Origin of the sequence: Sphaerospermopsis sp. FACHB-1194 (genome assembly GCF_014696235.1) — a bacterium.
In the GTDB taxonomy this organism is placed as follows: domain Bacteria; phylum Cyanobacteriota; class Cyanobacteriia; order Cyanobacteriales; family Nostocaceae; genus Sphaerospermopsis; species Sphaerospermopsis kisseleviana.
In genome coordinates this window covers 1-41,138 of the sequence record NZ_JACJPU010000049.1, presented here as the reverse complement: position 1 = coordinate 41,138, position 41,138 = coordinate 1, and the positions used below count along the sequence as shown (strand labels likewise).

The following is a 41,138-nucleotide window of genomic DNA, read 5'->3' as shown; positions in this document are numbered from 1 at the left end:
CCCAGTCCCCAGTCCCCAGTCCCCAGTCCCCAGTCACCAGTCCCCAGTCCCCAGTCACCAGTCCCCAGTCCCCAGTCCCCAGTCCCCAGTCCCCAGTCCCCAGTCCCCAGTCCCCAGTCCCCAGTCCCCAGTCCCCAGTCCCTGCTTTTCTTGACTAATATATAGACTATGTTTTTTTCTGTAATAGCTTGTCAGCGATGAAAATAAATTCCACTGTAGTTCTGACGTTGATTTTGTTAACCCTAATGCTGGGAGCAGGTTCTGTGAGCGCATTTTTGGGTTTTTCGATGGGAAGTTCTGCTCTCAAAGGTGTTTCGTCACCAGATGGTCGCCCCACTAGCAAATTTGCCAGCAATAGGAATAATAACGCCGAATCGGACAGAGTAAATTTATTAAAAGAGGAAGATATTATCAAAGCTGTAAAAGCGCGAATGCAAGATAATAAAACTGATAATAAGGCACAAAAACGAGAGGAAGAAGAAGAAATCACAGCCAAAAAATCTGAGGCTGCCCAAAAGCGCGAAGAAGTAGCAGAAGAAAAACTAGAACCAGGATTTCCAGTTGTGGCTGAGAGCGAAGGCGTAACAATGTCTGTACAATCGGTTCGTTATTCTGGTGGTGATTTAATACTAAGAGTCAAAATGCAGAATCAAGCTAATGATACTGTTAGATTCTTGTATAGTTTTTTAGATGTTACTGATGATAAAGGCAGAACTTTGAGCGCCATTACAGAGGGATTGCCCGCCGAATTACCAGGTAAAGGTCCAACCTTTACAGGTACAATCAGCATTCCTACAGCTTTACTAGATGATGTGAGCAGTGTATCACTGGCGTTAACAGATTATCCCGCCCAAAAACTGAAATTACAGGTATCCGATATTCCTGTGGAAAAATAAAAATGCTATTATTAGCGTTTTAGTATGACAATAATGTTGACGGACTTTTAGATTTTCGCCTTTGGATTTTGAACCCAATATTCAAAATTTCCAATTGAATAACAAACCCCTGACTGTAGGTATGTTTAAACTTTGCCCAATATGGGGTCAATCTAAAATCTAAAATCTAAAATCTAAAATCTAAAATCCAAAATCTAAAATCTAAAATCCAAAATTCTTTAACATAACCTTGAGAGGTGAGTGCTTTTTCTCAGTTAATTTGGACAGATATAGGGTTTAAATTGTTGTCAGTGCTACTGCTGATAGCAATTAATGCCTTTTTCGTTACCGCAGAATTTTCAATGGTGACAGTGCGGCGAACTCGTATCCATCAGCTAGTTCAAGCTGGTGATATACCTGCGATCGCTGTAGAAATGTTACAACGTAGTATTGACAGGTTGTTATCTACTGCCCAATTAGGTATTACCCTTTCTAGTTTGGCATTAGGTTGGATTGGAGAAAGTAGCATTGTCGTCATAGTAAACGCATGGTTACAGTCCTGGCCTTTACCGGGGAATTTGAGTAATTTTCTGGCTCATTCTCTATCAATTCCCATTACCTTTTTCTTACTTGCCTATTTACAAATAGTTTTAGGGGAATTATTTCCTAAATCAGTGGCTATGTTGTATTCCGAACAACTGGCCAGGTTTTTAGGTCCTTCTGTGAAAGCTATAGTCCGATTTTTCAGTCCGGTAATTTGGATTCTCAACCAATCAACCCGTTACCTGTTAAAATTATTTGGCATTGAATACACAGGTCAAAGTTGGAGACCTCCAGTTACACCTGAAGAATTACAATTAATTATATCAACAGAACGGGAATCAACAGGTTTAGAATTAGCAGAAAGAGAACTGTTAAATAATGTTTTTGAGTTTGGAGAAATTACCGCCCAAGATGTAATGATTCCCCGGACAAGCATTATTACTTTACCAGAAGATGCTACTTTTCAAACATTATTACAAGAAATGACATCTACTGGACATTCTCTCTATCCCATCATTGGTGAATCTTTAGACGACATTCGCGGTATTGTTTATTTTCAAGATTTAGCAACACCGTTATCCCAGGGGAAAATGACCTTAGAAACACAAATTTACCCTTGGATTCGTCCCCCCCGGTTTGTCCCAGAACAGACACTTCTGAGCGAATTATTGCCCATGATGCAGCAAGAAAAACCGGCGATGGTGATCGTGGTTGATGAATTTGGCGCTACCGTGGGAATAGTGACAATTCAAGATGTAATTGCTGAAATTATTGGTAATGCAGGTGAACCAACAGTTACTGATGATTTGCTGGTGCAAATGTCAGAAAAACAAACATTTTTAGTGCAAGCACAGATAAATCTAGAAGAACTAAATGAAGTTTTACATATTAATTTACCCTTAGCAAGAGAATATCAAACTTTGGGAGGTTTTGTACTTTATCAGTTGCAAAGAATACCCGCCAAAGGGGAAATATTCAACTATGAGAATCTAGAATTTACTATAGTCTCAGTTAGCGGACCACGCTTGCACCAAATCGAAATTAGAATATTATAGCAGGAGTCAGGAGTCTTAGGGGCGAAGCATTCGGGGGAGCAATTAAGCTGTTGTGTATTTAATTTGTATAAGTGGAACAGGCATCTTGCCTGTTAAATAAGAGTTCAGAATATTCAGAATATTAGGATTATACAATTTAGCTGTGTAACAGCTTATCAATTTTATGAACAGCCTATTTTCCTGTAAGGGCGAAGCATTCGGGGGAACAATTATCAATTTTATGAACAGCCTATTTTCCTGTAAGGGCGAAGCATTCAGGGGAACAATTATCAATTTTATGAACAGCCTATTTTCCTGTAAGGGCGAAGCATTCAGGGGAACAATTATCAATTTTATGAACAGCCTATTTTCCTGTAAGGGCGAAGCATTCAGGGGAGCAATTATCAATTTTATGAACAGCCTATTTTCCGAATGCTTCGCCCCTACGCCCGTACAGGAGTCGGGAGTCGATAGTAAAACCCTTTTGTAGTCAGAGTTTCATGATTATTTGGGGTTTGCTGAATAAACCTAAAACCTTGATATATCAAAGGTTAGAGGCTGATAAACAGAAAAAAAGTGCAAGGGTTTTGAAGGGTATACCGGAAAAAGTGTGCATTTTTTGGGATTTCAAGAGATGGCAAAGAAATTTTCAAATCTCCTCCTGACTCCTGACTCCTGACTCCTGACTCCTATGCCCTCACGGAAAGACTTTCTCAGCAACCCCTATTTGCTCTTTTAAATACTCTTCTTAGTTGTGTAAAGTTTGCCACCCAGTACCTTGATAACCATAATCAAATATTTCTGGGTGCAATATTTCTGCCAATATTTCCACAGAATCAACTAAACGCGGTCCAGGTCGGTTAAAATAAGCATTACCATCAGTGATGAAAACTCTGCCAGTTTTAACAGCGTGCAGTTTTTCCCACTCTGGACGCTGAGTTAATAATTTCGCTTCTTGTTGAGTCCGTTGTAAATTAAAGCCGCGGGGCATAAAAATAATTACATCGGGGTTAGTAGCAACCAAGGTTTCCCAGTTGATGAGAGCAGAAGGTTTACCCGTAACACTAAACAAGGTTTGTCCACCTGCCAAATTAACTAACTCAGGTATCCAATTTGCAGCCGTCATCACCGGATCAGTCCACTCGATACAAGCAACTGTAGGCATTTCTGCTACAGACAGTCCTTGAACTTTTCGGTTACAAATTTTAACTCTGGCTTCTAAATTTTCAAGTATTTTTACTGAATCTACTCCAAAGGTTTGACCTATTCTCTCAATGTCACCCCACACATCCCGCAGTGTGTTAGGCTGTAAAGAGATAATCTGTGGTGAACTGTGGGTAAGTTGGGTGACAGCTTTCTCTACTTCTGGTAAACTGACTGCTGAGACATCACATTGAGCTTGAGTAAGAATATGGGTAGGTTGCAATTTCTCTAAAACATCTAATTTGATGTTGTAAATACTCAAAGCAGATTGTACTATTTTGTTGACTTGATCATGAATGCTATTGCTAGGAGCTTTACCATTTAACCGTGCTTGTGTGCAAACTGGAAGATGGGAAATTTCTGGGGGATAATCACATTCATGCGATCGCCCAACTATAGCATTTTGCAAACCCAGAGTAGCAGCAATTTCCGTCGCACTAGGAATTAAAGAAACAATTTTTATATCTGTATCTATCATAAGTATTACCTCCTGGGGATAGGAGTTACAGGAGTACAGGAGTTACAGGAGTAGGGGTTTAGCACTGCTAAACCCTTACAGCAGTCAGTAGTCAAGAATAAAAAACGGTTTCAATTTTTTTTACACTTGTTGCTACTTTTATTTTTGCATACTTCCAGAAATAAGATATCTATCTTGAGGATGTTAGCATTTTTATTTAGCGCCCATTTGCGACAATCAGGAAAGGCGATGAAAAGGCGCACAGGTATATACAGGTATATAAAGTTTGAGTAAATTTTGCTTGTTCTTATCTAGAACACCGATTCATTAATCTTAAGGGCGTATAGCATTCGGACAGAATATGAACTAGTTTCAGCGATAGGTATCACCCGAATGCTTCGCCCCTACAAAGTTTTGCTCTGGCTTTTCATCAATTATTTTTTCCTCTAGTGAGAAATCCGGGATAGCTAAAGTCGGTTAAAACCGAATATTTTTTATTGGGTTTATATGGATGAGAAATTGATTTTTGGGTTGCATTATTACGCATATCCTATGATTAATTCCCAAATATTCAATTGACCCACATCTGGAGGTGAATTATCAATAACTTGTAATTGCCAATTGCCCCTAGCAGAGATGGAAAGTAATTGTTTAAGGACAGGATGCGATCGCACACTATAAGTCCTTTCTAACTGAGTTTGTTTTCCCAATGTCCGACTTTGTAACAACACTTGTTGATTATTAGGAGAAATTAAATAAATTTCTAAATCTCCTAAAAATTCATGAGTAATATTCACCGTTACTTGAATATCTGCAACAGTGACATTTTCATTCACAGTAATTATACTCCTAATTCCCCTTTTATCATTATCAGGAATTGCCACTATATTTTTATTCTCACCTTGTAGTTGTTTGTTAACACTTGATGTCACTTTACTCAACTGTTGCGCTACACGTACAGATTTAGCAGCATTAACTTTACCATAACCAAACCAAATACAATGACCATTACTATCATAAGTTCCACCCCGCAAACCTAATTGTGGGTCAGGTTCTGGATCAACAATTTTATCAGTGGTTTCTTGTAAAATACGGTTAACTTGTTGAGCCGTTAAATCAGGATTAACTGATAAAATTAAAGCTGCTATTCCAGCGACTACAGGAGTTGCACTAGAAGTACCACCAAAATTATTAGTAAAATTTCCAGGATTATAACCAGCTGCTCCGAGTTGATCTGTAGTAAACATTCCCAAACCAAGAAGAGAAGTATTTATGGTTGGTTGTGTGTAAACAAAACCAGTTTCTTGAAACCACATTCCTGGAGGAGCATTATTACTAGGAGCGCAAACAGAAATATTTTCACCCCAATTACTATAAGCTGCTTTTTTATTTAAACTCGTAGACGCAGAAACCGCAATTACATCTGGATGAACTGCAAAACCACTTAACCAAGCTGTTTTACCTTGTAAAATATTCTTTGGCCAATTTTGCTCATTGATAGTGCCATCAATGGGACGATTAGCATTACCAGCGGCAAAAACAATTACACATCCTTTACCATTTCTTCCTTGAGTAGCAGCGCGGGTAATAGCCGCCTTTTGACGCAAAGATAAAGGAAAATAAACAGCAGAAGCTCCCCAACTACAAGAAATTACACTAGCACCGTGATTAATTGCCCAATTAAATATATCTTCAATAGATTCATCATCTAAATATCCCGTGGTGCGAATTGGCATTAAAGCACAACCAGGAGCAACACCAACAATTCCTTGACCATTTTCTTCGGCTACAGCTATTCCTGCACAAGCAGTACCGTGACTGGTTTCTTGTTCTCCAGGTAAAGGTAAAAAATCATTTTCTTTCAAATCTCTAGGAGCAATAACTTTACCCAAACCTTGAAAATCTGGATGATTTAAATCAAAAGAATCATCCACAACTGCAACCACCACAGAACGCACACCGCGAGTAATATCCCAAGCTTGTTCTACAGAAATATGAGAACCTATTCCTAACTGATTACCGCTATTATGGTTAAGATACCATTGCTGAGAATAGAGAGAATCACTAGGTTTATAATGTGGTTCTTGTTGAATAAAAATATTTGGTTCGGCAGCTAAAACTTCTGGAAGTGCTTGCAATTGGTTGGTAATTTTAATGGGATTTTCTGTGGCTTGTTTGCTAACAAGAAAAATAAATGTATTAGGTAGCCCTGGAACTGATTGATTTTCCATTAAGCTATATGTGGCAGCTATAGTATTAATTTTGGCAGAGTCCACCCAAGTCGCAAATTGAATTGTGATTTGGTCACTTAAATAAACATAAGTACCTGGATTATCTTTAAACTTGTAAACATGACTGGCAAAAGCTACCTTTTCATCAGCCCTTGCTTGGGACATGGCCGCGTCTAACCGGCTAGGTTCAACGGTGAATACTTCTAATTTGGCTCTGGGGATAGTGCGCCGCCAAATGCCCCAAGAAACCTGAGATAATTGTTCAGGAGAAAGTTTAGCTGTCGGACGGATGGTAAAGCGTTCCCAAACTTTTTCTAAAATCAATTCTTCTCCACCACGTTGTAAAACAACTCCTTGGCTGCTTGTGGGTACACCTGTAGTTTGAGAATTAGAGGAATTAAAGCGATCGCTCATCATGGAATACTTGACTGAATATGCAGGGTTACAGGAACTCTATTCAACTGATGTCCAGTCTACATCAGAGAAAGTTGTGATCTAATTTTGCTGTATCTCAAGCACAAACCGAGTTAAGATACCCAAAGTTTCCATAAATTTTTTATAGACTTGTTACAGTATTTGACCCCATGAACCTTACTGCTACTTCTTTATCACTTATTGCAATTCTTAGTCTGCTATCACCTGTACAGGCTCAGTTAATACAGCTACCCGATAACCAAGCACAACCTATTGATGGTAATGAACCTAATACCCTGCGTCCCAACAGCCAAAATAATAGCTTGTTAAGTATGGCAGGTGGCGATCGCCTGATGAAAGAGGCAGAACAAGCTGTTTCCGGTCAAAACTACACCCTAGCTGCTAAAAAACTCCAAGAAGCACGCCAACTTTATAATCAGCTATCTAATTTTTACCAAGATTTAAATGCCAGTTTCTCCGGTATTGACATCAGAGTATCTGATTCTCAACGCAAAAAAGCCCTGGAAACTGCCCAAAAACGCGACGAAGCAACCTATCAATTAGCACTAGTACATCGAGCTTTAAATCAGCCAGAATTAGCAGTACCATTATTGATTCAAATTATTAAGAGTCAAAACCCCACACGGGAATTAGGTAAAAAAGCTTATCAACAACTGTTTGAATTAGGTTTTGTTGATACCGCTTATCCCAGAAAATAGTTGATAGTTAATAGTTGATAGTTGATTGTGTTATCAACTTCCCCTGCTCCCCTGCCTCTTAACTGTCACCTGTCACCTGTCACCTGTCACCTATTCCCTGATAATAATAGAGAAGTAAGTTTTTTTCAGGAATTGGGATGATTACTCCACAGCAAGTTGAGGACATGATTAAGGCAGAACTGCCAGATGCACAAGTTGAGGTGCAAGACTTAACAGGTGGTGGGGATCACTATCAGGTGACTGTCGTTTCATCACAGTTTGCAGGTAAGGGACTTGTACAACAACACCAGATGGTTTATGGTGCGTTGAAGCAAGCGATGTCAACTGAAGCGATTCATGCCTTGGCTTTGAAAACATCTACTCCCGAAGCTTGACTAATTTTAGATTTTAGATTTTAGATTTTAGATTTTAGATTTTAGATTTTGGATTTTGGATTTTGGATTTTGGATTTTGGATTGAATAAATTACATGAAAATGAAAAAATTGCAATCTAATCAAAATCTATAAATCAATCTAATAAATCAATCTAATAAATCAATCTAATAAATGAATCTAAAATTGAATGAACCTTGGAATTTTGAATCTCCGCAAAAAGGAACTAACAACAATGACACCGGAAGTTAAAGAAAAAATTGATAACTTGATCAACAACAATAAAATCATGGTTTTCATGAAGGGAACTAAATTAATGCCCCAATGTGGTTTTTCTAACAATGCGGTGCAGATTTTCAATGCTTTGGGCGTTCCCTTTGAGACTTTTGATGTGCTTTCTGATTATGAAGTCCGTCAAGGCATTAAAGAATATTCTGAGTGGCCAACAATTCCCCAAATTTACATTAATGGTGAATTTTTAGGCGGTTCTGATATTTTGTATGAAATGTATCAACAAGGTAAATTACAGGAAAAAGTAGAAGTAGCACTAGCTTCATAAATTGGTGACTGTGGACTGGGAAGATAGATGGGGAGATGGGGATATCTCACAAGGGTAGGTATTTTACATTGTCGTGAGGGCAAGACAAGGATGACTTGGAAGGACAGTGAACAAGGGAGGAAAACCGTACAAAATCAGATTCTCTTGGTCACCAGAACAGTCCGTCAAAATACCATTGTGCGTATTAAATCTTCCTTGTCTACTTTCCCTCCGTGTCTTCCAGGTCTTCCCTTCACAGATAATATATATAAGATTTGCGTAAATTGGGGGAGAGTATATTTCCGTATAATTGCCAAAGCTGTAAGGAAATCGGAAGTAAATTTTCAAATTGCTGCTTGCCTTGTAAACAATGGTTTGTAAGCTATTGGTAGCTTTACTTTTATAGGTATCATATTACAGTATTTCCCAGTGATTTTTTATATTCTCAAGTTCATCAACGGATTATATGAATTCTGCACAAGAACTCAAATCAGAAATTGCTGCCATGCCTAGCTGGTTACGCCGTTCTATTGGTAAAGCCAGTGAAATTTCGACGGTACAACGTATTATTAAGCAGCGTCAAATTCATACTATTTGTGAAGAAGGCCGCTGTCCCAACCGGGGGGAATGCTACGCCCAAAAAACGGCAACTTTTTTACTCATGGGTCCGACTTGCACTAGGTCTTGTGCTTTTTGTCAAGTAGATAAAGGTCACGCACCAATGCCCGTAGACGAGGAAGAACCGCAAAAGGTAGCAGAATCTGTACATTTGTTAGGATTGAGCTATGTGGTACTGACTGCTGTTGCCCGTGATGATTTAGCTGATGGGGGTGCAGGTCATTTTGTCAAGACTATGGCAACAATTCGCCAAATGAACCCAGCAACGCAAATTGAGGTTCTCACACCAGATTTTTGGGGTGGTGCGGGTGTGGGTGAAACTGGTCAAAAGCACAGGATAGCTATGATTGTGAATGCTCAACCGGCTTGTTATAATCATAATGTGGAGACGGTTCGCAGGTTAACAGGTCCGGTGCGACGAGGTGCAAAATACGATCGCTCTCTGGCAGTGTTAGCAACAGTGAAAGAAATTGATGCCAGTATACCCACTAAGTCCGGTTTAATGTTGGGACATGGGGAAACTAAGGAAGAAATAATTGAAACAATGGCGGATCTGCGGGCTGTGGGTTGCGATCGCATCACACTCGGTCAATACATGCGCCCTTCTTTGGAACATCTCCCAGTACAAAAATATTGGACACCAGCAGAATTTGATGAACTGGGGAAAATAGCCCAGGACATGGGCTTTAGTCATGTTCGTTCTGGTCCTCTGGTGCGGAGTTCTTATCATGCTGGTGATTGGTAATTGGTAATTGGTAATTGGTAATTGGTAATTGGTAATTGGTAATTCAATTTTGGATTTTGGATTTTGGATTTTGTTCACTCCAATCTAAAATCTAAAATCTAAAATCTAAAATTTTCTTCCCCAGTCCCCAGTCCCCAGTCCCCAGTCACCAGTCCCCAGTCACCACTCACCAGTCCCCAGTCCCCAGTCACCAGTCCCCAGTCACCACTCACCAGTCCGCAGTCACCAGTCCCCAGTCACCAGTCACCAGTCCCCAGTCACCAGTCCCCAGTCCGCAGTCCCCAGTCACCAGTCCCCAGTCCGCAGTCACCAGTCACCAGTCACCAGTCACCAGTCCCCAGTCACCAGTCACCAGTCCCCAGTCACCAGTCCCCAGTCACCAGTCCCCAGTCCCCAGTCACCAGTCCCCAGTCACCAGTCCCCAGTCACCAGTCCCCAGTCACCAGTCACCAGTCCCCAGTCCCCACACAAATATTTTTAAAGTTTCTGGAAAATTGGCGCTTATGTTTGCTATTTGTGGAAAAGTGATTAAATCAGGAGAACCAAATTTATGACTTCCAAAGGAAAAGCTGCTAAACCTTCTTACGTTTTCCGTGCCAGTTGGGCGTTGCTACTGTTGGCGATCAACTTCTTGGTGGCAGCTTATTATTTTCAGATCATTGAATAATTAGCTTTCAGCTTTCAGCTTTCAGCTTTTAGCGATCAACTTTCTTGCCATTAAGTTGATGCTAAATACTGACGGCTGAAGGCTGATTTTTTATACTAATTGGAAAGATGAATTTGAACAATTAAAAGATGAAATGTTGATATATCAAGACTTTCACAATCCAAAATCCAAAATCCACAATCTAAAATGGTATTAGATTGTGCCTTTAAATAAACCTTTGGGACGGATGAGCAGCACCAAAATCATGATTAAGAGAGCTACACCTTGTTTATACTGAGAACCTAGCCAAGGGATGCTGACTTCCTGAACAATACCAATGATAAAAGCAGCAGCGATCGCACCGTAGGGGTTGCCAATACCACCCAAAATCACAGAGGCAAACAAGGGCAAAATCAGAAACCAGCCCATATTCGGACGTACAGCGGTAATCAAACCGTACATACTACCGCCTAAAGAAGTAAAAGTACCTGCAATTATCCAAGTCCAAAGAATTACTCTATCAACGTTAATACCAGATACTCTAGCTAAGTCTAAATCATCGGCTACTGCTCGCATAGCTTTACCGATTTTAGTGTTTTGTAATATGTAGTGAAGAAACAAAATCGCCAGCACAGCTAACCCTAGTACCAATAATTGATTTTGCGGTATCCGTAATTCCCCAAATTCTAAAGCAGGGATGACAGGGAGATTATAGTTTTGGTTTTTACCACCCCAAATAAAAATAATGCCGTTGCGGAGAAATAAGGCCAGTCCGATAGAAATGATGATCAGTGTGGTGGAAGTAGCACGAACTGACCGCATTTTTGACCACAGCAATTTTTCTGTCAGTAACATTACTGCGACTGTTCCCGATGCTGCTAAAATCATTGATAGCCAAATGTTTACACCCAAGGCATTGGCTACCAAAGTCAAATAAGCTCCCAAGGTAAGAAAATCACCATGAGCAAAGTTTGATAATCGTAAAATTCCATAGGTCAGCGTTAGTCCTACTGCTCCTAGAGCAATAATACTGCCCACCGCAATGCCGTTAATGATTAATTGAGCTAGTTGTGTATCCATTGTTTTAAGTTTCTGTGAAGAAAATAAAATAAATGTGTAATGTGATTCAATAACAGTTGCATTAGGCGTTACAATAGATACTATCAGTTATAATTTACAATTAAAAGATATTTCTACGTTAATATACATAAAATCCAGTTCATAATTTCCTGCCAAGGTTAGTTTCTTTGGCTGTCTAGTAAACCATGCAGCAGTCTTCAAACTTACCAGAACAAAACTCCCAGATCGATGGAACATCAAAACTTTTGCACACAATCCAGCAACGGCGGGATAATTTTTGGTTGCAAAACAGCTTAAATCATTTGCAGAGTCGTTTAAATGATTGTCTGCTGGCTGCTAATATGATGCAGTCCACAGGGACAGAAGCAGAAATTTATCAAACAGTAGTCAACGAACTGGAAAAAGCTTTAAATGGGCGTTGGGTGGCGATCGCTCAATTTCCAGCAGATGAAATAGTGGGTAAGATTTGTTATGTTTCTAGTTCTTCCTCCCTGAGAACACCAATCATAGAAATAATATCCCAACCTGGAACAAAGCTGGACTTGAGGTTAAACGCTACCATCAGACTGGAAGATTTGCAGCAAATGGAGAAACAAAAACCTGGCAGTGCTTGGCGTTTAGTTGATGATGATAACGGTATGATGGCATGGCTAATTATTGCCACATCAAAGTCTAACGTGAATGGTGTTTCAATTAAACCATCCTTAACTCCCCTGCGATCGCAATTCATTAAAAGAACAATTCAGCATTGTCATACAGCCTTAACACAACTAAAGCAAATGCAATTTTGGCAAGAAAGATGTAAACAATTAGCTAATTATAATCAAGATTAGAACGCACCAATCAACTTAAAAATCAATTTCTCGCCAATACCAGTCACGAAATCCGCACACTTTTAAGTTCTATAATTGGATTTACTCATCTACTTTTAGCACAAGGTTACGAACCAGACAGACAACGCCATCAAGAATATTTACACATTATTCAATCGAGTGGTAAACATTTACTAGACTTGATTAACGATATTTTGGATCTTTCCAAAATAGAAGCCAACGAGCTAGAAATACAATGGGAAATAATTGATGTACCATCATTATGTAGCAATGTTTTAGCTTTAGTGAAAGAAAAAGCTGCTAATAAAGGTTTGAAATTACGTTTAGAAATTAACGATGATGTAACAACTTTATTAGCTGATCCTTTGCGACTCAAGCAAATGCTCTTGAATTTATTATTTAATGCAGTCAAATTTACCAATTCAGGTAGTGTAGGTTTAAAGGTAGCTACACAAGATTTATCTTTAAGATTTACAGTTTGGGATACTGGAATTGGTATTTCCAAAGAATATCAATCTTTACTATTTCGTCCTTATAGCCAAATTATGAACCCCGGTTCTAGAAACAACGAAGGTACTGGTTTAGGGTTGGTAGTGACACAACAACTGGCTCAAATTCATGGTGGTTCTTTAGAGTTAGAATCGGAAGTAAATAAAGGTTCTGCTTTTACTATTATCTTACCACTTAAACCCACAGGAAAAGTTTTGGAAGCAATCGAAGTCAAAGCAGAAAAAGATTTAGAATTAAGTCAAGTAACGAGTAATTCTTCTGCTTCTCAGTTTTCTTCTCATATTCCCATCAGTGCATCAAGAGAAATTTTATTAGTAGAAGATGATTTTGCCAATTCTGAATTAATACGAATTTATTTAAGTATATTAAGTTATCAAGTGACTTGTGTTAAGAATGCACAGGAAATGTGGATGACTCTCCCACAGATACAACCAGCAGTAATTTTAATGGATGTGAATTTACCAGATAGCAACGGTTTGAGTTTAGTGGAACAACTGCGAAAACATCCCCAATATCAGCATATTCCGATAATTGCCCAAACAGCAATGGCTATGAAAGGAGATAAAGAAACTTGTTTAGCTGCTGGTGTTGATGATTATATTTCCAAACCCATAGATTTACAAGTTTTAGGTAGTATGGTAGCAAAATATTGTCAAGGATTTAACAATGGACAATTGATAATTGACAATTGATAATGAGGTTAATTGGGTTTAAAGTCTCTAGTTTTCAAGAGCAAGAAAATTAACGAAGGCAGAAGGCAGGAGGCTGAATACTTAGGGGTTGCTGAGAAAGTCTTTCCGTGAGGGCATAGGAGTCAGGAGTCAGGAGTCAGGAGTCAGGAGGAGATTTGAAAATTTCTTTGCCATCTCTTGAAATCCCAAAAAATGCACACTTTTTCCGGTATACCCTTCAAAACCCTTGCACTAATTTCTGTGTTTATCAGCCTCTAACCTTTGATATATCAAGGTTTTAGGTTTATTCAGCAAACCCTACTTACTAAAAACCTTTCCTTGCTTTCTATCCTCTACCCTTGAGCAAGATGTAACTTTCCATTGTCAATTATCAATTATCAATTGATCACTGATGGTTTTCTTCTTTCTTGCTGACGGAGAATGACGGCTGAATGTTTACTTGAAACCTTGAATAAAACAATTATCAATTATCAATTGATAACTATGAGATTTCAGCTTGATGGTTGACTCTGTTAATAATTATTTTTCGCAATTCATCAGCTATTAAAATTAACGGTGGACAAAACAATAACATCAACAAATAAGATGGTTTTAAAGGTGCAGTCGAGAAGACATTTTGCAAAGTAGGAGAATAAATAATTGATAGAATCAATATCCATTCCACCGCAATTCCTGCCCAAATTAAACGGTTAGTAAAAAAGCCCAAACGCAAAATAGAAAACCGTTCCGAACGACAGGCAAAAACGTTACCATCTTGACAAGCGACAATTACAGCTAAAGTCATTGTCGTAGCTTGGTGATAAATCGCCATTGTTGCTGCATTTGCGGAGTGAGATAAAATACTAGGGCTAAGTGCCTGTAATTGGGGAAGATTATAACCATTTGTCCACCAAACAAAGAAAAATCCTGCCATACCTGCTAAACCTTCCAGCAGACCTAAAAAGCAGTAAGCACGCAGTAATAAAGGTAAATCTAACAGTGCTTGGGATTTTTTCCGGGGTGGTAACTCCATTGAACCAGTTTCCGGTTTTTCTGCCCCTAATGCTAGTGCGGGTAACATATCTGTACCTAAGTCAATGGCTAATATCTGCAAAATTACTAGTGCTGGCGGTATTTTCAGAAACACCATTGCTAGGAAAGGTAAAAACTCCGCCATGTTGGAAGCGAGAATGTAAGTCATGAACTTGCGGATATTTTGATACACCGCCCGACCCTGTTCAATGGCAGAGACGATAGTGGCAAAGTTATCATCTATCAGCACAATGTCCGCAGCTTCACGGGCAACATCTGTACCACTAATTCCCATTGCTATGCCGATATTCGCAGCGCGTAAAGCCGGGGCATCGTTGACACCATCACCAGTGACAGCGACGACATGACCAAGGGTTTTATAGGCTTCAACTAACCTGAGTTTCTGTTCTGGTATGACTCTGGCAAATACTAACCCGGTTTTGTGCTTGTGGATGATTTGCCGTAATTGCGTATCAGAAAGATGTCCTAATTGTTCACCAGTGATAATTCTGGGTTTACCGTTAGCTAAACCAATACGTTGGGCGATCGCTGCTGCTGTTAAACCATAATCACCTGTAATCATAGTAACTTGAATGCCGGCACGATGACAAAGGGCGATCGCATCCGCAACTTCTGGACGTGGTGGATCAATCATCGCCACCAACCCCAAAAAAGTCAAATCCTGTTCTAACAAATTATTATCTAGCTGATTTAATTCCCCCCCACCTTGCCTTGTCGCCACCCCTAAAACACGATAACCTTGACTAGCCAATTGATCATTAGCCGCCACAACTTCCTCGCGCTGAGTTTCCGTTAATTCCAGCTTTTCCCCCGAATGCCATAAATACCGCGAATGCTGCAACACATCCAAAGGCGCACCCTTGGTAAAAATCACATACTCGCAATTTTCAACATTATCTAACCCTAAATTACCTGATAATAAAACCGTCATCATGCGGCGGTGAGAATCAAAAGGAATCTCCCGAACCCTGGGCGATCGCTGTTGCAACTCCTCCAACTTCAACCCCGCCTTAATTGCCGCCACCAATAACGCCGCTTCCGTAGGATCACCCACAGCTTGCCATTGATTGGAATTGGGGGGATGATTTAACCGCGCATTAGAACAAAGCGCCGCACCAGTCAACATTAACCGCACCTGAGACTGATTTTCACCAGAGGTAATTTCTACTTCTCCCTTGGGTTCATAACCCACCCCAGTCACATTAATATTAGTATTAGGAATCCACAATTGGCGGACAGTCATTTCATTTTTAGTCAAAGTCCCAGTTTTATCAGTGCAAATAACAGTCGTTGCACTCAGAGTTTCCACCGCAGACAAACGCCGCACCAAAGCATTCTTAGTAGCCATGCGTCTGACACCAATGGCTAAAGCTAAACTCACAGTAGGTAGTAAACCTTCGGGAACAAACGCCACAATAATACCAATGGCAAAAATGAAACTTTCTTTCAGTTGCATTCCCACCAGCAACTTAGTTAATAAAAATATCACCACCCCCATACTCAAAGCAATGATAGTAATGATGTGAACCACCCTAGAAATCTGCACCTCTAAAGTGCTGGCTTCCCGCTTCACATTTGCCGTAAGATGGGCGACTTGACCAAATTCTGTATGTGTCCCTGTTGCATATACTACCGCCAGTCCCCGACCAGCAGCAACCGTAGAACCTGCAAATACTAAATTACTCGCTTCCGAAGCATGGATATTTGCGGCGGTGACAGGTTCGCTAATGCGGGGAACAGGCAAAGATTCCCCTGTAAGTACGGAAGCATCTACATATAAAGATTGACTTTCAATCAGTCTGGCATCAGCGGAGATTTTATCACCTTCTTCTAACTGCATGACATCGCCGCTAACTAATTCACGGGCAGCAATTACAGATAATTTTCCATCACGATAAACTTTAGCTTGGGAAGGTAAGATTTTTTTCAGTGCTGATAAAGCTTTTTCCGCTTGATATTCCTGCCAAAAACTAAAAATAGCATTAATCCAAATTACTGCCCAAATTGCCCAACCTAATTCCGGTGTTTGGGAAATAAAAGCTAATATTCCCGCTACCCACAACAGCAACGCCATAAAATGGGTTAATTGGTCAGTGAAACGGAGTATTAAAGGGCGGGTTTGGGGTTCAGGAAGTTCGTTATAACCAAATTGTTTTAATCTTAAATTTGCTTCTGCCTCGCTGATACCTTGAGGAGTTGTTGTTAGTGTCTTGTAGACATCTGTAGGTGTCAGCGTCCAAATATGAAAGTTGGAATTCATACTTTTGGTATCAATCCGGCTTTGATATCTTAGATGCTGAGTTTATACCTGTTCATCTGTCAAAGGTATTATCTGAATCAGGATGTCTGGTTACTGAGCGAAGTCGAAGTACAGGATTAAAGGATTTACAGGATTTTAGTTTGTGGTCAAAGATCCCCGACTTCTAAAAATAATTAATTGCATGAATAAAAAGATAAATGATATTTTTTCTCTGCGTCCTCTGCGTCTCTGTGGTTCGTTTAAAAATAGCAAAAATAATTGAACGCAGATGAACGCAGATAAACGCAGATAAAGATGGACAATCGAAAATCAAAACACGATAATTTCAAACAACATCCTGGACATCCTGATTCAGACAATTAATTATGATGCTTCACTGGTAAGAAAATAGATTTATTGCTTGAGTCTAGCTTACTCAAATTTGATAAGTAATCGAACGTGCATCAAGATCAACAACTACCTTTCCCCCATGATTTTTCTCTACTTGTCTCCAAACATCATAACCCATGAAAATCGCCTTCTCCCAATCTCCCAATGAACAACGAGAAACTTCTAAATGAGATGTCATATTTTTAATAGTCTTCAATAGTTGATAATCTAAAGTTGAAACACCTTCTAAAAAACCGTGATCTTTAGCATAGCTGAATACAAGTGCTGATATACCTTCCTCAATAGCTACTGCACGACCTCCGTCTTCAACTTCGTCAATAAGAGGATTACTTTTGCGCTTACGTTTTAGAATGCTACGAGTAACTACAGACCAACCTAAAATAGCAGCATAAGCAAAATGAAAAACATCATGGAAGCGATACCCATCACTTTGATAAGAATTATCAGTGAGATCATTTCCTATCTGTTCCTGGTTGATAAATGCTTTCATTTTCACGGAATTATCTTTGCTGACTTCTGTAATTTCTACTTCAAATTGTCGTGGCAATCTTTCAGTTTCTGGGAAGTCATTATCAAAAATGTATATGGTATTTGGCTCATCTATTGGTGATGAATTTCTCCATCCCCAACGGTCATTACACTTTCTCAAATTATTGTTTGCTATTTCTTCTAAATTTAGGTTAAATTTACTGGCTATATTGGAAATATACCAAAGCATATCTCCCAATTCTTCTGCAATTCCTTCTTTAAATAATTTGTGTGCATCACCATCGCGTAAATGTTTTTTATATTCTGTCATCAAAGAACCAACTTCACCAACTAACCCTAATAGCGGTATGATTAATTCACTACCTTCAACAGCAGGAATTTGATCTGTATTCAATGCTTGTGTTTGATATTCAGAAAAATTCATGATGCAATTTCTCCTATTTCAAAATAGTTGTTGATTTTTATAGAGATAAAATACAAATCTGAGTAATACTTAAAAAGTGTCACCATGAAAATTTGAAATTTAGCTTTGTTGATAGGGAAAAATAATTGGCTCTAGATTATTTCTAAGACCTCTCGGATGATGTGGAAATCCTTTCTTTGTTAGCTCTAGACAATAAATAGGTTGTTTACGAGAAATTAGACTTAGCACTTCCTTATCACGATTTTTAATTCTGGTATGCTTATTTGCACCACTACCCCAAGCTAAAATAATTAAGTCAGCGCGTTGTGTTGCTAATTCAATATAGTAGTTATTTTTCGGTCCCACAGGGTCATCTACTTGGCGAAGTTCATAGGGTTTTGTAGCACGATAAGCGAATAAATTAACCAGTTCAAGAGAACCGTATTTCTTCCAAGACCGGGTAAAGTTAATACACCTAGTCAGTGTGGGATCACCTTCATTTTCATCAGCCTTACTTGGGTTAAGCATTATAAAGGTAACTTGTGGCAAAGTTTCATCCCATTTACGTCCTAATAAATAGCGATACTTTTTAGTAATATCAATCTCGGCATATCCTTTTATTTCCATGTGTGTTACCCTGAATTACTCCTGATTTATAAATAGTAGAATATATCAAAAAAGACACAACTGTTGAGATTTTTGCAACTCTGTATTTTTCAAAGCTTTTGATTTTTTATTCTGCGTTTCTTGCGTATATTTTTTATGCAATTTTGATACATTATCTGATATTTCGGATGCCGTTTTTACCAAAGAATCTAACTCTAAAGATAATTGCTGAGAATTATCTTGCAAATTAGGAATTTCTAATGGTGGTAATCTCTGTGCTAAAGTTTCCTGAACTTGATCATTAATACACCATTTAGGTGGATAAAAATAATCAATTGGCTGAGGAGTTGCAGTGAATTTTGCTTTGATCTTTTTACGATTACTTTTTAAATCAGGAAATGCGGCTCGACAGTATTTGTCAGTTTCACAAAAAAGATTTTGACAGTCTATGGCTTGTAGAGGACGACCCCAAAGCGATTGGAAATTTAATCCCAATCGTTGAAATTCATTTTCTTGATTTTCGGTCATCCAATAAATTACATCAGCATAACTTTTTCCTTGAGTATCAATAAAACATTTATTAATACCTCGTTCTGCGCCCGGTCCTGCTATAGTAAAACTGTTTTCATCAAAGTTAATAACTTCACTATAATTAATATCTGTCGCTAATTGGTAAGCCATAAACTTACCTAACAATGGATAAGATGCAAGAATATGGAAAATTTCTTCTAAATTTTTAGCTTTGACTATAGGATTAATCACCCTATCTTGGCAAACCATTTTATCAATTAATGCCAAATGATTTTGGTGTTTTTTATCATAACCAAACTCTTTACTAGCACAAGACATATAAGCACTGGTATAAATCACATATCCAAGATCCATAGCTTCTTGTAATATGTTTGAATATACGTCTAAATCAAAATTAGACAGTGTAATATAATTTCCTATTTTGCTTTCTAAATATTCCCAAGTTTCTATTTTATTGAAAATTTTAAATAGCAAAATCCTGAATAACACTTCTTCTTCATTTTTGCTCCTATTTTCATCATAAATTACATTTTTGATCAGATATTGAGAAACCCGATCACTTACTCGATAAGCATTACAAAATTTATAAGTATTAAGAATAGGATCGCTCGTCCAAGGTGGTGGAACATTTTTAAGTTTGTTAAAAAATACTTCCTGACGCATAGCAGCAAATCGCCAATAGGTATCAAAAATTTCTTGTCTTACTTGCATAAACTATTCTCCTTGCTTATCGTCATCAATATCAATCCTTCATCAATTATGGAATAACACAGTGAAGTTAAACCCAAAATTAATATTATCAAACTTTTCCTTGGGTTGCGCTTCCGCTTAACTCAACCTATCATTTTTTAACTTAACTTTATGCAAAGACACTAAAAAACACTTTGCGTATTTTCGCTTACCCTACGGGATTTATTAAGAGAGATTGCGCGAGACTATTTCAAACTAAGCACCTTCAGTAATATCAAGAATAATTAAACGCAGATAAACGCAGATAAACACAGATAAACACAGATAAAGATGGACAATCAAAAATCAAAACATGAGACTTTCAAACAACATCCTGTAAATCTTCAACTCCTGGACATCCTGATTCTGACATTTTTTAGGAATTTTTTGAAAAATTAGTATTTATTCTAGCATTTCCAGATCAATTCCTAAAGTGTTAAGTTGTTCAGGAGAAAGGGAACGTAATTTTTCCACAAGTTTTTCCCGCTTTTGTTTTTCAACTGCTGCACGTTCTTCACCTGTTAACAATAAATTCCCTGATTCATCCCACCAACGCAACCAAGGTAAATCAGCATTTTGATATAAACCTTGCCAAATTCCTAACTCTACCCCTAAAGGTTTAATGGGATAATGTCCCCGTTCATTGGGTGTCATTAATTGATAATTATTATCCACTAAATGATAAACTTCGACTTGTGCCTTTGCTACTTCATAAATGGCATAATAAGGAACACGGATAGCTTGTTCATAAACCCAAAATTTACCAACTTTTCCATCATTTCCTTGAGATGGTGGTGTTTTATTTCGTTCTTCTGTACCATCACCGGAGACAAATTCAATCACTATTAAAGGTGCAATATATTCTTTCCATAGCACATAAGAACGGCGCATTTTACCGTTTAAAGTTGGTGGTACATTGGGTACATAAAACCAATCTGGTGCTTCTGCACCTTTTTCTGGTGGATCTGTTAACCGCCAATATATCCCAGAATCTTGACCGATACAATATTGGCCGTCAGGATGCAGTTTTTCGAGAATAGGTTTAATAGAGTCTGTAATTAATATACTTTGGGGATGTTCCTGAAGATTTTGACCTACGGTACGCTTCGCTAACACAAATGTACCATCGGAGTCTGGTAGCTGGGTGTGGTCTGGTAATGTCAATACTGTGAGGGAAGTCATTATGCATAACCAAGATTGTATTTATATTTTATGTTTAAACTTCGATCCTGTATAAATCTTGATTCAGAAAAACGATGATCTTGATAAAATTTACATTTTAAGACTTGACAAGATGCGAAATTTACATTATATTTATGTTATCAGTGGAAATCTGTCCGCGCATATATAGTATAATTTTGTATCACAAAGATCCCCGACTTCTAGGATAATTGATTTTGATACAGGATGATTAGATCAAAGAAGTCGGGGATCTAAATTTTGTCAGAATCAGGATAACCAGGATTAAAGGATGTACAGGATGGTAATTTTTAGATGGTTTATAATCATTTAAATAAAATTATCAAAAAACATCCTGAAAATACCCAACATCCTCACAAACAATCATTCAATCACATCCTGAAAATCCTCAAATCCTGGACATCCTAATTCAGACAAATAAAATACCCAACATCCTCACAAACAATCATTCAATCACATCCTGCAAATCCTTAAATCCTGGACATCCTGATTCTGACAAATGCAAGGTTTAATTAAGATTTGAGAATGTACCAAAATTGTGATATTATATTATAAGACTTGATCAAGTAAAGATAAATAATTAATTCAACACAATTTTCATGAGGAGATAAATTTATGAGTTTAACTATTTCTGATGAAATTCTCCATTCTACAGGAATGACATCAAAAGAATTATTAATAGAAATTGCAGTGATGTTATTTGAAAAAGAAAAAGTTAGTTTAGGTAAAGCTAGTAAAATAGCTGAAATGAATTATGTAGAATTTCAGGAATTACTCGCTCAACGTAATATTTCCCTTCATTATGATGTTGCAGAATTTCAAGAAGATATGAAAACTCTTCAAGAAACAGGTTGGTTATGATTATTGTTAGTAACACATCACCAATTAGCAATTTAGCTAAAATTGATCACCTATTTTTACTGCAAGAAATTTATAGTGAAGTTATTATTCCTCAAGCAGTATATGATGAATTAACAGATATTAGAGCAGGAGAAAAAGTTAATAATGCTATAAAAAATGCTAATTTTCTCAAGAATAAACCTGTTATTAATTATCAATTAGTAAAAGATTTACAGCGAAATTTAGATAGGGGAGAATCTGAAGCAATTGTATTAGCAATAGAATTAAATGCTAATAAGTTGTTAATAGATGAAAGATTAGGAAGACAGGAAGCGATAAAATTAGGATTGTCTTTGACTGGAGTATTAGGTATATTGTTGATTGCTAAAAAAAGAGGATTAATTAATAATGTTAAATCTTTGATGGATAAGTTAATTTCTCACACAGCTTTTAGAATTGGTGATCAACTCTATTATACTATTTTGATAGAAGCTAATGAAAATTAGTAGTTTGTAGGGTGCGTTAGGAGTGCAAAAAGATCATAAAATACACCAATCAATTTACACGAAGTAACGCACCATTAATTATGATGCTTCACTGGTAAAATCTACCTTGTCATAAATATCAACAAGAGAAATTTCACAGTCAATAGAAGCTAAATTTAAACTATCATTACTATCTTCATATTCTAAAAATGTCCATTTTCTCCAATCTGTTTTAATATACTGTTCAACGTGCATTGTATATTGGTCAATTAAAATATATTCTTGAAAACTAGGAATAGTCCGATAAGCTGCAAATTTCTCATCTCGATCATAATCTTTGGTAGATTTTGATAATACCTCAGCTATCATTATTGGGTTAGTAATAGTATCATTTCTTCCTTCTGCGAATACCAGGGGAGTTTGCACAACCATAACATCAGGATAAGTGTGAATCCTTTTTTGAGGAATCCAAAGTCTTTGATCTGTAACAAAGACTTGATAGGGTTGACGTTTAAGAGCAAAATTTAGCACAGCATAAAAATTGCCAGTAATTTGGTTGTGATCTGGTGTTCCACCGATCATGGGTATAATTAAGCCATCTATATATTCGTGACGTATTTCTGAATTTATTTCAAATTCTAGATATTCTGCGGGTGAGTAGTATTGTGTTTCCTTTGCAAGAGTCATGATATTTATGCCAAAAACATGAATACTATACTTATACTTTAACCTCTAACTTAATTCGATATCCCAAAACATCTAAAAACTCAACTAAACTATAAATCTCATCTCCGAAACTTGCAGATAAAATCTGATCAAGTTGTTGATATTTCTGTTTAGCAGTTTCCGAAAGATTATTTGCTGCTAACCGTGCATCAATAATATTCTTTAATGCAGAACGTAAAACTTCAGGTTCACGGACTTCTTCATCCAATTGTAAAAAAGTTTCTAAATATGCAGCAGCTTCTTCAACATCTTGGAGAGATGAAATTAAATATTCCTTATAACTTTTACTTGTCGGTGTTATTACTTCTTTCATGATTTTTACAATTTTATTAAATTACTTTTATGGTCATACCAATTATTAACCATCGCAATAATATCATCTATTTTCTCATCATTCAGGTTTTTAAATTCCTCATTTTCATTAAATTTCAATGCCACATTATTTCCATCTTTGAGAATAGGTTCTAAAATCCATCTATAGTAACCTTCATCATTATCTAATGTAAAGAAAAACAAGCAAACGGGAAATGGTAAATCTCTCAAGACATTCAAATTGTTATATCTTTTATTTTTTAGCTTAAAAATACTATCATGCTGAATCAAATTAGAACTAGAAGCTGTTGCTTTCACTTCTACCCCAAACATTCTACCGCTAGACTTACCATCTTGGGTGATGGTTACTAATAAATCTAATCCTGTGTCTTTTTGTTGTTGAGAAACAATCAAATCATCACGACGAGTCAAGTAAACAACAGCTAAAGCTTCTGAACGGAAACCAATATACCAAGGTTGTTCTGTTTGCATTGTTTTATCTCCATTGTTGATCAGTAAATTGGGAACTTAAAATTTTCTGTATATTCTGTGTGTACGGTTGCCAAAAATTATTGACCTCATTCCAAAGGATTTCTCTATTCTGTTTATTAATAGGAAAATTAGTAGATAAACTTGAGAGAGATGTTAAATTTTCACCATTAGCAGAAACTAAATAACCGACTTCTTGAACTTCATCAATTCCCACTATATAAGTTGGTGCTGGATAAGATGCTATACCAATTACAGATTCCTTTTTTACTTGCACCTTTAAACGTTTATCTTTCTTAGTATAACCTTGTCTGGTAGTTTTGACTTGGACAAAAAAATAAGGAATATAACAACCAGCACCTACTAACTCAACAATAAAATCAACATACTGCCATTTATCTCCTAAAAACTGAGGCTTAAAAATGGGACCATCATCAGAGTGAAATTTAGTGATTAAAACTTCAAATATCCTCTCACCTCTTTGTCCGAGTGCATCCCTCATTATGTTATATATATCCCTATCTTAATTCAGTTATAATTTGCTTCCCAAAATATAGGGTAAGCAAAATTGCCCACCCCATATTAATTCACCTCTCTGCGCCTCTGCGTCTCTGCGTGAGCTTAACCTAAACTAAGCACCTTCCCGCAACTTATCCAACACACTGCGATCCTCAAGAGTAGAAGTATCTCCCGATACCTCCTGACCCGCAGCTAAATTCCGTAACAACCGACGCATAATTTTACCCGATCGCGTTTTTGGCAGTGCATCAGTAAACTTAATTTCCCCAGGACGAGCGATCGCACCAATTTCACTGACAACGTGCTTTTTCAGTTCCTTACTCAACTCCTCACTGGGTTGATAAGTTCCCTCTAAGGTCACAAAAGCTACAACTTCTTCACCCTTCAACTCATCAGGTTTACCAACCACCGCAGCCTCAGCAACCGCCGGATGGGAAACTAACGCAGATTCTACTTCCATAGTCCCTAAGCGGTGTCCAGACACATTTAGCACGTCATCCACACGACCCATGACCCAGAAATAGCCATCTTCATCCTTTCTTGCACCATCACCGGCAAAGTAAGTATATTTACCATCTTTGGGCGGAATATGTTCCCAATAAGTGCGACGGAAACGCTCAGGATCACCGTACACAGTCCGCATCATTCCCGGCCAAGGATGACGTACAGCTAAATAACCACCTTCATTGTCGGGAACTGTGTTACCTTCTAAATCCACAATATCCGCAATAATACCAGGGAAAGGACGGGTAGCAGAACCGGGTTTAGTGGGAATTGCACCGGGTAAAGGTGTAATCATAACACCACCAGTTTCCGTTTGCCACCAAGTATCAACTATCGGGCAACGTTCACCACCAATCACTTTATGATACCACATCCAAGCTTCGGGGTTGATAGGTTCACCGACAGTACCCAACAACCGCAAGGATGAAAGATTGCGGGATTTAGGATGGTGTTCACCCATTTTGATAAAGGCGCGGATAGCGGTAGGAGCAGTATAAAAAATCGTTACACCGTATTTTTCAATCACATCCCAGAAACAACCAAGATTAGATGCACGGGGCGCACCTTCATACATTACAGTAGTTGCACCGTTGGAAAGAGGACCATAAACAATATAGCTATGTCCCGTAATCCAACCTACATCAGCAGTACACCAATATACATCTGTGTCCTGTAAATCAAAAATCCATTTTGTGGTAATATGGCTGTATAGGTTATAACCGCCCGTAGTGTGTACTACCCCCTTGGGTTTACCCGTACTACCAGAGGTATAAAGAACAAATAGCATATCTTCGCTGTCCATTGGTTCAGCCGGACAGTCAGCGGATACACCTTGTTGTAAATCATGCCACCAGTGATCCCTTCCTGGTTCAATATGGGTTTTTTGACCGGTGCGTTTAACCACTAAGACATCTGTAACACTGGGTGCGGCGTTATCTGCTAAAGCTTTATCTACCTGTTCTTTAAGCGGTACAATTGCATCCTTACGCCAACCACCATCAGCAGTAACTACTACTTTTGCTTGAGCATCATTTAAGCGATCGCGCAAAGCTTCCGCACTAAAACCACCAAAAACAACGCTATGAGGTGCGCCTATTCTCGCACAGGCTAACATAGCAATAGCCGCTTCGGGTATCATGGGCATATAAATTCCCACGCGATCGCCCTTGTTCACACCCAACTGTTTGAGAACATTAGCAAATTGACAAACTTCACGATGTAACTGAGCATAAGTTAGCGTGCGAGAATCTCCCGGTTCACCTTCCCAAATCAAAGCCGCTTTGTTTTTACGCCAAGTCGTTAGATGTCTATCAAGACAGTTGTAAGAAATATTAATCTTGCCATTGACAAACCACTTCGCAAAAGGAGGTTGCCAATCTAGCACAGTATCCCATTTTTCAAACCAATGTAACTCATTTTCCGCTAAATCTGCCCAAAATTTCTCAGGGTCAGCTTTTGCGGTATCATAAAGACGCTGATAATCTTCCAAACTTTTGATTTGAGCTTTTTGGGAAAAATCACTAGCTGGATGAAACAGACGCTTTTCCTGTAGGATGGATTCTATCGTCGGTTGAGACATGATGAATTATGTAAACATTATTGTGACTGAAAACTATTGTTAGCAAAGTTTTGGCAAATATTGTTTAGATTTTCATTAAGCTAGATGAATCCAACTGTCTATCACAAAATTATCAAATTGTGTGATATCCCATTTTATTCCTTCTTTGTGTCCTTTGCGTCCTTTGCGGTTCGTTATCATATAATTTGTACATTTTAGACAGAACTAGAAGTAGATATCCCAGTAACCCAGTTGACAAAAGTCATAAATAAGCAAAAATAAGCCACTGAGCAGATAAAACCTAAAGAAAATATTAAGTATGATTGAGGGAAAGAAAAACAGTACATCTTGTACCGGGAAACAGGATAAGATAGAAAAGTATCAGCAAATAAAAAAGTGTATCCCCAGTTGCAGAAAATAAACAACCAGAGTGGTAGAGACTGAAACCAAAAGATAGTATACTAACTACTGTGGCAGTAAGTATTTTGCACCAGCTAACTGGGTAAAACCAGAGTTGTGAAATCCTCAAATTTTGGCAAATACAACCTTTGTCCAAAAATGTCAATACAATCTTTCTTTAATTAAGTAAATTTTACCAAAATTTTACTAAAACTTTACCAAAACTTTACCAAAACTTTACCAAAAACCAAACTTTAACACCAAATACACCAAAACATGAATCATATACATCTGTTCCCAGGTATAAATTGAAAACAAAATGTTTATTTAGTTTAGTGACTCAAAAGTAGGGCGTAGTTTGCAAGCAAAAGAAATAAAGGATAAACTAAAGTTATTAAGCGAGAGAGCCGCAACAATAGATCCTCAGTTAGCCAAAAGATTAAATGAGATCAATCGTTGGGTTAAATATACTCGCCCTGGTTCCCTGACTGCTAAACCTTATGTGCTTGCGTTTCTCCTAGAGGTAATTACAGACTCTACAATTTGGCTACTAATTAAATCATTACCTTCCGAAGCAGCCAGACAAGCAAAATTTGAGCAAATGACAGCCAATGAAAGGTATTGGTATGGTTATTTATTTCCTAAGTGGATCAACTCAACAGATGCCAAATTTTATATTTGGAAGAAAAAAATGATGGCAGGGGAGTTTAATCAGTTGGATGATGATATGATTAAATCAATAGCCCAAGATATTGTGCGTCGTGAAGGGAATGTTTGGCAGCGTTATATTGCTGACCTTTCTATGGCGACAGATTTAATCGTTAGTAATCATCAACACAAACCACTTTGTATTCAAATCACCAGTGTTAGTAAAGAATTTCATGGTCAAAAATATGAAAAGTGGCAAAATGCCCTGCAAATGTGGGAAATAGAGCGAGGATTGTTTTTAAGTTACAATCCTGGCGAAAATGATTTTATCAACCAGTTAGTAAATGTGGCGCTGTACAACAGTGATCATCTGTCCCAAGGAAAGTATGTCAACTTTTCCTGATATCCAATTGTTGATATTGAACACCTGAGTCCTTGCCTAAATCGTTACCTGTTTACGACAGCATTTATCAGCATTTATGCTTAACCAAAAAGAAATGAACAGCATTACTCAAGTAGATGAATTTGCTGAAATTTTAGCAGCAGCCCGCAGAATGCAACAAGACTGGTTAGAATATGGAGTAAATTATGTACATCTTTATGTTGAAGATGCCGATGGAGATTGGTTAGAAACATGGGATGATGATGAAATATTGAATCATTCTTTATTAGATACTATTAAAGAATTTTTAGTAAGTAATGATGATATAGCAGTAAAAATTAGGTATCGTTTACGAGATAGGCCACTGTTTGATTTAGCTGTAGATTTAGAAGAATGTTTGCGGATTTCTAGGGAAGATCAAAAAATATTAGCTATTAGCGATATTCTAGCGCGTTATCTTCATATTTGTGATCTTGATTTACTTGATTTAGCAAATAGTTTGCTGGATAAGTTGCTGTAATTTTCCCAGAACATATTTTAATTGTAGGGGTTTAGCATTCGGGTGATCACCTACTGCGGAAACTGTAGGGGCGAAGCTTATGGGCGATAATTTAACGGAAAAATCAGACATCTAGATATCCCATAAGCTTCGCCCTGCCCCCATAAATAAGTTCCATAATTTCTTTTCTGGAGATTGTCATTTTTCCAGAACATATTTTAATCGTAGGGGTTTAGCATTCGGGTGATCACCTACTGCGGAAACTGTAGGGGCGAAGCTTATGGGCGATAATTTAACGGAAAAATCAGACATCTAGATATCCCATAAGCTTCGCCCTGCCCCCATAAATAAGTTCCATCATTTCTTTTCTGGAGATTGTCATTTTCCCAGAACATATTTTAATCGTAGGGGTTTAGCATTCGGGTGATCACCTACTGCGGAAACTGTAGGGGCGAAGCTTATGGGCGATAATTTAACGGAAAAATCAGACATCTAGATATCCCATAAGCTTCGCCCTGCCCCCATAAATAGGTTCCATAATTTCTTTTCTGGAGATGTCTATTGATCTGCAATCTGCTTTATTGCTAGAGAGTAAGCTGTTACACAGCTAAATTGTATAATCCTAATATTCTCAACTATTGTTTAACAGGCAAGAGTCCTGTTCCACTTATACAAATTAAATGCACAACAGCTTATAATTGATTAAAAATAATAGCGGTTTGTTCTATGACAGTTCCACTTTTAGAACAGGAAACAGAAAAACTGATAACTGTACCTGGTGTTTCTTGGCAACAGTTTAAAACTATTGAAGTCCAGTTAGAAGAAAATCATGCTGTAAAATTGGCATATTTAGCAGGGGTGCTGGAAATAATGTCTCCTATTGGTGATAAACATGAATATGTGAAAAAAACCCTTTCCTATTTATTAGAAGCATACATGAGATATAAGGGGATTCGGTTTTATGGTAGGGGTGGTTTTACTTTAGAAGCAGCGGGTTATGCTTCGGGAACACCAGATGAATCTTATTGTATTGGTACTAATAAAGAAGTTCCTGATATTGTGATTGAAATTATCGTTAGTAGTGGTTCAATTAATAGAACTGAATTATATAAACCTAAGGGAGTTCCTGAAGTTTGGTTTTGGAGAAATCATAAAATTCAAATTTTTAGTTTAAATGCTGTTTTGGAATATGAGGAAGTTAACCGCAGTCGGTTTTTTCCAGATTTGGATCAAGAGTTATTATTGCGGTTTTTAGCTATTCCTGATCAATATGATGCGGTATCGCAATTTATTGATTTTATTAATGATAAATAAGATACCCATCTAATTCTTTTATTAATCCACGTTTTACAGCTTCACTTAATGCAGTAGCTTTTCTCAATAAACCTTCCTGATAAATTTGCATTAGTGCTTGTAATTCAGGATGTTCTGATTCTGTGAGAATACCAGCTTGTTGTCTGTCTAGCAACTCACTCAAACGTCTATCTTCTTCCGGTTTCATTTGTAATTCCGTCAACTCTAAAACTTGTTGATCAGAAAGTTTTAAAATGGGTTCAATTTTCATTTTTGCTATCTCCGTTCTTCCCGTTCTTCCCACTCATCACGCATCTGATTTACCAATTCTTGGGCATCTTTTCCTGCAAGTAAATTGGGAGCAATACCATGAAAATCAGTTACTTTATACTTGGGCTTTGGAGTTACTGCAACTGCTTCTACTGATTGCTTAATCTCCTTTACCAAATACTCTAATATCCCCATTTTTTCTATTAGACTTAATTGCTCGATTTCACTGATAACAGACTCAATGGAAAGGCTCATATTTTTAGATGATTAGTTTTATATTTTGATGATCAAGGATTTTACCATAATTTATTATATCTTAACACTTTAGATTAACTAATATATTGTTTTTGCAATAATTCTTTACTTATTTTCTCTTGTCTTTGCATCAAAAATCACATATAATTATTATAATTAAACGCAAATGAACGCCGATTAACGCAGATAGAAAAACAGGTTAATTAGTCAGCTTTTAGTAATTTATGTCCAGATTATTAGTCACCCAATATCAAACAGAAGTCCAAAAAATCATTCAGTTTGGTGGTTCAAGAAAGGAAACTTCTATTCGTTTCGCTTTTCAAAATCTGTTAAATGAATATTGCAAACCTCGTGATTTTTTACTTATTCCTGAATTAGATTTTAAATTACCTAATGGTAAAGTCGTTTATCCCGATGGTACAGTTAAAGATGCTTTGCGGTTAGATTGGGGTTACTGGGAAGCTAAAGACGAATATGATAATTTAGATCAGGAAATTGAGAAGAAATTAAATAAGGGTTATCCTGATAGTAATATTTTATTTGAAGATTCCCAAACTGCCGTTTTAATTCAAGGTGGTACAGAAACAATGCGCGTATCTATGCAAGATGCAGACGCGCTAGATGGTATTATTAATAACTTTATAAATTTTGTTCGTCCTGAAGTGCGGGACTTTCGAGAAGCGATAGAGGTTTTTAAACAAGACATTCCCATTATATTAGATTCTCTCAGAAAGTTGATTGATTGTCAAGAGGGGAATAATCAATCTTTTGAAACTGCAAGAAATAAGTTTTGGGAACTTTGTAAAAAGTCCATTAACCCGGAAATTAGTTTGTTAGATATTCGGGAAATGATGATTCAACATATTTTGACTGAGGATATTTTTATTAATATTTTCAGTGAGTCGCAGTTTCATCAAGAAAATAATGTTGCGAGGGAGTTACAAGGGGTAATTTCGACGTTTTTTACTGGAAGTTTAAAGCGGAATACTTTGGGAAGTATTGAAAGATATTATGCGGTAATTAAAAGAACTGCTGCTAATATTGTTAATCATCAAGAAAAACAGAAGTTTCTCAAAGCATTATACGAGAATTTTTATAAAGCATATAATCCCAAAGCTGCGGATAGATTGGGTATTGTGTATACTCCTAATGAAATAGTTAGGTTTATGATTGAAAGTGTGGATTTTTTAGTACATAAACATTTTGGTAAGTTGTTAGGGGATAAAGATGTAGAAATTTTAGATCCTGCGACGGGTACGGGTACGTTTATTACTGAGTTAATTGATTATTTACCTCCCCATAGTTTACAGCATAAATATAAACATGAGATTCATTGTAATGAGGTGGCAATTTTACCTTATTATATAGCGAATTTGAATATTGAATATACTTATAAACAGAAGATGGGGGTGTATGAGGAGTTTGAAAATATTTGTTTTGTGGATACTTTGGATAATACGTTGTTTGCAGGTAAACAAATGGATTTATTTGCAATGACTTTGGAGAATACGGAGAGGATTAAAAGACAGAATGATCGGACTATTTCGGTAATTATTGGAAATCCTCCTTATAATGCAAAGCAGGAAAATTTTAATGATAATAATGCAAATCGTAGTTATCAGAATATTGATAAGTTGATTAAGGAAAGTTATGTAAAATATAGCAAAGCGCAAAATAATATTGTTCTTTATGATATGTACACTAGATTTATTAGATGGGCTTCTGATAGACTAGGTAAAAATGGGATTATTGCGTTTGTTTCTAATAGTTCATTTATAGACTCTTTGACTTATGATGGGTTTAGAAAAGTTGTAGCTAAAGAATTTAGTGAAATTTATATTATTGATACTAAAGGAAATGCAAGAACAAGCGGAGAAAGAAGAAGAAAAGAAGGAGGTAATGTTTTTAGTAATGAAATTAGAGTAGGTGTAGCTGTTTATTTTTTAGTGAGGAATGAAAAAGCGGAAGGTTTTAAGGTTTATTATAATGCAATTGCAGATTATACAGATGCAGATGAGAAGAAAAAATATTTTAGTTCTCAGAAATTTAGGGATTTAGGTTTTACTCATATTACACCAGATGATAATGGTAATTGGATAAATCAAGCTGATAATGATTTTGATAGTCTTTTACCTTTGGTTGATAAAGATGTGAAAGCAGGTAAAGCAGAAGAAGCTGTTTTTAAGTTGTTTTCTTTAGGTGTACAGACTAAAAGAGATGAATGGATTTATGACCTAGATAAATCAGTTTTAGTAGAAAAAATGATAAATATGATTGACGTATATAATTCATGTATTGATAATAAATTGATAAACAATTATATTAAATGGAGTTCTTCGCTAGAAATTTATTTTAATAACGGGATCAAAGTTATTTTTAATCAAGATTTAATAAGGTTATCTTTGTATAGGCCATATTTTAAGTTATATCACTACACAGAAAAAATATTTAATGATAGATTGACCCAAAATCATTATGAAATATTTTCACAAACATTAAATAATGAAAATAAAATTATTGCTATACCAGGACTGTCTTCTCCTAAAGATTTTCACTGTATAGCATTAGAAATAATTATTGATTTAAACTGCTTACCTGCAAATTCTCAATGTCTCCCCTTATATCGTTACGACAAAGAAGGAAACCGCATTGATAACATAACAGACTGGGGATTAAAACAAATTCAAACCCATTATCAAAATGAAACAATCACCAAAATAGACATTTTCCATTATACTTATGCAGTATTACATAACCCAGAATACCGCAAAAAATACGAACTCAATTTAAAACGCGAATTTCCCCGTTTACCCTATTACGAAAACTTCCAAAAATGGGTGAACTGGGGAAAACAACTCATGGAAATTCATATCAATTATGAAACAGTCACACCTTATAATTTAACCCGTGTGGATATTCCCTTAAAAGACACCCCTTCGACTTCGCTCACCCCTTCGACTTCGCTCAGGGACCGACAAAAAACCATCAAAGTTAAATTGAAAGCAGATAAAAATAAAGGTGTAATCATCTTAGATGATATTACCACATTAACAGGAGTTCCTGAAATAGCTTGGGAATATATGTTAGGAAATCGGAGTGCATTAGAATGGATATTAGATCAATATAAAGAAAAGAAACCCAAAGATCCCACCATTGCGGAAAAGTTTAATACTTATCGGTTTGCAGACTATAAAGAACAGGTAATAGATTTGTTGATGAGAGTGTGTACCGTCAGTGTAGAGACAATGAAAATAATTAAAGAGATGTCAGAATCAGGATAACCAGGATTAAAGGATGTACAGGATAGAATATTAACATTTTAACGTAGATAATTTTTGTCTTTTCTCTGCGTTCCCTGCGTCTCTGCGGTTCGTTAAAAAAAAGAATTTGTCTGAATCAGGATCACCAGGATTAAAAGATTTACAAGATGGAATAATTCGTAATTTTCAAACTTTTGTCACCTGTAACCTTATAATATATGGTATAATAAAATATGACTCACATTAATTTTTTAGTCAATCTAAAATTATGACTGAATCAGTACAATATATAACTAACACCCAAGGAGAAAGAATTGGTGTGTTGTTAAATATGGAAACTTACCAACAGTTAACCAATTTATCAACAGATTCAGAATTATTAATTGGTTTAACTGAGAATGAATTACAAGCGTTAGCAGAAACTTCCTTATCTGTGAAAAGTCAAACTGAATTGAATGATTTATTGATGAAAAATGCTGAAAATAAATTATCTGATGAAGAAATTGAAACTTTAGATAAATTAATAGCGCAGGTTGATCAATTGAATATCCTGAAAACTAGAGCAAGATATACGTTATTTTGTCTGAATCAGGATGTCCAAGATTAAAGGATGTACAGGATGAAGTTTATCTTTTTCATCAGGATAATGACAATGAACAGCATCTTTAATTAATTCTCGTAGTTCTGGAAGACTATCAGCTTGAGTAAAAATTGATTGATTAATTGCTTTAGCAATATAACCACCTTCATCATCTTCTTCCACTAGAAAAATAATTTCTTTGATATTATTTTCAGGCATTATTGGCATAATGTGTAATTTTCAATCATGAAATTTTAGGTTATGATTATAATATCATAATTATTGGTATTTTTTCTCTGTGTTTCTGTGGTGCGATAAAAAAAGAAATGTCTGAATCAGGATGTCCAGAATTTAAGGATTTACAGGATGGAATAATTCGTAATTTTAAAATTACTGTCACCTATCACCTATCACCTGTCACCAGTCACCTATCACCTATCACCAGTCACCAGTCACCAATCACCAGTCACCAGTCAACTGTCACCTAATTTTGTCAGAATCATGGTAAACTAGCAAAAGTAGCAATTTATTACAGTAGCTATCGTAAAAATATATATTGCTGTTAATTTAAAATTTTCCGTTGTTTGAGAAATTGGAATGCTAGACCAAATATTTGATTACTTACACTTTCATATTAGTCTTGAAGCACTGATAGTATTACTGATCCTAGTTTTTTTAGAAGCGGTACTATCCGCAGATAACGCGATCGCCCTCGCTGCGATCGCCCAAGGACTAGAAGATCAAAAACTAGAACGTCAAGCATTAAACATTGGTTTAGTATTCGCTTATGTTTTAAGAATTACCCTACTGCTAACAGCTACTTGGGTACAAAAATTCTGGCAATTTGAATTATTGGGTGCTGCTTACCTGTTGTGGTTGGTATTCCAACACTTCACATCCCAGGAAGACGAAGATCATCATCATCACGGACCCAAATACAGTTCTCTATGGCAAGTTATACCAGTAATTGCCTTTACAGATTTAGCCTTTTCCTTAGATAGTGTGACAACAGCGATCGCCGTTTCCCAAGAAACCTGGTTAGTCCTCACCGGTACAACCATCGGTATCGTCACCCTGCGATTTATGGCCGGGTTATTTATTCGCTGGTTAGATGAATATGAAAATTTAGCAGACGCAGGTTATATCACTGTAGCGTTTGTGGGTTTACGTCTATTAATCAAAGTCATTAACGAAGCTTTAGTACCACCGCAATGGATCATGGTAAGTGCGATCGCCATAGTTTTAACCTGGGGTTTTTCCAAACGCACAGAAGTAGAAATCAAAACCCAAGAACCAGAAAAAACAGAAGTTAAATAGGGAATGGTGACAGGTGATTGGTGACTGGGGACTGGGGACTGGGTGGGGACTGGGGACTGGTGACTGGGGACTGGGGACTGGGTAAGAGTTTTTACCAATTACCCATTACCCATTACCCATTACCAATTACCAATTACCAAACTATTCTTTCAACCAGGGAGCTAAATGAGGAGTCCAGCTAACCAACTCCTCATCCTTAAACCACAGTTTAATTTCTCGTTGTGCAGTTTCAATCGCATCAGAACCGTGGATCAAGTTCCGACCAATATTAATCCCAAAATCACCGCGAATAGTACCAGGTTCAGAGGTTAAAGGATTGGTAGCACCAATAATTTTTCTTGCAGAAGCAACCACACCTTCACCTTGCCAAACCATCGCCACCACGGGTCCAGAAGTAATAAATTCTACTAACCCAGCAAAAAAAGGTCTTTCCCGGTGAACATCATAATGTTGTTCAGCCAACTCTTTACTGACGTTGATCAACTTTAAGCCTACCAGGGTAAAGCCTTTAGTTTCAAAACGACGGATAATTTCACCCACCAACCCGCGTTGAACTCCATCAGGCTTGATTGCTAAAAAAGTGCGTTCCAAAGCTGTCTCCAAAAGCATAAAAAAGTTATCTGGGTTAATTGTCAATTGTATGTCCGTCTTTTGTCTAGTATTTACAGGAAGAAATAAGACAGGGGGCAGGAGGCAGCTCACAGGGGTAGGTTTTTAATATTATCTGTTAAGGCAGGACTAGGAAGACAAGGAGGGAAAGTAGACAAGGAAGATTTTATCAGCACAATAGTCTTTTTGTTACCAAGAAAAGATGATTTTGTACGGTTTTCCTCCCTTGTCCACTGTCCTTCCTTGTCCCCCAAGTCTTGCCCTCACGACAATGTAAAATACCTACCCTTCTGCCTCCTGCCTCCTTCCTTAACTGATTGTTAACCAAGAAAAAATCTTTCTAGGTGCATATCTGTTATTAGACGAATGCGTTAAATTGTTAGTTCGTGGGTGATATACAGAGGTCAGGAAGAAATGGGTGTTGAGTCAACTACTGATGAGATGGTGAAAGTGCCTACCAATGGTCATAAATCAGATAAATCAGATAAATCAGAAGTGAAAAACCAAAAGCACAAGAAACTGTTACCACCTAGCACCATGTCAGGGGATTTATCTCGGACTTGGAAAATTGAGGATAGTGAGGACTTATACCGCATTGAAGGTTGGGGTAAGCCTTATTTTTCCATTAATGCTGCTGGTCATGTGACAGTTTCTCCCAAGGGCGATCGCGGGGGTTCTCTAGATTTATTTGAATTAGTCAATGCTTTAAAACAACGAAATTTGGGACTTCCGTTGTTAATTCGCTTTTCTGATATTTTGGAAGACCGGATAGAGCGATTAAACGCTTGTTTTGCGAAAGCGATCGCTCGTTATAATTATCCCGGTGTTTATCGTGGTGTTTTCCCTGTCAAATGTAACCAAGAAAGGCACTTAATTGAAGATTTGGTCAGATTTGGCAAACCGCATCAATTTGGGCTAGAAGCCGGTTCTAAGCCGGAATTAATGATTGCTCTCGCTGTATTGGATACACCAGGAGCATTGTTAGTTTGCAACGGCTACAAAGACCGAGAATACATTGAAACGGCAATGTTAGCCCAAAAACTCGGACAAACACCGATTATCGTCTTAGAACAAATTGAAGAAGTAGATATAGCCATTGCAGCTAGTCATCAGTTAGGTATTAAACCGATTTTAGGTGTACGGGCAAAATTAAGCACCCAAGGCATGGGACGCTGGGGAACATCCACAGGCGATCGCGCTAAGTTTGGCTTAACCATCCCGGAAATTATGGAAGCAGTGGAAAAACTCAAAGAAGCCAATTTACTCGATTCTTTGCAGTTGTTACACTTCCATATCGGTTCGCAAATTTCCGCCATCAATGTGATTAAAGATGCCATTCAAGAAGCCAGTCGCATTTATGTAGAATTAGCGATGTTAGGCGCAGACATGAAATATCTCGATGTCGGTGGTGGTTTAGGCGTAGATTACGACGGTTCCCAAACCAACTTCTACGCCTCCAAAAACTACAATATGCAAAACTATGCTAACGATATTGTAGCAGAATTAAAAGATACTTGTTCAGAACGGCAGATTCCCGTACCTACACTGATTAGTGAAAGTGGTAGAGCGATCGCGTCTCATCAGTCAGTTCTCATCTTTGATGTTCTTAGTACCAGTGATGTACCCCGCGATACCCCAGAAGAACCACAAGAAGGAGAATCACCAATTATTAGGTATTTGTGGGAAACCTATCAATCCATCAACAAAGAGAACTATCAAGAATTTTACCACGACGCAGCCCAATTCAAAGAAGAAGCCATCAGCCGTTTTAACTTGGGAATTTTAAGACTCAAAGAACGGGCTAAAGCCGAGCGTTTATACTGGGCTTGTTGCCACAAAATTCTGGAAATTACCAAACAACAAGAATACGTACCCGATGAACTGGAAGACCTAGAAAAAATCATGGCTTCCATCTACTATATCAATCTTTCCGTATTTCAATCAGCGCCTGATTGTTGGGCAATTGATCAACTATTCCCCATCATGCCCATACATAAGCTAGATAAAGAACCCACCCAAAGAGGAATTTTAGCAGACCTCACCTGTGACAGTGATGGTAAAATTGACCGATTTATTGATTTACGAGATGTCAAATCAGTTTTAGAACTGCATAAATTCAAACCTAACGAACCCTATTATCTGGGAATGTTCCTCAACGGCGCTTACCAAGAAATCATGGGTAACTTACATAACCTCTTTGGTGACACAAACGCCGTTCATATCCAACTCACACCCAAAGGCTACCAAATAGAACACGTTGTCAAGGGTGATACCATGAGAGAAGTCGTAAGTTACGTACAATACGACTCAGAAGACATGGTAGAAAACATCCGCCAGCGTTGTGAACAAGCCTTAGAAGAAAACCGCATTACCCTAGCCGAATCTCAAAGACTGCTACAAACTTACGAGCAAAGTCTCATGAGATATACTTACTTGAATAATAGTTAGGACTAGTGGTTGGTAATTGGTAATTGGTAATTGAAAAAACTTGTACCCATTACCCATTACCCATTACCCATTACCCATTACCCATTACCCATTACCCATTACCTAAATTATGCTTGTCCCTAACAATTCGGCGATCGCTTGGTGTTCTAAAGGAATTTCCGAAGGTGGAGTTTGACGTGCATCTGTAATTAACCAGTCTAAAGCGGCTGCTTGCACATCAATAGCCGCACCGGTCTTATCCACACAATAACGACCAAATACCAGCTTATCAACCAAACGGACTCCCGGACTCAAGCGCGACCATTCAAATATCACACTATTATCTACTGTTGCACCACTACAAATCCAGCAATTAGGTCCAATCATCGTCGGTCCAACAATTTTCGCACCATCTTCAATTCTTGTCATCCCACCAATGTAAACAGGTCCAGTAATATCCACCTTATCCCAATTCACAGCTACATTCAAACCAGTGTAAATACCAGGGGCGACTTCATAACCAGGAATCTGCACATTTTTAATTTCACCCAACAGCACACCGCGAATAGCTCGCCAATAATCAGGTACTTTACCAATATCTACCCATTCAAAATCCATCGGAATGGCATAAAAAGGCGCATTGATTTTTACAAGTTCCGGGAATAATTGACTACCAATATCATACTCAACCCCAGAAGGAATATATTTAAACACCTCTGGTTCAAAAATATAAATACCCGTGTTGATATTTGTGCTGAGTGCTTCCTCTATCGAAGGTTTTTCTTGGAAAGCCTTAATGCGGTTATCATCATCTGTGACAACCACACCATAACTAGAAACTTCTTCCTTGGGAACAGACTTAGTAATAATGGTAGCAATTGAACCTTTAGATTTATGCCACTTTACCGCCGCAGTTAAATCTAAATCAATTAAAGCATCACCACACAAGACCACAAACGTATCATCAAAAAAAGGCGAAAAGTCTTGGATACGGCGCATCCCCCCAGCCGAACCTATGGCTTCCCCGACCAGTTTACCATCATCATCAATTTTCCCTTCAAAAGAATAGGCAATCTGCACACCAAACCGCTGACCATCACGGAAATAATTTTCAATTTCCTCAGCTAAATGGCTAACATTCACCATAATCTCGTTAAAACCATGTTGACGCAATAGCTCTAGCAAAAATTCCATCACTGGCTTTTGCAAGATGGGAATCATTGGTTTGGGAATGGTATATGTAATAGGACGTACACGAGTGCCTTTACCCGCTGCGAGAATCATCGCTTTCATAATTTTTTTTCCTTAACTATTCCTCAACTATTCCTCAACCACAAGCCAGTTTACTGTTTTTATCCCGTGATACTTAATCATCACTAAGTTATATTTATCAATGTACTAGGATTCTGGATTTTGCTCACGAATATTTTAGTTTATGGTCGTTTATAGTCGTTTATTGTCGTTTATGGGGTTGCACGGTTGGCTGAATTAGGTAAACGGATTGTGATCTCCTGATAAAATTCTTCCTGATATAGCTCTACTTTAGATTGTGCAGACAGCAGCAGTAAAGCCCAAAAAACGCTCACCATGTCGCCATTTTCTGATTCATGGTCAGAATCATTTGCATTTGCTGATTTTTTCCCTGCTTGCTTTGTCTGAGTCCACAATTTTACCAGTTGTTCTAGATTCCAACATTGTTCCTGTACATTTAACTCCCTTGCAGAAAGATGCAGCACCTGTTCTAGTTCTGAAGCTACTTCTGTTAAATTTTCTTGGTGAGCTAATTCTAATGCCTCCCGCATCGTTTTCATACTCGGCTGACGCTTAGGACGGATAGGTTTGCTGGTTTTCTCTACCCGTTTTAGCTGGTTAGCCATAATCTGCAATTGCTCAATTAGCTCTTGCAGGGTCACACGACGCTTTGGTGGTGGCATTGCTGCTGGACGACGACGCAACTGTCGCTCTAATTGCAAACGTTGAACATTGTATAATTCACTATCCGCAATATCCAGCATTGCATCATCAGACACATTATCTATAATATTATCTACGGTTGACAATTGCATTAAAGTATTAGCTTTAAATAGTACAAGCATGGATGCTGACAAAAAAGCCTGTCCCGATTGAGACAAATCAGTTTCATAACCTCTAGCGGTGGTTTGTGGTGACATTAGTTCTAGGTAACGGTCAATCACTTCTATCACCTGCACATCCCAAGGGTCTATTTCTCCCTTTTCGGCTTGTTCAATCAAGTGTGTAATCGTTTCTAATAGTTTTTGGGCATCCATTAATTTATCAGGAGTCAGGAGTCAGGAGTCAGGAGTTCAGGAGTCAGGAGTCAGGAGTTCAGGAGTCAGGAGTTCAGGAGTTCAGGAGTCAGGAGTCAGGAGTTCAGGAGGAAGAAGGTAAATATTTTTCCCCAGTCACCAGTCACCAGTCACCAGTCACCAGTCACCAGTCACCAGTCACCAGTCCCCAGTCACCAGTCCCCAGTCACCAGTCCCCAGTCACCAGTCCCCAGTCACCAGTCACCAGTCACCAGTCACCAGTCACCAGTCACCAGTCACCAGTCACCAGTCACCAGTCACCAGTCACCAGTCACCAGTCACCAGTCAC

The 41,138-nt window shown here is 37.6% G+C and carries 37 protein-coding genes and 1 pseudogene; 19 read left to right on the top strand and 19 right to left on the bottom strand.

All coding sequences use genetic code 11. The features are described 5' to 3' along the window. Positions 1-197 precede the first annotated feature (197 nt). Positions 198-896 (top strand): hypothetical protein, encoded by a 699-nt coding sequence (locus tag H6F45_RS21910; protein ID WP_096565695.1) that lies wholly within the window; start codon positions 198-200, stop codon positions 894-896. Between the two features lie 236 nt (positions 897-1,132). After that, positions 1,133-2,473 carry a CNNM domain-containing protein gene (locus H6F45_RS21905; protein ID WP_190348370.1) on the top strand — a complete coding sequence of 447 codons (1,341 nt, stop codon included), beginning with the start codon at positions 1,133-1,135 and terminating at the stop codon, positions 2,471-2,473. A 727-nt stretch (positions 2,474-3,200) separates the two neighbouring features. Here the strand turns inward: H6F45_RS21905 and H6F45_RS21900 are convergent. Further along, the gene (locus H6F45_RS21900; protein ID WP_096565689.1) at positions 3,201-4,133 is read right to left on the bottom strand and encodes a cobalamin-binding protein; all 933 of its coding nucleotides are present in this window, start codon (positions 4,131-4,133) and stop codon (positions 3,201-3,203) included. A gap of 518 nt (positions 4,134-4,651) precedes the next feature. Next, positions 4,652-6,757, bottom strand: coding sequence for a S8 family serine peptidase (locus H6F45_RS21895; RefSeq protein WP_190348374.1), 2,106 nt, complete (start codon positions 6,755-6,757; stop codon positions 4,652-4,654). Between the two features lie 170 nt (positions 6,758-6,927). On the opposite strand from H6F45_RS21895, the gene H6F45_RS21890 reads away from it, so the two are divergent. The 5 genes from H6F45_RS21890 to psaX all read left to right on the top strand — a co-directional run bounded on the left by H6F45_RS21890 (position 6,928) and on the right by psaX (position 10,416). Continuing rightward, a complete protein-coding gene (locus tag H6F45_RS21890) occupies positions 6,928-7,476 on the top strand; it encodes a hypothetical protein (protein WP_096565685.1) in 549 nt (182 codons plus the stop codon). A 137-nt stretch (positions 7,477-7,613) separates the two neighbouring features. Further along, the gene (locus tag H6F45_RS21885; protein ID WP_137669034.1) at positions 7,614-7,850 is read left to right on the top strand and encodes a BolA family transcriptional regulator; all 237 of its coding nucleotides are present in this window, start codon (positions 7,614-7,616) and stop codon (positions 7,848-7,850) included. 233 nt (positions 7,851-8,083) lie between these two features. Beyond that, positions 8,084-8,407, top strand: a complete 324-nt coding sequence (grxD, locus tag H6F45_RS21880) for a Grx4 family monothiol glutaredoxin (RefSeq protein ID WP_190348373.1) — start codon at positions 8,084-8,086, stop codon at positions 8,405-8,407. Positions 8,408-8,852: 445 nt separating this feature from the next. Further along, positions 8,853-9,749, top strand: coding sequence for a lipoyl synthase (gene lipA, locus H6F45_RS21875; RefSeq protein ID WP_096565679.1), 897 nt, complete (start codon positions 8,853-8,855; stop codon positions 9,747-9,749). Between the two features lie 550 nt (positions 9,750-10,299). Beyond that, on the top strand, positions 10,300-10,416 hold the full coding sequence (gene psaX, locus H6F45_RS21870; protein ID WP_096565677.1) for a photosystem I protein PsaX: 117 nt from the start codon (positions 10,300-10,302) through the stop codon (positions 10,414-10,416). Positions 10,417-10,608: 192 nt separating this feature from the next. Here the strand turns inward: psaX and H6F45_RS21865 are convergent, their stop codons facing one another. Continuing rightward, a complete protein-coding gene (locus tag H6F45_RS21865) occupies positions 10,609-11,475 on the bottom strand; it encodes a branched-chain amino acid ABC transporter permease (protein WP_096565675.1) in 867 nt (288 codons plus the stop codon). Between the two features lie 185 nt (positions 11,476-11,660). Here H6F45_RS21865 and hrmK point away from each other — a divergent pair. Continuing rightward, positions 11,661-13,510 (top strand): annotated as a pseudogene (gene hrmK, locus H6F45_RS21860) (hybrid histidine kinase/response regulator HrmK). Positions 13,511-13,991: 481 nt separating this feature from the next. Here the strand turns inward: hrmK and H6F45_RS21855 are convergent. The 5 genes from H6F45_RS21855 to H6F45_RS21835 form a co-directional block, all read right to left on the bottom strand. Continuing rightward, complete coding sequence (locus tag H6F45_RS21855; RefSeq protein WP_190348369.1) at positions 13,992-16,802, bottom strand: cation-transporting P-type ATPase; 2,811 nt, start codon at positions 16,800-16,802, stop codon at positions 13,992-13,994. A 415-nt stretch (positions 16,803-17,217) separates the two neighbouring features. After that, positions 17,218-18,105 (bottom strand): nucleoside triphosphate pyrophosphohydrolase family protein, encoded by an 888-nt coding sequence (locus tag H6F45_RS21850; RefSeq protein WP_187041263.1) that lies wholly within the window; start codon positions 18,103-18,105, stop codon positions 17,218-17,220. A 99-nt stretch (positions 18,106-18,204) separates the two neighbouring features. Then, a complete protein-coding gene (locus tag H6F45_RS21845; protein ID WP_187041262.1) occupies positions 18,205-18,711 on the bottom strand; it encodes a DUF1643 domain-containing protein in 507 nt (168 codons plus the stop codon). Positions 18,712-18,756: 45 nt separating this feature from the next. Continuing rightward, positions 18,757-19,932, bottom strand: a complete 1,176-nt coding sequence (locus H6F45_RS21840; protein WP_187041261.1) for a nucleotide kinase domain-containing protein — start codon at positions 19,930-19,932, stop codon at positions 18,757-18,759. A 420-nt stretch (positions 19,933-20,352) separates the two neighbouring features. After that, the gene (locus H6F45_RS21835; RefSeq protein ID WP_190348368.1) at positions 20,353-21,132 is read right to left on the bottom strand and encodes a Uma2 family endonuclease; all 780 of its coding nucleotides are present in this window, start codon (positions 21,130-21,132) and stop codon (positions 20,353-20,355) included. Positions 21,133-21,765: 633 nt separating this feature from the next. On the opposite strand from H6F45_RS21835, the gene H6F45_RS21830 reads away from it, so the two are divergent. Next, complete coding sequence (locus H6F45_RS21830; RefSeq protein WP_096565667.1) at positions 21,766-22,011, top strand: UPF0175 family protein; 246 nt, start codon at positions 21,766-21,768, stop codon at positions 22,009-22,011. Next, positions 22,008-22,496: a DUF3368 domain-containing protein gene (locus H6F45_RS21825; RefSeq protein ID WP_096565665.1), complete on the top strand. Its 489-nt coding sequence runs from the start codon at positions 22,008-22,010 to the stop codon at positions 22,494-22,496. Before H6F45_RS21830 ends, H6F45_RS21825 begins: the two co-directional genes overlap by 4 nt. Positions 22,497-22,574: 78 nt before the next feature. On the opposite strand, the gene H6F45_RS21820 is transcribed toward H6F45_RS21825, so the two are convergent. The 5 genes from H6F45_RS21820 to acs form a co-directional block, all read right to left on the bottom strand. After that, positions 22,575-23,162, bottom strand: coding sequence for a Uma2 family endonuclease (locus H6F45_RS21820; protein ID WP_190348367.1), 588 nt, complete (start codon positions 23,160-23,162; stop codon positions 22,575-22,577). 31 nt (positions 23,163-23,193) lie between these two features. Then, positions 23,194-23,514 (bottom strand): transcriptional regulator, encoded by a 321-nt coding sequence (locus H6F45_RS21815; protein WP_096565661.1) that lies wholly within the window; start codon positions 23,512-23,514, stop codon positions 23,194-23,196. Between the two features lie 5 nt (positions 23,515-23,519). Further along, a complete protein-coding gene (locus H6F45_RS21810) occupies positions 23,520-24,005 on the bottom strand; it encodes a DUF4365 domain-containing protein (RefSeq protein WP_137667474.1) in 486 nt (161 codons plus the stop codon). Between the two features lie 4 nt (positions 24,006-24,009). Beyond that, entirely contained in the window at positions 24,010-24,504 is a 495-nt protein-coding gene (locus tag H6F45_RS21805; protein WP_190348366.1) for a DUF4365 domain-containing protein, read from the bottom strand. A 129-nt stretch (positions 24,505-24,633) separates the two neighbouring features. Then, the gene (gene acs / locus H6F45_RS21800; protein ID WP_137667475.1) at positions 24,634-26,604 is read right to left on the bottom strand and encodes an acetate--CoA ligase; all 1,971 of its coding nucleotides are present in this window, start codon (positions 26,602-26,604) and stop codon (positions 24,634-24,636) included. Positions 26,605-27,340: 736 nt separating this feature from the next. Between acs and H6F45_RS21795 the strand changes: the two genes are divergently transcribed. From H6F45_RS21795 to H6F45_RS21785, 3 genes are all read left to right on the top strand, one after another. Beyond that, complete coding sequence (locus H6F45_RS21795) at positions 27,341-28,033, top strand: hypothetical protein (protein WP_096565653.1); 693 nt, start codon at positions 27,341-27,343, stop codon at positions 28,031-28,033. A 76-nt stretch (positions 28,034-28,109) separates the two neighbouring features. Beyond that, positions 28,110-28,532, top strand: coding sequence for a hypothetical protein (locus H6F45_RS21790; protein WP_190348365.1), 423 nt, complete (start codon positions 28,110-28,112; stop codon positions 28,530-28,532). A gap of 705 nt (positions 28,533-29,237) precedes the next feature. Next, positions 29,238-29,825, top strand: coding sequence for a Uma2 family endonuclease (locus tag H6F45_RS21785; protein WP_190348364.1), 588 nt, complete (start codon positions 29,238-29,240; stop codon positions 29,823-29,825). Here H6F45_RS21785 and H6F45_RS21780 read toward each other — a convergent pair. Beyond that, positions 29,812-30,075: a hypothetical protein gene (locus H6F45_RS21780; RefSeq protein ID WP_236104059.1), complete on the bottom strand. Its 264-nt coding sequence runs from the start codon at positions 30,073-30,075 to the stop codon at positions 29,812-29,814. The two genes, H6F45_RS21785 and H6F45_RS21780, sit on opposite strands and share 14 nt — an antisense overlap. A 5-nt stretch (positions 30,076-30,080) precedes the next feature. After that, positions 30,081-30,329, bottom strand: a complete 249-nt coding sequence (locus H6F45_RS21775) for a hypothetical protein (RefSeq protein ID WP_137667478.1) — start codon at positions 30,327-30,329, stop codon at positions 30,081-30,083. Between the two features lie 224 nt (positions 30,330-30,553). Between H6F45_RS21775 and H6F45_RS21770 the strand changes: the two genes are divergently transcribed. Both H6F45_RS21770 and H6F45_RS21765 read left to right on the top strand, forming a co-directional pair. Next, positions 30,554-33,610, top strand: coding sequence for a type ISP restriction/modification enzyme (locus tag H6F45_RS21770; protein WP_190348363.1), 3,057 nt, complete (start codon positions 30,554-30,556; stop codon positions 33,608-33,610). 247 nt (positions 33,611-33,857) lie between these two features. Next, entirely contained in the window at positions 33,858-34,196 is a 339-nt protein-coding gene (locus H6F45_RS21765) for a hypothetical protein (RefSeq protein ID WP_187040643.1), read from the top strand. On the opposite strand, the gene H6F45_RS21760 is transcribed toward H6F45_RS21765, so the two are convergent. Further along, positions 34,164-34,397 carry a 2-oxoisovalerate dehydrogenase gene (locus H6F45_RS21760; protein ID WP_096565641.1) on the bottom strand — a complete coding sequence of 78 codons (234 nt, stop codon included), beginning with the start codon at positions 34,395-34,397 and terminating at the stop codon, positions 34,164-34,166. The two genes, H6F45_RS21765 and H6F45_RS21760, sit on opposite strands and share 33 nt — an antisense overlap. A 98-nt stretch (positions 34,398-34,495) precedes the next feature. Between H6F45_RS21760 and H6F45_RS21755 the strand changes: the two genes are divergently transcribed. The 3 genes from H6F45_RS21755 to H6F45_RS21745 all read left to right on the top strand — a co-directional run bounded on the left by H6F45_RS21755 (position 34,496) and on the right by H6F45_RS21745 (position 35,668). Then, positions 34,496-34,657, top strand: coding sequence for a hypothetical protein (locus H6F45_RS21755; RefSeq protein WP_190348362.1), 162 nt, complete (start codon positions 34,496-34,498; stop codon positions 34,655-34,657). A gap of 109 nt (positions 34,658-34,766) precedes the next feature. Continuing rightward, on the top strand, positions 34,767-35,486 hold the full coding sequence (locus H6F45_RS21750; protein ID WP_190348361.1) for a DUF475 domain-containing protein: 720 nt from the start codon (positions 34,767-34,769) through the stop codon (positions 35,484-35,486). 20 nt (positions 35,487-35,506) lie between these two features. Continuing rightward, positions 35,507-35,668, top strand: coding sequence for a hypothetical protein (locus H6F45_RS21745; protein WP_190348360.1), 162 nt, complete (start codon positions 35,507-35,509; stop codon positions 35,666-35,668). Here H6F45_RS21745 and ndk read toward each other — a convergent pair. Continuing rightward, positions 35,628-36,077 (bottom strand): nucleoside-diphosphate kinase, encoded by a 450-nt coding sequence (gene ndk / locus H6F45_RS21740; protein WP_096572562.1) that lies wholly within the window; start codon positions 36,075-36,077, stop codon positions 35,628-35,630. The genes H6F45_RS21745 and ndk overlap by 41 nt on opposite strands. A gap of 432 nt (positions 36,078-36,509) precedes the next feature. Here ndk and speA point away from each other — a divergent pair, with 432 nt between their 5' ends. Then, complete coding sequence (speA, locus tag H6F45_RS21735) at positions 36,510-38,543, top strand: biosynthetic arginine decarboxylase (RefSeq protein WP_137668113.1); 2,034 nt, start codon at positions 36,510-36,512, stop codon at positions 38,541-38,543. Positions 38,544-38,645: 102 nt separating this feature from the next. On the opposite strand, the gene H6F45_RS21730 is transcribed toward speA, so the two are convergent. Together H6F45_RS21730 and H6F45_RS21725 are read right to left on the bottom strand one after the other, a co-directional pair. Next, positions 38,646-39,815, bottom strand: a complete 1,170-nt coding sequence (locus tag H6F45_RS21730; protein ID WP_137668112.1) for an NDP-sugar synthase — start codon at positions 39,813-39,815, stop codon at positions 38,646-38,648. Between the two features lie 170 nt (positions 39,816-39,985). Continuing rightward, complete coding sequence (locus H6F45_RS21725; RefSeq protein WP_190348359.1) at positions 39,986-40,810, bottom strand: ScpA family protein; 825 nt, start codon at positions 40,808-40,810, stop codon at positions 39,986-39,988. Between the last annotated feature and the right edge of the window lie 328 nt (positions 40,811-41,138).

What these genes read in the sequence shown, in the direction of transcription:
- H6F45_RS21790 (WP_190348365.1), top strand. Translation starts at nt 28,110, where the DNA reads ATGCTTAACCAAAAAGAAATGAACAGCATTACTCAAGTAGATGAATTT.
- psaX (WP_096565677.1), top strand. Translation starts at nt 10,300, where the DNA reads ATGACTTCCAAAGGAAAAGCTGCTAAACCTTCTTACGTTTTCCGTGCC.
- lipA (WP_096565679.1), top strand. Translation starts at nt 8,853, where the DNA reads ATGAATTCTGCACAAGAACTCAAATCAGAAATTGCTGCCATGCCTAGC.
- H6F45_RS21755 (WP_190348362.1), top strand. Translation starts at nt 34,496, where the DNA reads ATGTCTGAATCAGGATGTCCAGAATTTAAGGATTTACAGGATGGAATA.
- acs (WP_137667475.1), bottom strand. Translation starts at nt 26,604, where the DNA reads ATGTCTCAACCGACGATAGAATCCATCCTACAGGAAAAGCGTCTGTTT.
- H6F45_RS21845 (WP_187041262.1), bottom strand. Translation starts at nt 18,711, where the DNA reads ATGGAAATAAAAGGATATGCCGAGATTGATATTACTAAAAAGTATCGC.
- H6F45_RS21825 (WP_096565665.1), top strand. Translation starts at nt 22,008, where the DNA reads ATGATTATTGTTAGTAACACATCACCAATTAGCAATTTAGCTAAAATT.
- H6F45_RS21840 (WP_187041261.1), bottom strand. Translation starts at nt 19,932, where the DNA reads ATGCAAGTAAGACAAGAAATTTTTGATACCTATTGGCGATTTGCTGCT.
- H6F45_RS21910 (WP_096565695.1), top strand. Translation starts at nt 198, where the DNA reads ATGAAAATAAATTCCACTGTAGTTCTGACGTTGATTTTGTTAACCCTA.
- H6F45_RS21770 (WP_190348363.1), top strand. Translation starts at nt 30,554, where the DNA reads ATGTCCAGATTATTAGTCACCCAATATCAAACAGAAGTCCAAAAAATC.
- H6F45_RS21850 (WP_187041263.1), bottom strand. Translation starts at nt 18,105, where the DNA reads ATGAATTTTTCTGAATATCAAACACAAGCATTGAATACAGATCAAATT.
- H6F45_RS21725 (WP_190348359.1), bottom strand. Translation starts at nt 40,810, where the DNA reads ATGGATGCCCAAAAACTATTAGAAACGATTACACACTTGATTGAACAA.
- H6F45_RS21820 (WP_190348367.1), bottom strand. Translation starts at nt 23,162, where the DNA reads ATGACTCTTGCAAAGGAAACACAATACTACTCACCCGCAGAATATCTA.
- H6F45_RS21730 (WP_137668112.1), bottom strand. Translation starts at nt 39,815, where the DNA reads ATGAAAGCGATGATTCTCGCAGCGGGTAAAGGCACTCGTGTACGTCCT.
- H6F45_RS21810 (WP_137667474.1), bottom strand. Translation starts at nt 24,005, where the DNA reads ATGCAAACAGAACAACCTTGGTATATTGGTTTCCGTTCAGAAGCTTTA.
- H6F45_RS21805 (WP_190348366.1), bottom strand. Translation starts at nt 24,504, where the DNA reads ATGAGGGATGCACTCGGACAAAGAGGTGAGAGGATATTTGAAGTTTTA.
- H6F45_RS21785 (WP_190348364.1), top strand. Translation starts at nt 29,238, where the DNA reads ATGACAGTTCCACTTTTAGAACAGGAAACAGAAAAACTGATAACTGTA.
- H6F45_RS21885 (WP_137669034.1), top strand. Translation starts at nt 7,614, where the DNA reads ATGATTACTCCACAGCAAGTTGAGGACATGATTAAGGCAGAACTGCCA.
- H6F45_RS21830 (WP_096565667.1), top strand. Translation starts at nt 21,766, where the DNA reads ATGAGTTTAACTATTTCTGATGAAATTCTCCATTCTACAGGAATGACA.
- H6F45_RS21815 (WP_096565661.1), bottom strand. Translation starts at nt 23,514, where the DNA reads ATGAAAGAAGTAATAACACCGACAAGTAAAAGTTATAAGGAATATTTA.
- H6F45_RS21780 (WP_236104059.1), bottom strand. Translation starts at nt 30,075, where the DNA reads ATGAAAATTGAACCCATTTTAAAACTTTCTGATCAACAAGTTTTAGAG.
- H6F45_RS21865 (WP_096565675.1), bottom strand. Translation starts at nt 11,475, where the DNA reads ATGGATACACAACTAGCTCAATTAATCATTAACGGCATTGCGGTGGGC.
- H6F45_RS21750 (WP_190348361.1), top strand. Translation starts at nt 34,767, where the DNA reads ATGCTAGACCAAATATTTGATTACTTACACTTTCATATTAGTCTTGAA.
- H6F45_RS21835 (WP_190348368.1), bottom strand. Translation starts at nt 21,132, where the DNA reads ATGACTTCCCTCACAGTATTGACATTACCAGACCACACCCAGCTACCA.
- H6F45_RS21855 (WP_190348369.1), bottom strand. Translation starts at nt 16,802, where the DNA reads ATGAATTCCAACTTTCATATTTGGACGCTGACACCTACAGATGTCTAC.
- H6F45_RS21760 (WP_096565641.1), bottom strand. Translation starts at nt 34,397, where the DNA reads ATGCCAATAATGCCTGAAAATAATATCAAAGAAATTATTTTTCTAGTG.
- H6F45_RS21775 (WP_137667478.1), bottom strand. Translation starts at nt 30,329, where the DNA reads ATGAGCCTTTCCATTGAGTCTGTTATCAGTGAAATCGAGCAATTAAGT.
- speA (WP_137668113.1), top strand. Translation starts at nt 36,510, where the DNA reads ATGGGTGTTGAGTCAACTACTGATGAGATGGTGAAAGTGCCTACCAAT.
- grxD (WP_190348373.1), top strand. Translation starts at nt 8,084, where the DNA reads ATGACACCGGAAGTTAAAGAAAAAATTGATAACTTGATCAACAACAAT.
- H6F45_RS21890 (WP_096565685.1), top strand. Translation starts at nt 6,928, where the DNA reads ATGAACCTTACTGCTACTTCTTTATCACTTATTGCAATTCTTAGTCTG.
- H6F45_RS21900 (WP_096565689.1), bottom strand. Translation starts at nt 4,133, where the DNA reads ATGATAGATACAGATATAAAAATTGTTTCTTTAATTCCTAGTGCGACG.
- H6F45_RS21895 (WP_190348374.1), bottom strand. Translation starts at nt 6,757, where the DNA reads ATGAGCGATCGCTTTAATTCCTCTAATTCTCAAACTACAGGTGTACCC.
- H6F45_RS21765 (WP_187040643.1), top strand. Translation starts at nt 33,858, where the DNA reads ATGACTGAATCAGTACAATATATAACTAACACCCAAGGAGAAAGAATT.